The sequence below is a fragment of the Achromobacter sp. Root565 genome, assembly GCF_001427425.1.
GTDB classification, from domain to species: Bacteria; Pseudomonadota; Gammaproteobacteria; order Burkholderiales; family Burkholderiaceae_B; genus Achromobacter; species Achromobacter spanius_D.
In genome coordinates this window covers 396608-452804 of the sequence record NZ_LMGO01000005.1, presented here as the reverse complement: position 1 = coordinate 452804, position 56197 = coordinate 396608, and the positions used below count along the sequence as shown (strand labels likewise).

53 protein-coding genes (2 of these 53 cut by a window edge) are annotated in these 56197 nt (G+C 65.7%); 30 read left to right on the top strand and 23 right to left on the bottom strand.

Going from position 1 to position 56197, the window contains the following annotated elements:
- Window positions 1-191, top strand: partial view of a LysR family transcriptional regulator gene (locus ASD71_RS18705; protein WP_056568016.1) — the 3' end only. It extends 718 nt beyond the left edge of the window; 191 of the gene's 909 nt are visible here — the last part of the coding sequence; the start codon falls outside the window, past its left edge; it ends in the stop codon at window positions 189-191.
- A gap of 8 nt (window positions 192-199) precedes the next feature.
- On the opposite strand, the gene ASD71_RS18700 is transcribed toward ASD71_RS18705, so the two are convergent.
- The 9 genes from ASD71_RS18700 to ASD71_RS18660 all read right to left on the bottom strand — a co-directional run bounded on the left by ASD71_RS18700 (window position 200) and on the right by ASD71_RS18660 (window position 9108).
- Entirely contained in the window at window positions 200-1312 is a 1113-nt protein-coding gene (locus ASD71_RS18700) for a pyridoxal-phosphate dependent enzyme (protein ID WP_056568013.1), read from the bottom strand.
- A 3-nt stretch (window positions 1313-1315) separates the two neighbouring features.
- On the bottom strand, window positions 1316-2305 hold the full coding sequence (locus tag ASD71_RS18695) for a succinylglutamate desuccinylase/aspartoacylase family protein (RefSeq protein ID WP_056568010.1): 990 nt from the start codon (window positions 2303-2305) through the stop codon (window positions 1316-1318).
- A gap of 31 nt (window positions 2306-2336) precedes the next feature.
- Window positions 2337-3293, bottom strand: a complete 957-nt coding sequence (locus tag ASD71_RS18690; protein ID WP_056568008.1) for a tripartite tricarboxylate transporter substrate binding protein — start codon at window positions 3291-3293, stop codon at window positions 2337-2339.
- A gap of 90 nt (window positions 3294-3383) precedes the next feature.
- Window positions 3384-4673 carry an NTP/NDP exchange transporter gene (locus tag ASD71_RS18685; protein ID WP_056569451.1) on the bottom strand — a complete coding sequence of 430 codons (1290 nt, stop codon included), beginning with the start codon at window positions 4671-4673 and terminating at the stop codon, window positions 3384-3386.
- 4 nt (window positions 4674-4677) lie between these two features.
- Window positions 4678-5595 carry an aldo/keto reductase gene (locus tag ASD71_RS18680; protein ID WP_056568005.1) on the bottom strand — a complete coding sequence of 306 codons (918 nt, stop codon included), beginning with the start codon at window positions 5593-5595 and terminating at the stop codon, window positions 4678-4680.
- Between the two features lie 114 nt (window positions 5596-5709).
- Window positions 5710-6420 (bottom strand): Bax inhibitor-1/YccA family protein, encoded by a 711-nt coding sequence (locus ASD71_RS18675; protein WP_056321955.1) that lies wholly within the window; start codon window positions 6418-6420, stop codon window positions 5710-5712.
- Between the two features lie 145 nt (window positions 6421-6565).
- A complete protein-coding gene (locus ASD71_RS18670; protein WP_056568002.1) occupies window positions 6566-7051 on the bottom strand; it encodes a hypothetical protein in 486 nt (161 codons plus the stop codon).
- Between the two features lie 67 nt (window positions 7052-7118).
- A complete protein-coding gene (locus tag ASD71_RS18665; protein WP_056567999.1) occupies window positions 7119-7577 on the bottom strand; it encodes a DNA polymerase III subunit chi in 459 nt (152 codons plus the stop codon).
- A gap of 22 nt (window positions 7578-7599) precedes the next feature.
- On the bottom strand, window positions 7600-9108 hold the full coding sequence (locus tag ASD71_RS18660; RefSeq protein WP_056567995.1) for a leucyl aminopeptidase: 1509 nt from the start codon (window positions 9106-9108) through the stop codon (window positions 7600-7602).
- A gap of 57 nt (window positions 9109-9165) precedes the next feature.
- Between ASD71_RS18660 and lptF the strand changes: the two genes are divergently transcribed.
- Window positions 9166-10269 (top strand): LPS export ABC transporter permease LptF, encoded by a 1104-nt coding sequence (gene lptF, locus ASD71_RS18655; protein WP_056567992.1) that lies wholly within the window; start codon window positions 9166-9168, stop codon window positions 10267-10269.
- A 27-nt stretch (window positions 10270-10296) separates the two neighbouring features.
- On the opposite strand, the gene ASD71_RS18650 is transcribed toward lptF, so the two are convergent.
- Entirely contained in the window at window positions 10297-11217 is a 921-nt protein-coding gene (locus tag ASD71_RS18650) for a LysR family transcriptional regulator (RefSeq protein ID WP_056567989.1), read from the bottom strand.
- Between the two features lie 214 nt (window positions 11218-11431).
- Here ASD71_RS18650 and ASD71_RS18645 point away from each other — a divergent pair, with 214 nt between their 5' ends.
- From ASD71_RS18645 to ASD71_RS18630, 4 genes are all read left to right on the top strand, one after another.
- Window positions 11432-12649, top strand: a complete 1218-nt coding sequence (locus ASD71_RS18645) for an ABC transporter substrate-binding protein (protein ID WP_056567986.1) — start codon at window positions 11432-11434, stop codon at window positions 12647-12649.
- Between the two features lie 94 nt (window positions 12650-12743).
- A complete protein-coding gene (locus tag ASD71_RS18640; RefSeq protein ID WP_056567983.1) occupies window positions 12744-14237 on the top strand; it encodes a CoA-acylating methylmalonate-semialdehyde dehydrogenase in 1494 nt (497 codons plus the stop codon).
- A gap of 95 nt (window positions 14238-14332) precedes the next feature.
- The gene (locus tag ASD71_RS18635; protein ID WP_056567980.1) at window positions 14333-15277 is read left to right on the top strand and encodes a CysB family HTH-type transcriptional regulator; all 945 of its coding nucleotides are present in this window, start codon (window positions 14333-14335) and stop codon (window positions 15275-15277) included.
- Between the two features lie 208 nt (window positions 15278-15485).
- Window positions 15486-15809 carry a DUF2325 domain-containing protein gene (locus tag ASD71_RS18630; protein ID WP_035212827.1) on the top strand — a complete coding sequence of 108 codons (324 nt, stop codon included), beginning with the start codon at window positions 15486-15488 and terminating at the stop codon, window positions 15807-15809.
- 182 nt (window positions 15810-15991) lie between these two features.
- Here ASD71_RS18630 and ASD71_RS18625 read toward each other — a convergent pair whose 3' ends face one another.
- Window positions 15992-16651, bottom strand: coding sequence for a C40 family peptidase (locus tag ASD71_RS18625; RefSeq protein ID WP_056567977.1), 660 nt, complete (start codon window positions 16649-16651; stop codon window positions 15992-15994).
- Window positions 16652-16899: 248 nt separating this feature from the next.
- On the opposite strand from ASD71_RS18625, the gene ASD71_RS18620 reads away from it, so the two are divergent.
- The 6 genes from ASD71_RS18620 to ltaE all read left to right on the top strand — a co-directional run bounded on the left by ASD71_RS18620 (window position 16900) and on the right by ltaE (window position 24945).
- A complete protein-coding gene (locus ASD71_RS18620; RefSeq protein ID WP_255357205.1) occupies window positions 16900-18828 on the top strand; it encodes a propionate--CoA ligase in 1929 nt (642 codons plus the stop codon).
- The gene (locus ASD71_RS18615) at window positions 18825-19232 is read left to right on the top strand and encodes a heme-binding protein (protein WP_056567970.1); all 408 of its coding nucleotides are present in this window, start codon (window positions 18825-18827) and stop codon (window positions 19230-19232) included. The genes ASD71_RS18620 and ASD71_RS18615 overlap by 4 nt, the downstream gene beginning before the upstream one ends.
- Window positions 19229-20569: an MFS transporter gene (locus tag ASD71_RS18610; protein ID WP_056567967.1), complete on the top strand. Its 1341-nt coding sequence runs from the start codon at window positions 19229-19231 to the stop codon at window positions 20567-20569. Before ASD71_RS18615 ends, ASD71_RS18610 begins: the two co-directional genes overlap by 4 nt.
- A gap of 327 nt (window positions 20570-20896) precedes the next feature.
- The gene (gene acs, locus ASD71_RS18605; protein WP_056567964.1) at window positions 20897-22876 is read left to right on the top strand and encodes an acetate--CoA ligase; all 1980 of its coding nucleotides are present in this window, start codon (window positions 20897-20899) and stop codon (window positions 22874-22876) included.
- Between the two features lie 167 nt (window positions 22877-23043).
- Window positions 23044-23892, top strand: coding sequence for a DMT family transporter (locus ASD71_RS18600; RefSeq protein ID WP_056569449.1), 849 nt, complete (start codon window positions 23044-23046; stop codon window positions 23890-23892).
- 42 nt (window positions 23893-23934) lie between these two features.
- Window positions 23935-24945 (top strand): low-specificity L-threonine aldolase, encoded by a 1011-nt coding sequence (gene ltaE, locus ASD71_RS18595; protein ID WP_056567960.1) that lies wholly within the window; start codon window positions 23935-23937, stop codon window positions 24943-24945.
- Between the two features lie 39 nt (window positions 24946-24984).
- Here the strand turns inward: ltaE and ASD71_RS18590 are convergent, their stop codons facing one another.
- The 4 genes from ASD71_RS18590 to ASD71_RS18575 form a co-directional block, all read right to left on the bottom strand.
- Window positions 24985-25329, bottom strand: a complete 345-nt coding sequence (locus tag ASD71_RS18590; protein WP_056567958.1) for an antibiotic biosynthesis monooxygenase — start codon at window positions 25327-25329, stop codon at window positions 24985-24987.
- Window positions 25326-26435, bottom strand: a complete 1110-nt coding sequence (locus tag ASD71_RS18585; protein ID WP_056567955.1) for a hypothetical protein — start codon at window positions 26433-26435, stop codon at window positions 25326-25328. The genes ASD71_RS18590 and ASD71_RS18585 overlap by 4 nt, the downstream gene beginning before the upstream one ends.
- 80 nt (window positions 26436-26515) lie before the next feature.
- Window positions 26516-27367, bottom strand: a complete 852-nt coding sequence (locus tag ASD71_RS18580; RefSeq protein WP_056567953.1) for an NAD-dependent epimerase/dehydratase family protein — start codon at window positions 27365-27367, stop codon at window positions 26516-26518.
- A gap of 74 nt (window positions 27368-27441) precedes the next feature.
- A complete protein-coding gene (locus ASD71_RS18575) occupies window positions 27442-29088 on the bottom strand; it encodes an electron transfer flavoprotein-ubiquinone oxidoreductase (protein WP_056567951.1) in 1647 nt (548 codons plus the stop codon).
- Between the two features lie 109 nt (window positions 29089-29197).
- Here ASD71_RS18575 and ASD71_RS18570 point away from each other — a divergent pair, with 109 nt between their 5' ends.
- From ASD71_RS18570 to ASD71_RS18550, 5 genes are all read left to right on the top strand, one after another.
- Entirely contained in the window at window positions 29198-29650 is a 453-nt protein-coding gene (locus ASD71_RS18570; RefSeq protein WP_105237823.1) for a thioesterase family protein, read from the top strand.
- A gap of 300 nt (window positions 29651-29950) precedes the next feature.
- Window positions 29951-30649 carry a CoA transferase subunit A gene (locus ASD71_RS18565; protein ID WP_056567945.1) on the top strand — a complete coding sequence of 233 codons (699 nt, stop codon included), beginning with the start codon at window positions 29951-29953 and terminating at the stop codon, window positions 30647-30649.
- Window positions 30650-30661: 12 nt separating this feature from the next.
- Window positions 30662-31315, top strand: a complete 654-nt coding sequence (locus ASD71_RS18560; RefSeq protein ID WP_056567942.1) for a CoA transferase subunit B — start codon at window positions 30662-30664, stop codon at window positions 31313-31315.
- A 216-nt stretch (window positions 31316-31531) separates the two neighbouring features.
- Window positions 31532-32548 carry a PAAR domain-containing protein gene (locus ASD71_RS18555; protein WP_056567939.1) on the top strand — a complete coding sequence of 339 codons (1017 nt, stop codon included), beginning with the start codon at window positions 31532-31534 and terminating at the stop codon, window positions 32546-32548.
- A complete protein-coding gene (locus tag ASD71_RS18550) occupies window positions 32524-32931 on the top strand; it encodes a hypothetical protein (RefSeq protein WP_056567936.1) in 408 nt (135 codons plus the stop codon). The genes ASD71_RS18555 and ASD71_RS18550 overlap by 25 nt, the downstream gene beginning before the upstream one ends.
- A 30-nt stretch (window positions 32932-32961) precedes the next feature.
- Here the strand turns inward: ASD71_RS18550 and ASD71_RS18545 are convergent, their stop codons facing one another.
- Entirely contained in the window at window positions 32962-33423 is a 462-nt protein-coding gene (locus tag ASD71_RS18545) for a GNAT family N-acetyltransferase (protein WP_056567933.1), read from the bottom strand.
- A 201-nt stretch (window positions 33424-33624) separates the two neighbouring features.
- Here ASD71_RS18545 and ASD71_RS18540 point away from each other — a divergent pair, with 201 nt between their 5' ends.
- From ASD71_RS18540 to ASD71_RS18500, 9 genes are all read left to right on the top strand, one after another.
- Complete coding sequence (locus ASD71_RS18540) at window positions 33625-34500, top strand: MurR/RpiR family transcriptional regulator (RefSeq protein WP_056567930.1); 876 nt, start codon at window positions 33625-33627, stop codon at window positions 34498-34500.
- The gene (locus tag ASD71_RS18535) at window positions 34497-35477 is read left to right on the top strand and encodes an isoaspartyl peptidase/L-asparaginase family protein (RefSeq protein ID WP_056567927.1); all 981 of its coding nucleotides are present in this window, start codon (window positions 34497-34499) and stop codon (window positions 35475-35477) included. The genes ASD71_RS18540 and ASD71_RS18535 overlap by 4 nt, the downstream gene beginning before the upstream one ends.
- Before the next feature lie 44 nt (window positions 35478-35521).
- Window positions 35522-37408, top strand: coding sequence for a dipeptide ABC transporter ATP-binding protein (locus ASD71_RS18530; RefSeq protein WP_056567924.1), 1887 nt, complete (start codon window positions 35522-35524; stop codon window positions 37406-37408).
- A 37-nt stretch (window positions 37409-37445) separates the two neighbouring features.
- Window positions 37446-38999: a glutathione ABC transporter substrate-binding protein GsiB gene (gsiB, locus tag ASD71_RS18525; protein WP_056567921.1), complete on the top strand. Its 1554-nt coding sequence runs from the start codon at window positions 37446-37448 to the stop codon at window positions 38997-38999.
- 89 nt (window positions 39000-39088) lie between these two features.
- Window positions 39089-40009, top strand: a complete 921-nt coding sequence (gene gsiC / locus ASD71_RS18520) for a glutathione ABC transporter permease GsiC (RefSeq protein ID WP_056567918.1) — start codon at window positions 39089-39091, stop codon at window positions 40007-40009.
- A 7-nt stretch (window positions 40010-40016) separates the two neighbouring features.
- A complete protein-coding gene (gene gsiD, locus ASD71_RS18515) occupies window positions 40017-40916 on the top strand; it encodes a glutathione ABC transporter permease GsiD (RefSeq protein ID WP_056567915.1) in 900 nt (299 codons plus the stop codon).
- A gap of 146 nt (window positions 40917-41062) precedes the next feature.
- On the top strand, window positions 41063-42157 hold the full coding sequence (locus ASD71_RS18510) for a P1 family peptidase (protein ID WP_056567913.1): 1095 nt from the start codon (window positions 41063-41065) through the stop codon (window positions 42155-42157).
- A gap of 19 nt (window positions 42158-42176) precedes the next feature.
- Entirely contained in the window at window positions 42177-43010 is an 834-nt protein-coding gene (locus ASD71_RS18505; RefSeq protein WP_056567910.1) for a M55 family metallopeptidase, read from the top strand.
- Between the two features lie 14 nt (window positions 43011-43024).
- Window positions 43025-44815 carry an aminopeptidase P family protein gene (locus tag ASD71_RS18500; RefSeq protein WP_056567909.1) on the top strand — a complete coding sequence of 597 codons (1791 nt, stop codon included), beginning with the start codon at window positions 43025-43027 and terminating at the stop codon, window positions 44813-44815.
- 89 nt (window positions 44816-44904) lie between these two features.
- Here the strand turns inward: ASD71_RS18500 and ASD71_RS18495 are convergent, their stop codons facing one another.
- Entirely contained in the window at window positions 44905-45903 is a 999-nt protein-coding gene (locus ASD71_RS18495; protein WP_056567906.1) for a hypothetical protein, read from the bottom strand.
- Between the two features lie 220 nt (window positions 45904-46123).
- On the opposite strand from ASD71_RS18495, the gene ASD71_RS18490 reads away from it, so the two are divergent.
- From ASD71_RS18490 to ftsB, 4 genes are all read left to right on the top strand, one after another.
- Window positions 46124-47776 carry a CTP synthase gene (locus ASD71_RS18490; RefSeq protein WP_056567903.1) on the top strand — a complete coding sequence of 551 codons (1653 nt, stop codon included), beginning with the start codon at window positions 46124-46126 and terminating at the stop codon, window positions 47774-47776.
- 203 nt (window positions 47777-47979) lie between these two features.
- On the top strand, window positions 47980-48264 hold the full coding sequence (locus ASD71_RS18485; protein WP_056322046.1) for a DUF1330 domain-containing protein: 285 nt from the start codon (window positions 47980-47982) through the stop codon (window positions 48262-48264).
- Window positions 48265-48268: 4 nt separating this feature from the next.
- Window positions 48269-49555, top strand: coding sequence for a phosphopyruvate hydratase (gene eno, locus ASD71_RS18480; protein WP_054429546.1), 1287 nt, complete (start codon window positions 48269-48271; stop codon window positions 49553-49555).
- A gap of 66 nt (window positions 49556-49621) precedes the next feature.
- A complete protein-coding gene (ftsB, locus tag ASD71_RS18475; protein WP_056567900.1) occupies window positions 49622-50119 on the top strand; it encodes a cell division protein FtsB in 498 nt (165 codons plus the stop codon).
- A 37-nt stretch (window positions 50120-50156) separates the two neighbouring features.
- Here the strand turns inward: ftsB and ASD71_RS18470 are convergent, their stop codons facing one another.
- From ASD71_RS18470 to ASD71_RS18445, 6 genes are all read right to left on the bottom strand, one after another.
- Window positions 50157-50909 carry a TadE/TadG family type IV pilus assembly protein gene (locus ASD71_RS18470; protein ID WP_056567896.1) on the bottom strand — a complete coding sequence of 251 codons (753 nt, stop codon included), beginning with the start codon at window positions 50907-50909 and terminating at the stop codon, window positions 50157-50159.
- Between the two features lie 91 nt (window positions 50910-51000).
- Window positions 51001-51933, bottom strand: a complete 933-nt coding sequence (gene hslO / locus ASD71_RS18465) for an Hsp33 family molecular chaperone HslO (protein WP_056567895.1) — start codon at window positions 51931-51933, stop codon at window positions 51001-51003.
- A 96-nt stretch (window positions 51934-52029) separates the two neighbouring features.
- Complete coding sequence (locus ASD71_RS18460; RefSeq protein ID WP_056567892.1) at window positions 52030-52551, bottom strand: gamma carbonic anhydrase family protein; 522 nt, start codon at window positions 52549-52551, stop codon at window positions 52030-52032.
- Between the two features lies 1 nt (window position 52552).
- Entirely contained in the window at window positions 52553-54268 is a 1716-nt protein-coding gene (locus ASD71_RS18455; RefSeq protein WP_056567889.1) for an acyl-CoA synthetase, read from the bottom strand.
- Window positions 54269-54393: 125 nt separating this feature from the next.
- The gene (locus tag ASD71_RS18450; protein WP_156395228.1) at window positions 54394-55266 is read right to left on the bottom strand and encodes a UDP-2,3-diacylglucosamine diphosphatase; all 873 of its coding nucleotides are present in this window, start codon (window positions 55264-55266) and stop codon (window positions 54394-54396) included.
- A 106-nt stretch (window positions 55267-55372) separates the two neighbouring features.
- A protein-coding gene (locus ASD71_RS18445) for a DUF2167 domain-containing protein (protein ID WP_056567882.1) crosses the window boundary here: on the bottom strand, window positions 55373-56197 show its 3' portion. The gene runs 81 nt beyond the window's last position; the window shows 825 of its 906 coding nt (coding positions 82-906); its start codon lies off the right edge, out of view; its stop codon occupies window positions 55373-55375.

Here is a 56197-nt window from a genome sequence, read left to right as displayed (position 1 = left end):
GCATCGCCAACCCGGCGACGGCGCTGGGCATGGAGGCCATGGGCCTCACTTACCGGCCACTGGCGGCACCCGTGCATTTCGAATGCCACATGATCGTGCACGGCAGCCGCCCGTTGTCCGAAGCCGGCAAGTTCTGGGCGACGTGCCTGCGTGGCGCACTGGCGCCGCTGGTCGAACGGTTCGGCGTCTAGCGCGGGAATCAGCCCCGGCGACCGTCCGACGTCAGCATCAGCACCACGTTCGATTCCGCATCCAGCCTGCCGGCCCGCCTGAGCCGCGCCATGGCCGCCAGCGCGGCGGCCGACGACAGTTCCGCGCCCAGTCCCATGCGTTCCAGACGTTGCCGCGCCTCAACCGCTTGCGCGTCGGACGTCTCCACCGGCATGCCTCCAGACCGTGACAGCGCTTCCAGTGCTTGCAGCGTGCACGTGCCGCCCGCAATGGAATACTGCTGGGTCGCGCTTTCCCATTGGCCGCGCGCATCGCCGGTTTCCAGCGCGCGCGACAGGCGGGCGTAGGGTTCCACCGCGTGCAGCCGGGGGAGGCGGGCGATGCGCCCGGTCTGAAGCAGATGCTGCCAGCCCAAAAAGATGCCCCACAGCAGGTCGCCGCGCGCCGTCGGGACGATGATGTCCGTGGGCAGCCCGCATTCGTCCAGGATTTCCTGGGCGATCGGCTTGTACCCCTCGACGCCGTACGGATGCGTACCCACCGGCGGATTCAGATAATTGGTGCCCGCGAACGCGCCGTGGTTGCGGCACAGATCGGCCACGTACGGCCAGCGGCCCAGGCTGTCCTCGAAGGCGCGCAGCCGCGCGCCAAAGCGCTCCATGGCCTCGCGCTGCAGCGGCGGACAATTGCGGGTGATGGCGATGTCGGCCTGCAAGCCGGCCGCTGCGCAGTAGGCGGCCAGCGACACGCCCGCGTTGCCGCTGGAGGCCGCGGCAACACGCGTGGCCCCAGCCAGGCGGGCGCGCGAGACCAGTTGCGCCGACATGCGGTCCTTGTGGCTGCCGGTGGGATTGGCGCTTTCGCACTTGAGCCACAGCGCGCCCACGCCTTCTTCCCGCGCCAGTTCGGGCGCGGACACGCATGGGGTGCTGCCTTCGCCCAACGTCACGGCAGAAAGCACCGGCAGGGGCATGGCTTCGTCCCGCGCCGTTGCGTCAACGTTTGCGTCGTATTGGCACTCCAGCGTGGCGGGATGGCCGGCCGCCAGGCACGCGGGGCAGCCTTCGGGATAGTCGCCGGCGGGCCACAGGGTTGCGCAGCGGATGCAGCGCATGCTGGTCAATCGGGGGTTCATCTGCATGGGTCAGTATTTTGATGCAAGAGAGTCCAAGGGGAGGGCGCTCGCCACCTGCAACAGGCAATCGCCATCGTCGCTGCGGGCGATAGGCCGCAAGCAGACGACGGTGCCCGCCTGCGGGCTGAGCAGGGGGCGCGGCGGGGCGTCGGGCCGTGCCGGTTCGATGAGGCGGCCAATGGGCTGCCGCGCGGCCACGGATTGGCCCAGCTCCACGGCGGGCACGAATACGCCGGACTCGCGGGCGCGCAGCGTCGCGGCGGGGGCGTCCAGATCGTAGAGGCGGACTTCCGCGTCCTGGGCGGCGTGTGGGCGCGCACGAGGGGTGAGCAGTCCCAATTCCGCCAGGCAGCCAAGCAGCCCGTCGCGGCAGCGGTCCACCAGCGACTGGCTGGTTTCCCGGCCGCCGCCGATCTCGGCAGAGAGCCGCAGCACGCTGTGCCGGCTGGCCGCCGCCGGCATGGAGCCGGCTTCGCCGCCGCGAAAGAACACGCAGTCGGGCAGTCCAAACGCCCGAGCGAGCGCCGGCAGGCGATCGTCATAGGCATCGTTGCCATGGCGCGTGATGACCGAGGACGGCAGGTAGCGCAGTGACGCGCCGCCGCTGTGCACGTCGACCATGGCCTGCACCCGGGAAAGCAGCCGGGCCTCCAAGGCCGCCGCGATGCTTTCGGTGTAGCCGCGCGCCGGCGCGCCCAGAAAAGCGCGATTCAGGTTGCCGCCGTCGGACGGCGACAGCCGCGTGCCGGCAAGTGACGCTTCCGCATTGACTGCGGGAAGCAGATAGACGGTGCCGCGTTGCAGGATTTCCGGCAACTGATGCCACAGGTCCAGGATGGCGGCCTGCCCCTCCCATTCGTCGCCATGGACGCCGGCGATGAGCGCGACGGCAGGCCCCGGGCCCGCCTCGATCCGCAGCACTGGAATCGTGACGCGCCGGTAAGCCGACGTATTGGTGGCGGCGGCCACGGAGAAATCCTCGCGGGTTACGTTGGCCATGCGGCGGCTCCGTTGGGGGTTGGCGCGCGGTTCAATCCAGCGTGGCGGCCTTGATGATGCTTTCCCACTTGGGCAGCTCCTTTTTGATCTGGGCCTGAACATCCTGCGGCGTGCCGCCCAGGGGTTCCTGCGAGCGGCTGCGCAACTCGCGGCTCACGGCGTCCGAGCGCAACGCCTGATTCATCGCGGCGTTCAACCGCGAGATCGCGGCAGTGGGCGTGCCTGCGGGTGCAACCAGCGCGCTCCACGCGGACTGCTCGTACTCGGGGTAGCCCTGTTCGGCCACGGTCGGCACATCGGGGTTGGACGCGGCGCGCTTGCGGGTGGTGACGGCGAGTGCGCGCAGGCGCCCGTCCTTCAAGTTGCCGATCAAGGGCGGCAGATTTTCCATCATGGAATCCACATGGCCGCCCAGCAGGTCCGAGAGCTGCGCGGCCGTGGCCTTGTAGGGAATCTGGCGAACCGCGGCGCCGGTCTGGGCGATGAACAGCTTGACGCCGACCTCGCTGGTCGTGCCTGGATCGGCCGACGTCATGGTCAGGCGGTCCGGCTGCGCCCGGCTGGCGTCGATGAAGCCTTTCAGGTCGCGGTACGGCGACGCGGCATTCACGACAATCACGTTGGGCGTCTCGGCGACCAGGCCAATGGGTTTGAGATCTCGGTCCAGGTCGTAAAGCTGCTGCTTGAACAGGTACCGGTGCAACACCAGCGTGCCGACATGGGCATAGCCGATGGTGTAGCCGTCCGCGGGCGCCCGGACCACGGCTTGCGTGCCGATGCGGCCGCCTGCGCCCACGCGGTTTTCGACGACGACCGGCTGGCCCAGCAGCCGGCTCATCTCCTGACCAATGAGGCGAGCGGTGATATCGGCATTGCCGCCCGCGGCGGCCGGCACGATCAGCGTGATGGCGCGTTCGGGGTAGTCGGCGTGCGCGTGCGGCGCGGCAAGGCAAAGCAACAGGGCGGCAAGGCTGGCGGTGCGTTTCATGACGATTCCCGAGGCGTTGAGGGCTGCGCCATTGTGCGACCGGCAATCGATATTTCCGTTTGGCTAAATCAGATGGTTGTTTAGAAAAAACTAATTAAAGTCGCCGTTTTGCCGATCGGCCTGTTTACCCAGTCCATATCCCACGGCGGCCGCGCCCAGCGCCACGACGGCGCCCAACAGCGCGATCAACGCCGCGCCGTAGCCCAGCATGTCAATGCCCGCCTTGACCCAGCCGCTGGCGGCATCGCCGCCGCGATAGACGACGGTGTCGATGACGTTTTTTGTCTTGTATTTGTCTTCCGGCGTGACTGCCGTGAACAGCATCTCGCGCCCGGGCCGGATCAGCGCATACTCGCCGGCGCGGCGCAGGATCATGGCGGCCGCCAGCACGGCGAACACGGGGAACGCAGCCAGCGCCAGGAACGCAAGCGCGACCGCCAAGGGCACCGCGGTCAGCAGGAACCGCAACCCGAGGCGGGCGGCCACGCGCCCGGTGATGAAGATCTGCGACAGCAGCGCCAGCGCCTGCACGGTGAAATCCAGGGCGCTGAAGACCCGGATGCGCTGGGCCGTGTCGGGAAACGCATCGGCGACCAGCCGCGCCTGTTCCATGTACAGGAACGTGTTCAGCGTGGCCAGCAGCACGACAAGCAGCGAAATGCCCAGCAGGTACCGGGACTGGAAGATGCGCGCCAGCCCGGCCAGGATGCCGCCTTCGATGGGGCGCTGCATGTCCTCCCGGCCGACGTCCGGGCGGGAGGCGGCGCGCCATGCCAGCAGCCATTGCTTGAGCGGCAGCGTGGCGGTCAGCAGCAGAGCCGACAGCACGAGCAGGCCCGCCGGACCCAGCACACCAGCGAGCAGCGCGCCCAGCAGCGGGCCGCTCAGGCCGCCCGCGCTGGCGCCCGCTGCGATCAGCGCGAACAGCCGCTTGGCCGATTCCATGCGGAACACGTCGGCCATCAGGCTCCAGGCGATGGACACGACGAACAGGTTGAACACCGACAGCCAGACATAGAACGCGCGCGCCGCCCAGACGCTGCCGGGTTGCTGGTGGAGCAGGGCGGCAAAACCCACCATGGTCAGCGCGAAAAGCGCGTAGACCCAGGTCACCAGCGTCGCACGCGGCACGCGGGTGGCGATCCAGCCAAACAGCGGCACGACGGCCAGGGTGGCAAGAAAGGTGGCGGTGAACAGCCATTGCAACTGATTGACGCCCGCCTGGATCCCCATCGTTTCGCGGATGGGGCGCAGCATGAAATAGCCGCAGAAAAGGAAGAAGAAAAACGCGAAGCCGCAGGCGGCCGGGGCGAGTTCGTCCTCTTGGATCCCCAGCGCCCGCGACATACGGGCGCGCCAGGACAGGGGAGCGGCCGCCATGGCGTCAGGCGAGCAGCGCGGCGATGCGGTCGCGCAGGGCGGCGTCGGGCTGGCGGCCAAAGCCGGCGCGGGCGTTGTCCGCCATGTTGGCGGGCTTGGACGTGGCGGGGATGACAGCCGTGACGGCGGGATGGCCGATGATGAACTTCAGGAAGATCTGCGCCCAGGACGTGCAGTCGATCTCGTCGGCAAGCTTGGGCAGCGCCACGCCCTTGACCTGGCGGAACAGCGCGCCATCCTCGAACGGACGGTTGATCAGCACGGCGACGCCGTTGGCCTGGCAGGCGGGCAGCAGGCGCTTTTCAGCGCTGCGCGAGGCGATCGACAGGTTCACCTGCAGGAAGTCGGGCTTTTCCTTTTCGACCAGCTCGGTCAGATCGTCGTGGGCATGGTCCGTGTAATGCGTGATGCCGATGTAGCGCGTCACGCCCTGCTGTTTCAGGTCGCGCAGCAGGGCGAGCTGGTTGCGCGTATCGATCAGGTTGTGCACCTGGATCAGGTCCAGCTTATCGCTGCGCAGCGCCTCTTGCGACTGCCGCACCTGGCGCATCGCGGAGTCGTGGCCGCGTGTGCTGATTTTGGTGGCCAGGAACACGCGCTTGCGCAGGCCGCCATCGCGAGCCAGCAGGGCACCGGTGACGGCCTCGGCCTCGCCGTAGCTGGGCGCCGTGTCGATCAGCGTGCCGCCTGCCTTCAGGAGCGTTTCAAGCACCTGGGCCAGCGGCGCCATGGCCGACGCGTCGCCCGGGGATACGTTGAAGGTGTCTGCGGTGCCCAGCCCCACGACCGGCAGCGTTTCGCCCGTCGACGGGATGGGGCGTTTGAGCATGGCCTGCGCCGGATCGGCCGCCCATGCCGGCCAGGCGGTTCCGAGGAGGGCGGCGCTGGCGGCGGTCTGGAGGAAGCGGCGGCGATCGGGCATGGCGGGGCTCCGGGCGGGAAGAAGTGACAGGCGGGCCAAAGAAAAAGGGCCAAAGAAAAAGGGCCCACATGTTGTGCATGCAGGCCCTCTCGGTGCTGGTCTGGCGACGGCGCGTTACTCGCGGTTGCCGCCGAAGATGCCCAGCAGCATCAGCAGGTTCGAGAAGACGTTGTAGACGTCCAGGTAGATGGCCAGCGTGGCGGAGACGTAGTTGGTCTCGCCGCCGTTGACCACGCGCTGCAGGTCAACCAGCATGAACGCCGAGAAGATCACGATGGCGAGCACCGAGATGGTCAGCATCAGGGCCGGCAGTTGCAGGAAGATGTTGGCCAGCGCGGCGACCAGGATCACGACGGCGCCGATGAACAGGAATTTCTGCAGTCCCGACAGATCGCGTTTGATGGTCGTGGCCAGGGTGGCCATGGTGCCGAACACGATTGCGGTGCCGCCGAATGCCGTCATGACGAGCTGCGAGCCGTTGCTCATGCCCATCACGAAGCCCAGCAGGCGCGAAAGCATGACGCCCATGAAGAACGTGAAGGCCAGCAGCAGGACGACGCCCAGCGAGCTGTTCTTGTTCTTTTCGATGGCGAACATCAGGCCGAAAGCGCCGACCAGGAAGACGATGGCCGACAGACCGGGGCTGGCGCCCATGACGCGGTTGATGCCGGTGTAGAGGCCGACCGCCGCGCCCAGCACCGTCGGGATCAGCGACAGGGCCAGAAGCCAGTAGGTGTTGCGCAGGACCTGGTTGCGAGCGACCTCGCCCGGCGCGCCGGCGACAGCGCCGGAACGGTTAAAAGGGGACGGACGATATTCGTTCATGGAGAACTCCTGTATACGGCAAATATGGTGATTGCCTAGAAGGCTTAGATGCGAAGGATACCTTACAGTTCCCTGAAGAATCCAGTTCGCGAAAGAAGTAGGACTGGCCGTTGCGGGGCAAATTGGTCCTGCGCATGTACGAAGGTCACCCCCGTCGAACTTCATGGAGCACACGGGAAACAATAGCAGGCAATTCCGCATCCATGCGCGCCTGAAGCTGCTTGATGGCGTCGGCAAGCGCCTGCTGCATGAGCTGTTCGACCTCGGCCTGCAGGCGCGCGGCGAGCACGGTGGCGTCGGGCAGGGGCCTGGTCGGTGCGGGGGCGGTGGCCGGCGAAGGCGCCACTGCCGGCACTGCCGCCGGGGTTGCCGCTGGCGCGGCAAGCGGGTTTGCCGCTGGCTCGGACGTCCGCGAGACCGGCAACGCCGGCGGCTCGTCCTCGTCCGCCACGTCCGTCAGGACGGGAAACGGGTCATGTTCATACGGGTCATTTTCATACACAGGACCGGCCTCGTCGGCCAGTTCGGTCAAGAGCGGCGCATCGGCGTCGTCGTCGGCCGGGTCGTGGAACGAGGGTTCGGCCCGATGGGTCAGGGTAGGAATGCCGGGATCGGATGGGCGAGCGGGCATGGAAACTCCCGAGATTCTGGAGGGCGCGGCGCGCGTGGGGCGGTTCAGCCGCCTTGGGCGTTGCCGCTCAAGGCGTGGCCTTGCGGCTCAGGTCGTGGCTTTGCGGCGTATGACCGGCTGTCAGGTAGGTCCGCCAGCGCTGCCGGGCCGCCTGTTTGTCGTCGGGGTCGTCGGAGACGATTTCCAGCAGACGTTCGAAAGCATCGAATCCGGGCGGGCAATCGTCGTCCAGGTTCATCAGCCAAGGCTGCGGCTGGTCGGGTTGCCCCGCCGCCTGCAAGGCCTGCAGCGGGTCCCCGGCGGTGAGGACCACCGGGGTTTCAGCGGCCAGCGGATCGTTTGCCAGCACGTGCGGCACGAAGGCCGTGTCGTCGAACGCCCACAGCATGCGGTCGAACGCGGACAGCCGCGAACCGTCTTTACAGTACACCACCAGCCGCTGGCCTGCCAGGACGCGCTTGCGCACGACCTGGCAGGCCATGCGCAGGCGGTCCGGCGCGCCGAAGGCGAAGTCGATGCGCGTCATGGGGCGGTCGGCGTCAGGCGTTTCAAGCCTGGTCCAGCAGGTATTGCATCAGGAGCGGGACCGGACGGCCGGTCGCGCCCTTGTCCTTGCCGCCGCGCCAGGCGGTGCCGGCGATGTCCAGATGCGCCCAGGGATAGGCCTTGGCGAAGCGGGACAGGAAGCAGGCGGCGGTGACCGCGCCGGCCGGAGGGCCGCCGATGTTGGCGAGGTCGGCGAAGTTGGACTTGAGCTGTTCCTGGTAGGCGTCGTCCATGGGCATGCGCCATGCCGTGTCCAGCGAGCGGCGGCCGGCCGAGGCCAGTGCGTCAGCCAGCGCGTCGTCCTTGGAGAACAGGCCCGTGTTGACGTTGCCCAGCGCCACGACGCAGGCGCCGGTCAGCGTGGCGATGTCGATCACGGCCGACGGCTTGAAGCGTTCGGCGTAGGTGAGGGCGTCGCACAGGACCAGGCGGCCTTCGGCGTCGGTATTCAGGATTTCGATGGTCAGGCCGGCCATGCTGGTGACCACGTCGCCCGGCTTGTTGGCCTTGCCGCTGGGCAGGTTCTCGCACGCGGGGATCAGGCCGACGACGTCCAGCGGCAGTTCGAGCTCGGCCAGGGCGCGGAACGAACCCAGCACGCTGGCGGCGCCGCACATGTCGTACTTCATTTCGTCCATGGTGGCCGCAGGCTTGAGCGAGATGCCGCCGGCGTCGAACGTGATGCCCTTGCCGACAAGCACGATCGGACCCTGCGCGGCCTTGGCGCTCTTTTTGGCGGCCTTGGCGCCGGCGTGGCGCAGCACGATGAAGCGCAGCGCTTCCTCGGAGCCGCGCGCAACAGACAGGAACGAGCCCATGCCCAGTGCTTCGACCTGCTTGCGGTCCAGAACCTCGACCTTCAGCGACTTGAATTCGCGCGCCAGGCGCTTGGCGGTGTCGCCCAGATACGTGGGCGTGCAGATGTTGCCCGGCAGGTTGCCCAGCGTGCGGGTCAGCTCCATGCCGTTGGCGATGGCGCTGCCTTCGCGCAGGCCTTTCTGAGCCTGTGCCGCGTCGGCGCGCTCGACGACCTGCACGATCTTCTTGAGCTTGGGGCGCGCGTCGCGGTCGGGTTTGCCGAAGCTGGCGTCGTAGTGGTAGACCGCGCTGCCGGCCGCGATCGCGGCGCTGCGGGCGCGCGCAATGAGGTCGGTGCCGGCGATGGGATTGGCGAGGAGCGTGGACACGCCTTCGGTAAGCTGGGCAGCGACGCAGGACGCGGCGAATGCCTGCTCGGCCGACGCATGGGTGCGGGCCGAGTATTCTTCCTGCTTGCCCAGACCGACCAGGACCACGCGTTGCGCGGTGACACCCGGCAGCGTGCGCAGGGTCAGCGTCGCGCCGGCGCGGCCGCGGAATTCGCTTTTGACCACCGCACGTACGGCGCCGTTGGAAGCGCGGTCGATGATGTCGGCGGCGGGGCTCAACACGCCGTCCGCGTACACGCCGACGGCAAGGGCCGCGGTTTTGACCTGGTGCAGGGAAGCGGTGGTCTGTGTGCTAAATTCCATGAGGGTTTCCCGTGTGCGTCTGTGTATGATGCGGTCGATTATCCCGCATATTCTCCCATGTCTCTATTCAAACGCTCTGTCGTCAGCGAGATCACCAGTCACGCTGGCGTTGTCTTTTCCACGTTGCTCGTCGTGTGGCTCAGCGTGCTTCTCGTGCGCCTGCTCGGCGAGGCCGCGGGGGGCAACATCGGAGCGGACGTGGTGGTCGTGCTTGCCGCGCTTTCCACCATCACCGCGCTGCCGACCATCCTGGCGGTCTCGATCTTCATCGCCGTGCTGACCACGGTCACGCGCAACTACCGCGAATCCGAAATGGTGGTGTGGTTTGCCAGCGGGCTGTCGCTGGCGGATTGGCTCAAGCCCGTGCTGCGCGTGGCCGTGCCCGTTGCGCTTGCCGTGGCGGGCCTGACGCTGGTGGCGTCGCCCTGGGCCTACCGTCAGATTGGCGAATATCACGAACGCTTCGAGCAGCGCTCCGACCTGTCCAAGGTCACGGCCGGCCAGTTTGCCGAGTCCTCTGGCGGCAACCGAGTGTTCTTTGCCGAAGACCCCGTCAATCCCGCCGACGAACTCGGCAACGTGTTCGCGCGCGAGATCGGCCCTGAATGGCTCAGCGTGCTGACCGCAAGCAGCGCGCACAGCGAAACGCTGCCCAACGGCGACCGTTTCCTGGTGTTGGGCGAGGGCCATCGGTACGACCTGAAGCCGGGCACGCCCGAGCTTCGCCTCGTGCATTTCGAAAAATACGGCCTGCGCCTCGAGAGCAAGTCGGGGGGCGATCCGATGGCCGAGGCCCGCGCGGCGGCGGAGCGTTCCTCCAAGGCGCGCAGCACGCCGCAGCTCGTCGAAGACAACACCAACAGCAGCTGGTCGCAGGTCATGTGGCGGATCTCGCTGCCGCTCGCCGCGCTGAATCTTGCGCTGCTGGCCATTCCGCTTGGCGCCGTGAATCCGCGGTTGGGGCGTTCGGGCGACCTGCTCATCGCCGGTCTGGTCGGCCTGCTCTATATGAATATGATCAACCTGTCGCGCGCCTGGATCTCCAACGGCAAGCTCAGCTTTGGCCTGGGGGTGTGGCTGATCCATGGCGCCGTTGCGCTGCTGACCGCCTTCCTGCTGATGCGCCGCCTGCGCGTGAAGGCGCCGAAGAACAGCACCTAGCGAAGCGGGCGCCGCCGGTCGGCGTCTTCAGGGCAGATACTTCATCGTTCCACGCCGGCCTGCCAACAGGTCGGCGTTTTTCAATACCGATTTGCGGATGAACTCCCACAGCACGGTCACGCGCTTGAGCTTGCGCAGGTCTTCGTGGCAGTACATCCAGAACGAGCGCGTGATGGCGATCTCGTCCTGCAGCACGGGTTTCAGCCTCGGATCCTGGGCCGCGATGAAGCACGGCAGGATCGCGAGCGACTGGCCCTGCAGCGCTGCGTGGTACTGGGCCACGACGCTCGTGCTGCGCAACACCACCTTGCTCGCCGGCAGCAGGTCTTCCAGATACCGCAAGCGCTCGCTGAACAGCAGCTCGTCCACATAGCCAATGAACGTGTGATCCGCGAGGTCTTCGCGGCGGGTGATCGGCGCATGGTTTGCCAGGTAGCCCGGCGTGCCATACAGCCGCAGCGTGTAGTCGCACAGCTTGCTGCACACATACGGGCCGCGCTGCGGGCGCTCGATGGTGATGGCCAGGTCTGCCTCGCGCTTGGACAGGCTGACAAAGCGCGGCACGGGCAGGATGTCCAGCGTGATGTGCGGATAGCGCCGCTGGAAATCGGCGGCCAGCGGGGTCAGCACGTAACTGCCGAAGCCCTCGGTGGCGCCAATGCGTAAATGCCCCGACAGCGCCTGCCCGATGCCGGACAGGTTCTCGCGCGCGGTGTGCACGACGCTTTCCATCTGCTCGGCGTGGACGAAAAGGCGCTGGCCGTCTTCGGTCAGCACGAAGCCCGCGCTGCGGGATTTTTCGAAGAGCAGGGTGTCCAGTTCCGTTTCCAGCGCCCGGATGCGGCGCGAGACGGTGGTGTGCTCCACCCCAAGCTTGCGCGCCGCCGCGCTGACGCGCTGCGTGCGGGCCACTTCCAGGAAGTACCGCAGGCTGTCCCAATCAAGCAAGATCCAACGCTCCAAGGCCCTGGCAGCACGCTGCCGAACGGCTTTTTTTGTGTGTGCATGAATGCACAAGGAATGTGCATTTGTAGTGTTGCTTGTTGATTTTCACACATCTACACTGGATCGGCAGGCCTTGGGCTATGCCCTGGGACCGCAGGCCGCGAAGACGGCGCCACAACGCTACCACTCAGCGCATAAAAACTCAGGAGACAAATCCATGAAATTGCACGCACGCGGGCTCGCCGCAGGCTTGTGTCTGGGCGCCGGATTGCTTGGGCAGGCCCAGGCGGCGGATAAGCCGCCAGTGAAGATCGGCATTCTGACGGATATGTCCGGCACCTATGCCGGCATGGGGGGCGCAGGTTCGGTTGCGGCGGCGCAGTTGGCCATCGACGACTGCCTGGCGGCAGAGTGCAAGGGCATGAAGATCGACCTGGTGTCCGCGGACAACCAGAACAAGGCCGACGTCGGCGCTGCCCGCGCCCGCGAATGGTTCGATCGCGACGGCGTCACCGCCATTGCCGACCTCACCAATTCCGCCGTGGCGCTGGCCGTGCAAGGCATCGCCCGCGAAAAGAACAAGGTGGTGATGTTCTCCGGTCCGGCCACCACGGCGCTGACCAACAAAGAGTGCTCGCCGGTCGGCTTTCATTGGATGTTCGACACCTACTCGCAGTCCGCTGGCGGCGCCAAGGCGACCGTGCGCGAGGGCGGCAAGTCGTGGTTCTTCATCACCGTCGACTACGCATTCGGCCACTCGCTGGAAGCCGACACGGTCAAGGCGGTCAAGGCGTTGGGCGGCACGGTCGCCGGCAGCGTGCGTCATCCGCTGAACGCGCCCGACTTTGCGTCCTACCTGCTGCAGGCGCAAAGCTCGAAGGCGCAGGTGGTGGCGCTGGCCAACGGCGGCCAGGACACCGTCAACGCCGTCAAGCAGGCGCGCGAGTTCGGCATCGTGGCCGGCGGGCAGCGGCTGGTTTCGCTGCTGATCTTCCTGTCCGACCTGCGTGCGCTGGGCCTGGAGAACGCCCAGGGACTGTCCTACGTGGACGGCTTCTACTGGGACTACGACGATGCGACGCGCGAGTGGTCCGGGCGTTTTGAAAAGGCCTTCCGCGGCCTGAAGCCCACCATGACGCAGGCCGGCGTGTATTCGAGCGTGCTGCATTACCTGCGCGCGGTGGCCGCTGCCAACAGCACCGATGGCAAGGTCGTGGCCGACAAGATGCGCGACCTCCCCATCAAGGATCCCATCATGCGCAACGCGTCGATCCGCCCGGACGGCCGCGTGATTCACGATATGTACCTGTACGAAGTCAAGAAGCCCGCGGACTCCAAGGGCGGCTGGGATTATTCGAAGCTGGTGGCCACCATTCCGGCGGCCGAAGCCTTCCAGCCCCTGGCCGATTCGACCTGCCCGCTGGTGAAGAAATAACCCGAGGCCCGCGGACGCTTGTCGCGCGGGCCCGGCTCGATCCAAGAACGCGGACGACCATCCGCATCGACTACGCAGTGTGAGGAGCATCAAAATGAGTGAAGTCCCGCGCGTTCCGCTACTGATCGGCGGCAAGCTTGTGCAGTCCAAAACCACCGAATGGCGAGACGTGATCAACCCCGCCACCCAGGAGATCGTTGCCAAGGTGCCCTTCGCCACGCGCGAAGAACTGGACCTGGCCGTCTCCAATGCCAAGGAGGCTTTCAAGACCTGGCGCAACGCCGGGCAGGGCGCACGCATGCGCGTCATGCTCAAGTTCCAGGAACTGCTGCGCGCCAATACCGGCAAACTGGCCGAGATGATCACCCGCGAACACGGCAAGACGCTGCCGGACGCCGAGGGTGAAGTCGGTCGTGGCCTGGAAGTGGTCGAGCACGCCTGCTCGATCGCCAACCTGCAACTGGGCGAATACGCGGAAAACGCGGCGACCGGCATCGACGTCTACACCCTGATCCAGCCGCTGGGCGTGTGCGCGGGCATCACCGCGTTCAACTTCCCGGTGATGCTGCCGTGCTTCATGTTCCCCATCGCCGTGGCCTGCGGCAACACGTTCGTGCTGAAGCCGTCCGAGCAGGATCCGACTTCGTCCCTGTTCCTGGCGGAGCTGGCGCTGGAAGCCGGCCTGCCGCCGGGCGTGCTGAACGTCGTGCACGGCGGTCCCGAGACGGCCAACGGCCTGTGCGAGCATCCGGACATCAAGGCGGTGTCGTTCATCGGCTCGACCCGTGTGGGTACCGAGATCTACAACCGCGCGTCTGCCGCCGGCAAGCGCTGCCAGTCGATGATGGGCGCCAAGAACCACTGCGTGGTCCTGCCGGACGCGGATCCGGAAGTCGCGCTGAACCAGTTGCTGGGCGCCGCTTTCGGTGCGGCCGGCCAGCGCTGCATGGCGTCGTCCGTGGCCGTGCTGGTGGGCGAGGCCCGCAACTGGTTGCCTGATTTCGTCGAACGCGCCAAGAAGCTCAAGGTCAACGCCGGCACGGATCGCCAAGCCGATCTGGGTCCGCTGGTGTCGCCCAATGCGAAGAAGCGCGTGGAAAGCCTGATCCAGAAGGGTGTGGACGAAGGCGCCAAGCTGCTGCTCGACGGCCGCAACCTGAAGGTCTCGGGCTTCGAGGAAGGCAACTTCGTCGGCCCCACTGTGTTCGACGGCGTTGCCGAGAACATGACCATCTATACCGAGGAAATCTTCGGGCCGGTCCTGTGCTGCGTCGGCGTCGAGACGCTGGAAGACGCGGTGGCTTTCATCAACCGCAACCCCAACGGCAATGGCGTCGCCCTGTTCACGCAGGACGGGGGCGCGGCCCGCTACTTCCAGAACAACATCGACGTGGGCCAGGTCGGCATCAACGTGCCGATTCCGGTGCCGGTGGCGTGGTTCAGCTTCACGGGTTCGCGTGGTTCCAAGCTGGGCGACCTGGGTCCCAATGGCAAGCAGGCCGTGCAGTTCTGGACGCAGACCAAGACCGTCACCGCACGCTGGTCGGCGCACGCCAAGACCGTCAACACCACGATCTCGATGCGCTAAAAGAGGGGACGCCTTGCTCCTAAGCTTATACAAATAATTCATATAGCAAGGCGTTCTTATTACTTATAATTGGCCCGTCTATCAGGGGCCAATTAATGAACCTCCAGCAATTTCGTTTCGTGCGTGAAACCATCCGGCGCGACTTCAACCTGACCGAAGCCGCCCGGATGCTGTACACGTCGCAGCCCGGCGTCTCCAAGGCCATCATCGAGTTCGAGGACGAGCTGGGCATCAAGATCTTCGAACGCCACGGCAAGCGCATCAAGGGGCTGACCAAGCCGGGTCTGGCCGTGTCGCAGGTCATCGACCGCATCATGCGCGAAGTCGATAACCTGAAGAAGGTCAGCGACGAATTCGCGCGCCGCGATGAAGGCGGCTTGGTGATTGCCTGCACCCACACGCAGGCGCGCTACCTGCTGCCCCGCGTGATTCCCGCGTTCCGCAAGCAATTCCCCAAGGTTCACCTGTCGCTGGCCGAGGGCAGCCCCGCCCAGCTTGCCGAGATGGTGCTGCATGAGCAGGCGGATCTGGCGCTGGCGACCGAATCGCTGGCACTGACGCCGGGCTTGGCGACCTTGCCGGTCTATGCGTGGGAGCACACCGTGGTGGTGCGGCCCGATCATCCGTTGGCCGAATTGACCTCCAGCGCCGCCAAGCGCCTGTCGCTGGCGCAGTTGGCCGAGTACCCCATCGTGACGTACGACCGCGCCTTCACCGGCCGCAGCACGATCGACGAGATCTTTGCCAATCAGGGCATCCATCCGGACATCGTGCTCGAAGCCATCGACGCCGACGTGATCAAGACGTACGTGGACGTGGGCCTGGGCATCGGCATCATCGCGGGCGTCGCCTACGACCCGCGCCGCGATTCCAATCTGGTCGGCCTGCCGGTGGGGCACCTGTTCGGCACGCACACCACCCGCGTGGGCGTGAAGGCGGGCGTGTTCCTGCGCGATTACGTCTACACCTTCCTGGAAATGCTGGCGCCGTCGCTGACCCGGGCGGTCGTCACGGATGCGGTGCAGGGCCCGCCGAAGTAGCCCGGCTGCTGGCTCCCGCATCGACATGGCGCGACGTCCTCACGACGTCGCGTTTTTTTTGCCCGTTGCCCCTGGAAAAGCGTGAGACGGCTATCCCTTTCCATAAGCTCATAAAAATAATTAAATAAGAACCGATCTCATTTGAGTTGACGAAAAAATAGGAATCATTATCATTACATCCAGGCTCAACGACCCAGTGAGGTAAATCATGACGGCAGGACTTAGTGCAGTGGTAGTGGGCGCCGACCGCCTCGGCAATATTCCCGATCTGCTCAAGGGACACAACATCTCGATCACGCACCACATCAGCGGGCGCGATCCCTCGCATCAGAAGAAGACCCTGCAACTGCCCTCGGGCACGCAGCTGGTCATCCTGCTTACCGATTTTCTTGGCCACAACGTCATGAAGACCTTCCGCAACGCCGCGCAGCGCGGCGGCATCCGGGTCGTCGCTTGTCGCCGTTCCGTGTGCAGCATGCAGCAGGCCCTGCAGCAATGCGGCCTGTGCCCGCGCGCCGGCACGGTTCATTGACGGGACGCGTCTTGCCGCGCATCCACGACAAACTGGGGAGGCCGATACGGCCTGCGGCCTGACCGCCGCGAAGAGAACAAACAAAAACGCCGCCGGACGAAAGTCGGGCGGCGTTTTGCATTTGGACGATGGCGGCGGGCAGGCCTGCGTGCGACTATGTTGCCTTGAGACAGGGCAGGGCGTCAGTTGGCCGCGCGGGCCGATGCCATCAGGGTGTTGTCCAGGCGGCGAGCGCCGTTGTAGCGCTTGGACCAGTAGGCCATGGTCATTTTTTCGACACGCACCACACCGCCGGCGCTGGGGGAGTGCACGAAGCGGTCGTCGCCCAGATAGATGCCAACGTGGGAGTAGCGGCGGCCCATGGTGTTGAAGAAGACGAGGTCGCCGGCCTGCAGTTCGTTCTTGGCGACGGCCACGCCTTGCTGCGCGATCTCGGCGGCGTTGCGGGGCAGCTTCAGGCCCAGACCACGTTCGGCTGAGTAAGCGACGAGGCCGCTGCAATCAAAGCCGGTGTCGGGGGAGCTGCCGCCGAATCGATAGCGGATGCCCAGGTGATTCAGGGCTTCGCTGACCATGGCGTTGTCGGTGCCGACACCCGAATGGGTGCGCTGGCGTTCACGCTTGAATTTCTGAACCACCAGCATGCCGATCGGGTCATCGGCGGTGGCAACCCATTCCATCTCGTAGGGATCGATCTCGGACGTATGGGCGGTTGACTTTTGGCTAGTGCTTGCACAACCCGCCAGACCCGCAACGCAAGCAACCAACGCGAGCATGCGCAGACCGCGCTTTGCAAGGCCAGTGGTTGAATTGAATCGCGCGGGTATGGAGTGTCGATGCATTCGCCTGGGGATGATTCACTGAACACAGCAAAAACCGCGCATTAGCCGCGGTTGGGGCCGAGATGTCAGCAAATTCAACAATTATGTGCAACTTCGCGGGGATTCTACCAAACTTTTAGTGCCGCTTCGTTACGTATCGGCCCTAAATATCCATGCAGCGTGGACATCTGGAAGAATTTTTTGACTTGCGGCAAGCCTCGTGCAAGGTTTGCCTACCAGAATGACCGAAATGATTTGACAAGAAATCAATCAGCCTTAAGGCCTATGAACAATACCAGGAGACAAACATGCAAAGAACCCGGGATTTCCACTATCGCTCGGTGAATGACCGCGACGCGTTCTGGCGCGAAGAGGCCACGCGCATCCACTGGGAAACGCCTTTTGACAATGTGCTGGATTTCTCGCGTCCGCCCTTCGCCAAGTGGTTCGTCGGCGGGCACACAAATCTTTGCTACAACGCCGTGGATCGCTGGCTGCCGACCCAGGCGGACAAGCCGGCGCTGATCTGGGTATCCACCGAGGTGGACCGCGAGCAGATCTATACGCGGCAGGACGTCTTTGAAGAAGTGAATGCCGCCGCCGCCATGCTGCGCGAGTTGGGGGTGGAACGCGGCGACCGGGTGCTGCTTTACATGCCGATGGTGCCGGAAGCGGTGTTCACCATGCTTGCCTGCGCGCGCATCGGGGCCGTGCATTCGGTGGTGTTCGGCGGTTTTGCGTCCGTCAACCTGGCGCAGCGCATCGACGATGCCGCGCCCAAGGTGGTGGTGTGCACGGACGGCGGCTCGCGGGCCGGCAAGGTCGTGCCGTACAAGCCGCTGCTGGACCGCGCCTTGAGCCTGGCAAAATCACCGCCCGCGTCGGTGGTGGTGTTCGACCGCGGTCTGGCCCCGTTCGAGCCGGTGGCTGGACGCGACCTGGATTACGCCACGCTGCGCGAACGGCACCGCGGCGCGCGCGTGCCCGTCGAGTGGCTTGAATCGTCCGAGCCCAGTTACATCCTCTATACATCCGGCACCACCGGCCGACCCAAGGGCGTGCAGCGCGACACGGGCGGCTACGCCGTGGCGCTGGCGTCGTCCATGGAGTACCTGTTCGATGGCAAGCCCGGCGACACTTATTTCTGCACGAGCGACATCGGCTGGGTGGTCGGGCATTCCTATATCGTCTATGGACCGCTCATCGGTGGGCAATCGACCATTCTGTACGAAGGAACACCCGTGCGCCCGGACGGCGCGATTCTCTGGAAGCTGGTCGAGCAATTCGGGGTGAACACGCTGTTTTCGGCGCCCACGGCGGTGCGCGTGCTCAAGCGCCAGGATCCCGAGCTCTTGAGACGGCACGATCTGTCGACGCTGCGCGCCGTGTATCTGGCCGGGGAGCCGCTCGACGAGCCAACGGCGCAATGGATCTCCGAGGGTCTGGGCAAGCCCATCATCGACAACTACTGGCAGACGGAGTCCGGCTGGCCGATCCTGTCGGCGCAGCCGGGCGTCGAAAAAGTCGCCACCCGGTTTGGCAGCCCCTCGTTCCCGGTGTATGGCTTTGATGCGCGCATCGTCAGCGAGTCCTCCGGCGAAGACCTGGGCCCCGACGAGAAGGGCGTGGTCGCCATCGTGCCGCCGCTGCCGCCCGGCGCCATGTCCACCATCTGGGGCGACGACGCGCGCTTCGTCGAGACCTACTTCACGTCGATTCCAGGCCGGCAGGTGTATTCGACCTTCGACTGGGGGCGGGTGGACGCCGATGGCTACTGGTTCATCCTGGGCCGCACGGACGACGTGATCAACGTGGCGGGTCACCGGCTGGGCACGCGTGAAATCGAGGAATCGGTCAACAGCCACAACGGCATCGCGGAATGCGCGGTGGTGGGGGTGTCCGACCCGCTCAAGGGGCAGGTCGCCATGGCGTTTGCCGTGCTGAAGAATCCCGCCGGCGCCGACACGCCGGAAGCGGCAAAGCAGCTGGAAGCGGATATCATGCGGCTGGTGGAAGAACAGCTGGGGGCGGTGGCAAGGCCGGCCAGGATCCGGTTCGTGGGCGCCCTGCCCAAGACCCGTTCCGGCAAGGTGCTGCGCCGCGCGATCGTCGCGGTATGCGAATCGCGCGATCCCGGCGACCTGACCACCATGGAAGACCCTAACGCCCTCGAACAGATCAAGGAGTCACTGCAATGAAAACCAAACCCGTGCTGAGCGCCGACGACGTCAAAAAGATCCTGGCCGCGGCCGAAGCACACGCCTTGCAGAACAAGTGGGCCGTCACCATCGCCGTGACCGACGATGGCGGCCATCTGCTGGGCATGCTGCGTCTGGACGATGCGGCGCCGATCTCGTCGCACATCGCGCCCGCCAAGGCCAAGACGGCCGCGCTGGGCCGCCGCGAATCGCGCATCTACGAAGAACTGATCAACAACGGCCGCTACTCGTTCCTGTCGGCGCCGCTGATCGAAGGCATGCTCGAGGGCGGCGTGCCGGTCGTCGTTGACGGCCAGGTCGTGGGTGCGGTGGGCGTTTCGGGCGTGAAGTCGACCGAAGACGTGCAGATCGCGCAAGCAGGCATTGCCGCGCTGGGCCTATGAGCCAGGCGCTGCCGCCGGAAACGCCGGCCGGCGTTTCCGCGCAGGACACCCGGGGGGCGGACAGCGGTCCGCTGAACCCCGGCGTGAAACGGCGCGAAGTCTGGGCCTGGGCCATGTACGACTTCGCGAACTCCGGCTACACCACCGTGATCCTCACGGCGGTCTTCAGCACCTACTTCGTCGGCGTGGTCGCCGGGCGCGCCACCTGGGCGACGCTGGCCTGGACGGCCGCGCTGTCGCTGTCGTACCTCCTCATCATGCTGACCATGCCCACACTGGGCGCGCGCGCCGATGCGCGGGCCGGCAAGCGGCGGCTGCTCTACACCAGCACGGCCGGCTGCGTGGCGGCTACGCTGGTCCTGACGCAGGCCGGGCCGGGCGACGTCTGGCTGGCGCTGGCCGCCATCGTCGTGTCCAACTTCTGCTATTGCGTCGGCGAATCCGTGGTCGCGGCGTTTCTGCCTGAACTTGCCAAGCCGCAGGCGTTGGGCCGCGTTTCTGGCTGGGGATGGAGCTTTGGCTATTTCGGCGGCATGCTCACGCTGGGTCTGTCGCTCGTGGTGGTGACGTTGGCCGAAGCGCGCGGCGACACTGCAGAGCAATTCGTGCCGTGGGTCATCGTGGTGACGGGCTCGGTGTTTGCGCTGGCCGCGCTGCCGTCGTTCTTCATGCTGCGCGAGCGTGCCACGCCGCAGCCGGGCAATCCGCCCGCGCTGCATATGCTGAAACGCCTGGCCTATGCCTGGCGCGAAACGGGCCTGCATTTTCCGGAATTCCGGCGCCTCTTGATGTGCATTGCCTGCTATCAGGCCGGCATCTCGGTCGTGATCACGCTGGCCGCGGTGTATGCGTCGGAAGTCATGGGATTCACCACGCCGCAGATCATGCTGCTGGTGTTCACCGTGAACATCGGCGCGGCGGCCGGGGCGTTTTCGTTCGGCTACGTGCAGGACCGCATTGGCCACAAGCCGGCGCTGGCGATCACGCTGGTCGGGTGGATCGTGATGGTGTTGGTGGCCTATGCGGCCGTGACCGCGCCGGTGTTCTGGGTGGCGGCCGTGCTGGCCGGCCTGTGCATGGGCACGACGCAAAGCGCGGGCCGCGCCATGACCGGCGCGCTGGCGCCGGCGGGCCGGCTGGCCGAGTTCTATTCGCTGTGGACCTTCGCCGTGCAGCTTGCCGCCGTGATCGGCCCGTTGACGTACGGGCTGGTGACGTGGGTCACGGAAGGCAATCATCGCCTGGCCATCCTTGTCACCGGGCTGTTCTTCGTCGGCGGACTGGTCCTGTTGTCGCGGGTGGACATGAAGCGGGGCCTTGCCCGGCAGGCCGCCTGAATGCGGTATACGCCAAGCTGCAAGCGGCTGCTATCCTTATGGACTGCCTTGTGCCGCCGTGTCTCGATGCGGCGGCGCATGCTGATTGCTTGGCATTGTTGACGCGTCGCAGGGCGGCGCGTCGTTGGCTTGTGCATGCTGCCCGGTCGGCGCCTTGCGGCGTCTTCCTGCCCAGATCCGGCGCAGACGCATCGCCTTGGGCCTCGTCAATCTGCGGGCTCCGGCCCGCATTTTGCGTAAGGTGCTCGTAAGAGCGCGGCGATACGGTTGCAGGTGGGTAATAAAAAAGCAGCATAAACAACAGAATCACCGATTGGAGACAAGATCATGTCGAACGCTATTGAGTCCGTCCTGGTGGAAAACCGCGTGTTTCCGCCGCCCGAGCGCGCCGCGCAGGGCGCCGCGATTTCCAGCATGGACGCCTACAACGCGCTGTGCGCGCAGGTCGAAAACGACTTCGACGGATTCTGGGCCGGACAGGCCCGCGACAATCTGCAGTGGACCAAGCCCTTCACGCAGGTGCTGGACGAGTCCGATGCCCCGTTCTACCGCTGGTTCGGCGACGGCGAACTGAACGTCTCGGCCAACTGCCTGGACGTCCACCTGACCAACGGCAACGCCGACAAGACCGCCATCATCTTCGAATCCGATGACGGCAAGGTCGACAAGGTCACCTACCGCGAGCTGCTGGCGCGCGTGTGCCGCTTTGCCAACGGGCTGGCGGCGCTGGGCTACAAGAAGGGCGATCGCGCCATCATCTACATGCCCATGTCCATCGAAGCCGTGGTCGCCATGCAGGCCTGCGCCCGCCTTGGCGTGACGCACTCGGTGGTGTTCGGCGGTTTCTCGGCCAAGAGCCTGCAGGAACGCATCGTCGACGTGGGTGCATCGCTCGTCATCACCGCCGACGAACAAGTGCGCGGCGGCAAGACCATTCCGCTCAAGCCTGCCGTCGAAGAAGCCATCGCCATGGGCGGCTGCGAGGCCGTCACCAAGGTCGTCGTGTACCGCCGCACGGGCGGCAAGGTGCAATGGAACGAAGGCCGCGACGTCTGGATGCAGGACGTCGAGGCCGGCCAGTCCGACATCTGCGAACCGGTTCCGGTCAACGCCGAGCATCCGCTGTTCATCCTTTACACCTCCGGCTCCACCGGCAAGCCCAAGGGCGTGCAGCATTCGTCCGCCGGCTACCTGCTGTGGGCGCTCCTGACCGTCAAGTGGACCTTCGACGCCCGCAAGGACGACGTCTACTGGTGCACGGCCGACGTGGGCTGGGTCACGGGTCACACGTACATCACCTACGGTCCGCTTGCCGCGGGCCTGACGCAGGTCGTCTTTGAAGGCGTGCCCACGTTCCCCAACGCCGGCCGCTTCTGGGACATGATCGCGCGCCACAAGGTCACCACGTTCTATACGGCGCCCACCGCGATCCGCTCGCTGATCAAGGCCTCGGAAGGCACGCCCGAGGCGCATCCCAAGAACTACGACCTGGACTCGCTGCGCATCATCGGCACGGTGGGAGAGCCCATCAATCCCGAAGCCTGGATGTGGTATCACAAGAACGTCGGCCGCGAGCGCTGCCCCATCGTGGACACCTGGTGGCAAACCGAAACCGGCGGGCACATGATCACGCCGCTGCCGGGCGCCACGCCCACCAAGCCTGGCTCGTGCACGCTGCCCCTGCCGGGCATCGCCGCGGCCATCGTGGACGAGACCGGCGGCGACGTCGAAAAGGGCAATGGCGGCTTCCTGGTCATCAAGCGTCCGTGGCCCGCCATGATCCGCAACATCTGGGGCGACCCGGAGCGCTTCAAGAAGAGCTACTTCCCGTCTGAACTGCGCGGGTATTACCTCGCGGGCGACGGCGCGCAGCGCGACGCGGACGGCTACTTCTGGATCATGGGCCGTATCGACGACGTGCTGAACGTCTCGGGTCACCGGCTGGGCACGATGGAAGTCGAATCGGCGCTGGTGGCGCACGAGATGGTGGCCGAAGCCGCCGTCGTGGGCCGTCCCGACGACACGACCGGCGAGGCCGTCGTGGCCTTCGTGGTGCTCAAGCGTTCGCGTCCGGAAGGCGAAGAGGCCCAGGCCATCGCCAAGCAATTGCGCGACTGGGTGGCCCGCGAGATCGGCCCCATCGCCAAGCCCAAGGACATCCGTTTTGGCGACAACCTGCCCAAGACCCGTTCGGGCAAGATCATGCGCCGCCTGCTGCGCGTGGTCGCCAAGGGCGAGGAAGTGACGCAGGATGTGTCCACGCTGGAAAACCCCGCCATCCTGGAGCAGCTCGCCAAGCCGCTGTAAATGCAACTGGCCGGCTTACGCCGGCCGTTTGCAGCGCGACAGGCGCATAATGACGACGCCCGTGCCGGCAAGTTGCGGCACGGGCGTCGTCATTCCTGGATTGCCAGATTTCCTTGCATGGAGCCACACCCGTGAGCAGCAGTTTCGATCGCGCAGGGCTTGCCCTGATGTTCAGCACCATCCTGGTCTGGGCGGGAAGCTGGATCGCGATGAAGCTGATCGTGCCTTACATCGGGCCGTTCGACTTCGTGGCCCTGCGCTATGTGGTGGGCAGCCTGGTCCTCTTCGCGCTCGCGATCGCCACGCGCCGGCCGCTGGCGATGCCGCCCTGGAAACTGACCCTCTTGATCGGCCTGACCCAGACGGCAGGCTTTCAGGGCTTTGTGCAGACCGCGCTGGTGGATGGGGGCGTGGGCAAGGTGTCGCTCATGGCCTACACGATGCCGTTTTGGGTGGTGCTGTTTGCATGGTGGTTGCTGGGCGAGCGTCCCACGGCCCGGCACGCGGCCGGCATCGCGCTGGCTGCCGTGGGCCTGATCTGTTTCGTCGAGCCCTGGAACGGACTGGGCGACATCCGCACCGTGCTGCTGGGTCTGGGCAGCGGGCTGTGCTGGGGCGTGGGCACGGTGCTGTCCAAGCGCATGTTCGACCGCCATGCGCCGGATGTGATGACGTTCACCGCGTGGCAGATGCTGTTCGGCGGCCTGGTCATGGTGCCCGTCGCCTATCTGGTGCCGCAGATGACCGCCCAATGGGGCTGGTCGCTCTGGACTGGCATGACCTACATTGTGCTGATCGCCACCGCAGCGGGCTGGCTGCTGTGGCTGCAGGTGGTGCGCCGGGTGCCCGCGTCGATCGCGGGCCTGTCCAGTCTGGGGGTGCCCGTGGTGGCCATGCTGCTCGCGTGGGCCATCCTGTCCGAGCGTCCCACGCCCGTCGAGCTTGGCGGCATGGCGCTGATCCTGGCCGGCATCTTTGTGGTGAGCCGCGCCGCGCCTGCGACGCGCGCCGATTGACCTTTTCGAAATCCTGTTCTCTCCGATCCCCTGGAAACCTTCATGATTGATCTGCGTAGCGATACCGTCACCCGCCCCGGCGCCGCCATGTTGCAGGCGATGGCCAATGCCCCGCTGGGCGATGACGTGATGGGCGATGATCCCACCGTGATCCGCCTGCAAAAGACCTTGGCCGAGCGCACCGGCAAGGCCGCCGGCCTGTTCTTTCCGTCGGGCACGCAAAGCAACCTCGCGGCGCTCATGGCGCATTGCGGCCGCGGCGACGAGTACCTCGTTGGCCAGCTTGCGCACACCTACAAGTACGAGGGCGGCGGCGCGGCGGTGCTGGGCAGCATCCAGCCCCAGCCCATCGAGCATGCGCCCGATGGCTCGCTGCCGCTGGACAAGCTGGCCGCGGCGCTCAAGCCCAAGGGCGATCCGCACTTTGCGCGCACGCGCCTGCTGGCGCTTGAAAACACCTTCCACGGCAAGCTGATACCGGCCGCGTACATCCAGGCCGCCACATCGTGGGCGCGCGAGCAGGGCCTTGCCACGCACCTGGATGGCGCCCGCGTGTTCAATGCGGCCGTCGCCAGCGGCAAGCCCGTGGCGGATCTTTGTCAGCCGTTCGACACGGTGTCCATCTGCTTTTCGAAGGGACTGGGCGCGCCGGTGGGATCGGTGCTGGTCGGCAGCGAAGCGCTGATCGCCAGCGCGCACCGCTGGCGCAAGATGCTGGGCGGCGGGCTGCGCCAGTCCGGCGTGCTGGCGGCGGCGTGCCTGCATGCGTTGGAGCACAACGTGGAACGGCTTGCGCAGGACCACGAGAATGCGCGCCTCCTGGCCGAAGGCCTGCGCGCCATCGCCGGCGTCAAGGTGCTGAGCCAGGACACCAACATGGTGTTCGTGGAGTTCGAGCCGTCACGCTGCGATGCGCTGACGGCGGCGTTGGCCAAGGAAGACATCCTGATGCGCGCCGTCTATGGCGGTCCGACGCGCCTTGTCACGCATCTGAACGTGTCGGCCGACGATGTGCGGCGCGTGGTCGAGGCGGTGGGGCGGCTGCTGCGTTAAGCCGCCAGTCCGAAACCGATCGCCCCATCGCGGGACGGTTCAGCCGTGGCGCTTGCGGCTGTCCGCGGGCGCCTCGTCGCGTTCCTGCATGCCATAGTCGCGCAGCACCTGCGCGACGCGCAGACGGTAGTTCTGAAAGACGCCGCCGCGCCCGGCCTCCTGCGCGCGGCGGTGCGATTCCAGCGAGCGCCAGCGCAGCACCGCTGCCTCGTCGCGCCAGAATGACAGCGACAGCAGCTTGCCTGGCGTGGACAGGCTTTGAAAGCGTTCGACGGAGATGAATCCGTCGATCGTGTGCAGCTCGTCGATCAGGCCGGCGGCAATCTCCAGATAGGGGGCGGGGTCGCCATGGGCGGGCTCGACTTCGAATATCACGGCAATCATGAGTTGCTGTCCTCTTGAAAATCAAACTGGGGCACGCGCGCGTTGGGGAGCGGGCGATAGCGGAATCGCTTGGCAAGCGCGGCCGGGTCCGTCCCGGCGCGTAGCAAATGGAGCAGGGCGTCGGCCGCATGGCGTCGCGCCAGGGCCGTGCCCGGGCAGGCATGGCCCTGTGCGCCAAAGGTCCAGCCCGCGTCCGGTTCTATCTGAGATGCTGCCGCAAGGACGAGCAGCACGGTCTGGCCGGCGGCGATGCGCTGACCGCCAATGTCGGCGGATTCGGTCATGAAGCGGCGGGTGTTGTGCAAGGGCGGATCGTGGCGCACGACGTCGTCGATCAGCGCCAGGGCGACGTCTCGCGTCAGCGGCTCGGATACGCCGCGCCGACCGGCCATGACGAGCGCGTTGCCGAGCAGCGCTGCGCCGGCTTCGCAGGATTGGAATAGCAAGCCAGCCAGGTTGGCGGTCACGAGGTCGGGTGTGATGCCGTCTGCTGCCGCGTCTTCGTTCAGCCGGCGTAGCGCTGGCTTGGAACAGGGGCCGGTCAGATTCGCCTGTAGCCGCGCCATCAGGCGCGCGGCAGCGGCATGACCGGCCGCGATCCGTTCCGCGTCTGCGTTGGCGGGCAGCGCAAACAGGAAGCGGTTGATCTCCGCGGCGCAGTCCGCATGCAGCGTATGGTCCAGCCCGAGGAAGGAGGCCTGCGCGTGAACGGGTGCGTCGTACAGGTAGCGATCAATGCCCGCGGCGTCACGCGGGGCAGGGGGGAGCGGCCGGGCTGGGTCCAGCCGCTGTTCCTGTTCCTGTTCCTGGATGAACGCGACGAGCAACGCCTTTAGGCGCGCGTGCGCCGCGCTGTCGTTCATCCGCACAAACCGGCCAAACAATTCTCCCGCCTGACCCGGCCACAGGCCGCGTGGCACGGGCTCGCCTGCCGGCCGCACGCGGGCGGCGGGATGGCGCATGACGGCAGCAATGGTCTCGGGGTGTGCGGCGACCCACATGTCCAGCGCCGCGTCGCGATACAGCGGGCGGCTGCGCGCCAGCGTGGCGTAGTAGGAATACGGGTCGGGATGCGTGACGGCGTCCAGGGGATGGGCGGGCGGCATTGGGGGCGGGTGATGTCCGTGGAGGGATCTGGCCGCCAGTATCCGCCAGCGCCGCGGGCAACGATTCGGCGTTCGCCGAACTATGCCTGCGCCGTGCCGCCTTCGGCCAGCAACGCGGCGTAGCCCTGCCGCGAATCGGGCCATTGCAGCGTCAGGCCGCTCGCGCGCAGGCGCGCATTGCTGAGCTTCTTGCTGCCCACGTTGGCGGGCGCCGCCGCCTCGCGCGGCGCCGGCGCGCCGATCATCGCGGCCAATTCGGCATACAAGACATGCAGCGGGAGCGGCGTGTCGTCGCAGCCGATATACACCGGCGCGACCTGGGGAAGCAGCGCCAGATGCACCACCGCAGAGGCCGCGTCGTCGATATGGATGCGGTTGGCCCAATGCTCGGGCTGGGCGGGGGCGCCGGCCGCGCCGCTGCGCAACCGTTCGATGAGCTGCATGCGGCCCGGACCGTACAGGCCCGCCAGCCGCAGCGCCGTCGCGGAAACCGGCTGGGCGGCCAGCGCGGCCTCGGCCTCGAGCAGCACCTGCCCGTTAAAGCCCTGCGGCGCGGGCGGCGTATCTTCGTCCACCCAGCCGCCGTGATGTTCGCCATACACGGCGCTGGAGGACACGAACACGATGCGCTTCAGGCTGGACGTGTCCAGCGCCTTCAACACGTTGGCCAGACCATCGACAAACACGCCGCGGTACGCCTGCGGGTCGCGTGCGCCGGGCGAGGGCAGGTGGATGAGCCGCGTCACGCCTTGCGGCAGGCCGCCCAGCGTGTCCGGGCGCGTGATGTCGCCTTGCAGCCATTGGATGCCGCTGGCATCGCCGGCAGGCGGGTGGCGGCGCAGCGCATGGACCTCGTCGCCGCGCGCCAGAAAGCGCTGCGCCGCGCGCAGGCCCAAGTCGCCGCAGCCGATCAGAAGTACGCGTTCGCTCATGGTGTCGCTCCAGACAGTCGGAAAAAAGGCGCCCCGTGGGGCGCCTGGTAGGCAGGCGCGGTGCGCCCGTCGTGTCACATGCCGCTGTAGACCGGCCCTTCGCCGCCTTGCGGCGCCACCCAGACGATGTTCTGCGTGGGGTCCTTGATGTCGCAGGTCTTGCAGTGCACACAGTTCTGCGCATTGATCTGCAAGCGGTCGTCGCCGTGGTCGTCCTTGACGAACTCGTACACGCCGGCCGGGCAGTAGCGCGATTCAGGGCCGCCGTACTTGGCCAGGTTCACCTTTACCGGCACGGACGGATCCTTGAGTGTCAGGTGGACCGGCTCGTTCTCGTCGTGGTTGGTGTTGGAGATGAACACCGAACTGAGCTTGTCGAACGTGAGCTTGCCGTCGGGCTTGGGGTAGTCGATACGCGCGCATTGCGACGCGGGTTGCAGACAGGCGTGGTCGGGCTTGTTGTGGCGCAGCGTCCAGGGCATCTTGCCCTTGAGCAACAGTTGCTCGATGCCGGTCATCAGCGTGGCGACCGTGCGGCCTTTCTTGAACCACTGCTTGAAATTGCGCGCCTTGTTCAGTTCCTCGTGCAGCCAGGAGGCTTCGAAGGCCTTGGGGTAGGCGGTCAGCTCGTCCTGGCGGCGGTCGGCAACGATGGCGTCGAATGCCGCTTCGGCGGCCAGCTTGCCCGACTTGATGGCGGCATGGCTGCCCTTGATGCGCGAAGCGTTCAGGAAGCCGGCTTCGCAGCCAGCCAGCACGCCGCCCGGGAACGTGAGCTTGGGCAGGGCCAGCAGGCCGCCGGCCGTGATGGCGCGGGCGCCGTAGGCGATGCGCTTGCCGCCCTCGAACGTGCCGCGGATGGCCGGGTGCGTCTTGTAGCGCTGGAATTCGTCGAAGGGGGACAGCCACGGATTGGCGTAGTCCAGGCCGACGATCATGCCCACGGCCACCAGGTTGTTGTCCAGGTGATAGAGGAACGAGCCGCCGTAGGTGTCGGCGTCCAGCGGCCAGCCGGCGGTGTGGACCACAAGGCCGGGCTTGGATTGGGCCGGATCGACTTCCCACATTTCCTTGATGCCGATGCCGTAGGACTGCGGATTGCGGCCGTCATCCAGCTTGAAGCGTTCGATGAGCTGGCGGCCAAGCTGGCCGCGCGAGCCTTCGCTGAAGACCGTGTAGCGGGCATGCAGTTCCATGCCGGGCTGGTAGTGGTCGGTGTGGCTGCCGTCGCGGGCCACGCCCATGTCGCCGGTGGCCACACCGCGGACGGCGCCGTTTTCGTCGTACAGCACTTCAACGGCCGCAAAACCGGGGAAGATGTCCACGCCCAGCGCTTCGGCCTGCTCGCCCATCCATTTGACGACGTCGCCCAGACGGACGATGTAGTTGCCTTCGTTGTGGAAGCACGGCGGCAGCAGCCAGTTTGGCGTGGCGCGCGCGCCGGTCTCGGACAGGAACAGGAACTTGTCCTGCGTGACGGGCACGTTCAGCGGCGCGCCTTTCTCTTTCCAGTCGGGGATGAGTTCGGTCAGCGCCAGCGGATCCATGACGGCGCCGGACAGGATGTGCGCGCCAAGTTCCGCGCCTTTCTCAAGGACGCAGACGCCGATCTCCTGATTCTTCTCAGCGGCCAGCTGCTTCAGACGGATTGCTGTGGCCAGGCCGGCGGGACCACCGCCAACCACGACCACGTCATATTCCATCGACTCGCGTTCAGACATTGCAAAGCTCCCCGTATGTATTCCATATATGGCTGGAAGTATTATCGGCGATTGTATTGCAGGCGAGGGTCCTGTACCCCTTCGCATTTCTTTTAGCCTTCAGGAGTTATTGGTGAACCCGGACAACCTGTCTGCGCGGCTGCTTTCGGTGGGCGACACCCATCAGCTCGAATTGCCTTTGCGCTGGGGCGATTCAGACGCCTTGAACCATCTGAACAACACGCTGTATTTCCGCCTCATGGAAGAGGCCCGCATGCAGATTCTGTATAACGCGGGCTTCAAGCTGCCGGCCGACGATGGCGCGATCCTGGCGCACGCGTCGTGCGATTTCCTGCGTCCGCTGACGTATCCGGCCACTGTCCGCGTGACCCACAAGGTGACGCGCATCGGCCGCTCCAGCGCCGAATTTGAGCTGTTGCTCGATAAGGTTGGCGACGACGCCGGCCCCTACGCGCGCGGCCGAAACGTGCTGGTATGGATGGATTACGTGGCCAATACGTCCGCGCCGTGGCCGCCCGAAGTCCTGGCGCAGATGGCCACGCAGTTCACGCCGGCCCAGTGAGCGCGCGCGGCCGCGGGTCGCGCACCGGCCAAAATAGCGCGTGCTTTGGCCGGTCATGCCGGTAAAATCTAGCGCAAAATCAGAAAAGCAATGAGGGCGCGCCACCCTCGGCGCCGCCGCTTCACGGAAATCGGGCCTCGCCGCGATGCCCGCGTAGCTGCCGCCAACAGCCGCGCCCCAAGGAAAGACAGGGCCTGTCCCGCATTCCCGATTTTTCCGGGACCCGCGTAAGCCTGACGGCAAACCGGGTAGCGGCGGGACGGGCTCACTTTGTTTAGACCTTAACTAGGAGTTGGAGCGATGGACAAGGTTTATGCAAGCGCCCAGGAGGCGCTGGCAGGCATCGTCAAGGACGGTCAGATGATCGCCGTGGGCGGTTTCGGCCTGTGCGGTATCCCCGAGGCGCTGATCGCCGCGCTGCGCGATTCGGGCGTCAAGGATCTCACCTGCATCAGCAACAACGCGGGCGTCGACGGATTTGGCCTGGGCCAACTGCTCAACACGCGTCAGGTGCGCAAGATGATCGCGTCCTACGTCGGCGAGAACAAGGAATTCGAACGCCAGTACCTGTCGGGCGAGCTCGAGCTTGAATTCACGCCGCAGGGCACGCTGGCCGAAAAGCTGCGCGCCGGGGGCGCCGGCATTCCGGCATTCTTCACCCGCACCGGCGTCGGCACCATCGTGGCCGATGGCAAGGAAATCCGTGAGTTCGACGGGCATCAGTACGTGATGGAACGTTCGCTGGTGCCGGACGTGTCGCTGGTCAAGGCGCACATCGCCGACCGCAGCGGCAACCTGGTGTTCCGCAAGACCGCGCGCAACTTCAATCCGAACGTCGCCATGGCGGGCAAGTTCACGGTCGTCGAAGTCGAACAGATCGTCGACACCGGCAGCCTGGACCCGGATCAGATCCACCTGCCCGGCATCTATGTGCAACGGATCGTGGTGAACGCCACGCCCGAAAAGCGCATCGAACAACGCACCACTCGCCCGGCCTAAGGAGAAGACGACATGGCATGGTCCCGCGATGAAATGGCGGCACGCGCCGCGCGCGAGCTGCAAGACGGCTTTTATGTGAACCTGGGCATCGGCCTGCCCACGCTGGTCGCCAACCACGTCCCCGCGGGCGTGGAAGTGTGGCTGCAATCCGAAAACGGCCTGCTGGGCATCGGCCCGTTCCCCACCGACGATCAGGTCGACGCCGACCTCATCAACGCCGGCAAGCAGACGGTCACGACGCTGCCGGGCTCGTCGATCTTCTCGTCGGCCGACTCGTTTGCGATGATCCGCGGCGGCAAGATCAACCTGGCGATCCTGGGCGCGATGCAGGTCTCCGAAAAGGGCGACCTGGCCAACTGGATGATCCCGGGCAAGATGGTCAAGGGCATGGGCGGCGCAATGGACCTGGTGGCCGGCGTTGGCCGCGTGGTCGTGCTGATGGAACACGTGGCTAAGAAGAAGGACGGCTCGGAAGACATCAAGCTGCTGCCCGAATGCAACCTGCCGCTGACCGGCGTGGGCGTGGTGGACCTCATCATCACCGACCTGGGCGTGATGGAAGTCACCGAAAACGGCCTGAAGCTGCTGGAAACGGCGCCTGGCGTGACGGTGGACGAAATCAAGTCCAAGACGGCGGCTAAGCTGGACGTGTCTGCGGTGCAGTAGGCCGCACTCCGCTTCACCCCGCATGAACTGACCCCCGAAGGTTGGACGAGATCCGGCCTTCGGGGGTCTTTTTGCGTGGCGAGGGGACTGTCCGCCAATCGCCTCGCGCTGTCAAAGGCTGGCCAGTTCACGACTGTGGTTTCCGACTTTTCTTATTGAGTGGCGGTCTGCGATACGTAGACTCAAGCGCACCCGAAAAATGTCAGGAGCCGCAGCATGGCAGGACGCGCCGTTGTTCGAATCGGTGACAAGACATCGCACGGGGGGACCGTGACGCAGGGATTCCCCCAGTACACGATCGAGGGCAGGGCCGCTGCGGGCATGGGCCACTTGGTGGCCTGTCCGCAATGCAAGGGCACGTATCCCATCGTCGAAGGTGTTTCCAGCTTCGTCGTCGATGGTGGCCTTGTGGCAATTGAAGGCATGAAGACAGCCTGCGGCGCTACGCTGATCGCCAGTCAGGACATTGCAGTGCTGGATCCCGGTCCGGGTGATGTTGCGCGTGCATCTCCCAACGCCGGTCTGTTGGCCAACAGCCTTCGCGAGCCCGGCTGCACCCATGCCGACACGGCTGTGCCGCTGGCTGAGTTCATCGTACGGGAGATGAAAACCAATCCCTTCTCCAGGCAGGGGCGCGAGATCCATGATGCCAACCATTACGACTTAAAGGCGTACAACGAAGACTGGGAGCGTGCTCCGTGGTACATGAAGCTCTCAGGACGGCACACCTACGCGCAATTGCTGGCCGAGAAAAAGTTGCACGCGTACGCGCTCTTCGCGGATATCATCGGGCCGAACCGCCCCTGGGACCACAAGCCTGCATTGCGGCAGATGCTGGGCGAACATTTCAATATCGGCTGGCAAAAGTACGGCGACTTTGACTACTACTTTGACATCTGGTCCAACATCCACTTCGGATACGTCGGTATTGCACTAGGATTTACCGCTGCCGAGCTAATCAAGGGGGCGGGCTTGGCACAGGCCGCGCTTGATGTCTGGAAGCGGAAACCCCAACAAAATCACCCGCAGAACGGCCCATGGCCGGCGAGCGCGGACGACGTGACGGATCACATTTCCATCAAGCTGGGAATCGATCTATACCGGGCGACCAAGCCTCACGAACTGACCGCAGGCATCCTTCTCCAACGCGTCAGCGCGGTGCCTTTGCCCTGGGGGTATGGAAAGGACGTCGCGAAAGAACCGCACACATGCAGAAGAGAACCGAGAAATTGACGTCGCGCCGTGCGGTCAGATGGGCCGCAATCCTTCTATGTGCGGCGCCAATAATCTGGGTGCTGTTCCTGTACTTCTGCCGGCCGGTGGTCGCATTGCACTATGCGCAGGATGCACAGGCTGAGCTTCTTGTCTTCTTCAACGACAATCACGACACGACCCGATTTCTTCTTACGCCGGGGCAGTCTGTTTCGTCACCGACCGCGATGTTTCCGGCATCGGATATGTGGATGTTGATCTCGTTCCCTCGCGAAAAGGGCGACGCCCTGGAGATCTCGAAGCCGTTTAGCCGAATCGATGTTTACGTCGCCGCGGGCGGAAAAATCGATCGTACGGAGATCCGCCAAGGCTTCTTTGCGCGGTTTCTTGAGCCCGGCGGCTGACGCGGTGACCGCCGAATGTGTTTCGGCGGTTCAGGCCGATTCACTCAGCAGCATCCCCACATGCGGGATGCCATCCTCCATGTATTCCTCAGTGACCGGCACAAAGCCGTGGCCGCCGTAATAGCCCTTGAGCCGCGCCTGCGCGCCCAGATAGACCGGCTGATCCGGCCACAACCGCTGCACTTCTTCCTTGGCGCGACGCATCAGTTCATGGCCCAGCCCGGTGCCGCGGGCGGCGGGGGCGGTGATCACCCGGCCGATGATGGCGCGGCCGTCGTTCAGGGCCGGCTCCAGCAGGCGGCAATAGGCCACCAGCTCGCCCTCGTGCCTCGCCATCAGGTGATGCGTCTGCCCCTGCAGGTCCTTGCCGTCCATGTCCAGAAACACGCAGTGCTGTTCCACCACGAATACCTCGGAGCGCAGCCGCAGGATGGCGTAAAGCTCGGCAGGGGTCAGGTCGGCGTGGGGCTTGCAGGTCCAGGCGGGCGTCATGCGGGTCATTCCAGATAGCGGGACAAGGTGGGCAATTCTGTAAGGGCACCAAGGGTAACGCAACCCGGCCCCGATTTTAGATCCGGACTGTTACATCTATTCACGGGTATACCCTTAGTATGAAAATCTATTTTCTTAACTAAAATTTGTGTGTAAACAGATTTACATAAACCCGCCGTCTGAATTCCACCACGCTGTTCGATGACCAAGTCCGCCATTACGATCGCTGATCGGATCGCCCGGGCCCAGCCCGCGCTGAGCCGGACCCAGCACAAGATGGCCGAGTACGTGCTGGCGCACCAGTTCCGCGCCGCCACCATGACCATCGACGAGTTCGCCGCGGCGGTGGGCGTGTCGGTCGCCACGGCCAACCGCTTTGCGCGCGCCCTGGATCTGCCGGGCTACCCGCAGTTCCGCGCCGAACTGGCCCGGGGTTTCGAAGCCGCGCTGGAACCCGTCGAAAAGCTGCGCACTGAACTGGCGCATTCCGCCAGCGCCGTCCAGATCTTCGCCGCGACGCTCGAAGAAGACATCCGCAACGCGCAGCGCAACCTGCAGGCCCTGGATTCGGACGCCTGTGAAAAGGCGGTCGACACGATCCTGGCCGCCGAACGCGTCTTCATCATCGGTTTCGGCGCCAGCGGGTTCCTCGCGGGCCTCCTGCAGCGCGGCCTGTGCATGCATCTGCATTCGGTCGAATCGCTGGCCGGTCCCGGGGGCGTATCGCACGCGGCGCGGCAGATGTCGCGCATGACCAGCAAAGACCTGGTGATCGCCATCGGCTTTCCGCGTTATCTCGCCGACACCGTGACGCTGGCCGGCGCGGCCAAGCAGGCCGGCGTGCCGGTGCTGGTGCTGACGGACAAGCCCACGTCGCCGCTGGCGCCCACGGCATCCGTCGTGCTGTATGCGTTCTCGGCGCGCCAGCTCATTCCCAATTCTGAAACCGCCGCGCTCGGGCTCATCGAAGCCCTGTCCGCGGCGGTGGCCTATCGCGCCAAAAATTCCGTCGCGGCCGCCGCTGGGGTGACCCAGTCCGTCATGCCGTGGCTCATACATGGAGTAGGTAAACGATGATTCAGCCCGTGATTGCCATTCACGGCGGCGCCGGCGCGATGTCCCGCGCGGCCATGTCTCCCGAGAAAGAACAGGAATACCTGGCGGCCCTGGAGTCCATCCTGACCGCCGGCCAAGCCGTGCTGGCCAAGGGCGGCAGCGCCCTGGACGCCGTCACCGAGGCCGTGCGCCTGCTCGAGGATTGCCCGCTGTTCAACGCCGGCCACGGCGCCGTGTTCACCAGCGCCGGCACCCATGAGCTGGACGCCGCCATCATGGACGGCGCCACGCTGCGTTCGGGCGCCATCGCCAACGTGAACCGCGTGCGCAACCCGATCTTTGCCGCGCGCAAGGTCATGGAAAACAGCAAGCACGTGTTCTTCGTGGGCGAGGGCGCGGAAGCGTTCGCCACCCAGGAAGGGCTGGAGCTTGTCGACCCGTCGTACTTTTCGACCGAAGCCCGCCGCGAGCAACTGTTGCGCGTGCAGCGCGAGACGCCGGACGCCGCCGTGCTGGATCACGACGGCCAGGCCATGGTCGCGCGCGGCCAGCCCGCGCCCGCCGACCCGCTGGACGCCGACAAGAAGTTCGGCACTGTGGGCGCCGTGGCTGTCGATGCGCAGGGCAATCTGGCCGCCGCCACCTCCACTGGCGGCATCACCAACAAGCAGGTCGGCCGCGTGGGCGATGCGCCCCTGATCGGCGCCGGCACCTATGCCAGCAACAAGACCTGCGCCGTGTCCACCACGGGCACGGGCGAAATGTTCATTCGCATGGTTGCCGCGTACGACGTGGCGGCCCAGATGGAATACTGCGGCGCCTCGCTGGAAGCAGCGGCGGACCGCGTCGTGATGGAAAAACTGCCCACCATCGGCGGCAAGGGCGGCCTGGTGGCCGTCGACGCCCAGGGCAATGTGGCCTTGCCGTTCAACACGGAAGGCATGTACCGGGGTTACGCCCGCGTTGGCGAGAAGCCGGTAACCGCCATCTACCGATGAGCGGCGGCGGTTTGGATCAGTATTTATTTTGGGAATGAGAAGAGATGGTTGATCGCGCAAACAGCCTGGCGCTGCCGGATAACCGCGTGGTCCAGGTCGACGACCTGACGGTGCGCTTCGTGGGTTCCGAGCGGACGGTCGAAGCCGTGCGCAACCTGTCGTTCCATGTGGACCGGGGCGAGACCCTGGCCATCGTGGGTGAATCGGGTTCGGGCAAATCGGTGACGTCGCTGGCGCTGATGCGTCTGGTGGAACATGGCGGCGGGCGCATCGCCCAGGGTCGCATGGCCCTGCGCCGCCGCAACGGTTCCGTGATCGACCTGGCCAATTCCAGCCAGCGCGTCATGCGCGACGTGCGCGGCGCCGACATGGCAATGATTTTCCAGGAGCCGATGACCTCCTTGAACCCGGTGTTCACGGCCGGCGATCAGATCGCCGAATCGATCCGCGAGCACCAGGGCATGGACAGCGCCTCGGCGCGCGCCGAAGCGCTGCGCATGCTGGAACAGGTCCGCATTCCCGAAGCCAAATCGGTGCTGGACCGCTACCCGCATCAACTGTCGGGCGGCATGCGCCAGCGCGTCATGATCGCCATGGCGCTGGCCTGCAAGCCGGCGCTGCTGATCGCCGACGAGCCGACCACCGCACTGGACGTGACCATCCAGGCGCAGATCCTGCAACTCATCCGCCAGCTTCAGGAAGAGATGCACATGGGCGTGGTGTTCATCACCCACGACATGGGCGTGGTGGCCGAAGTGGCCGACCGCGTGCTGGTCATGTTCCGCGGCGACAAGGTCGAGGAAGGCCCGTCGGACCAGGTGTTCGCCGCGCCCCGGCACAGCTACACGAAGGCGCTGCTGTCGGCGGTGCCGAAGCTGGGCGCCATGCAGGGCACGGACCTGCCCGCGCGCTTCCCGCTGCTGCAGGTCGAAGGCCAGGCCCAGCCCGTGGCCGAACCCGGCGCCGTCAGCACGCAGGAAGTGCCCAACGCCAAGCGCGAACCCATCCTGAGCGTGCGCAACCTGGTGACGCGTTTTGACCTGCGCGGCGGCATCCTGAGCCGCGTGCAGCGCCGTGTGCACGCCGTGGAAAAGGTCAGCTTCGACCTGTTCCCCGGCGAGACCCTGTCGCTGGTCGGCGAATCCGGCTGCGGCAAGTCCACGACCGGCCGCTCGCTGCTGCGCCTGGTCGAAAGCCAGGGCGGCGAGATCCGCTTTGGCGGCCGCGACATCGTGCGTCTGAAGAACACCGAACTGCAATCCCTGCGCCGCGACATTCAGTTCGTGTTCCAGGACCCGTTTGCATCGCTGGATCCGCGCGTGACCGTGGGCTTCTCGATCATGGAGCCGCTGCTCGTGCACGGCGTGGCCAAGGGCAAGGATGCCGAGCGCCGCGTTGCCGAACTGCTCGAGCGCGTGGGCCTGCCGCCGGAAATGGCGCAGCGCTACCCGCACGAATTCTCGGGCGGCCAGCGCCAGCGCATCTGCATTGCGCGCGCCCTGGCCCTGAACCCGAAGGTCGTGATTGCGGACGAATCCGTGTCGGCCCTGGACGTGTCGATCCAGGCGCAGATCGTGAACCTGCTGATCGACCTGCAGCGCGACATGGGCATTTCGTTCCTGTTCATCTCGCACGACATGGCCGTGGTCGAACGCGTCAGCCACCGCGTGGCGGTGATGTACCTGGGCCAGATCGTCGAGATCGGTCCGCGCCGCGCGATCTTCGAGAATCCCCAGCATCCCTACACCAAGAAGCTGATGTCGGCCGTGCCGATCGCCGATCCGGCGCGCCGTCACCTGAAGCGCACCTTGCTGTCCGATGAAATCCCCAGCCCGATCCGCAAACTGAACGACGAACCGGTGGTGCAGCCGCTGGTGCAGGTCGGTACGGATCATTTTGTAGCCCGCCATCCCGTCGGCGGCGCGTATTGACTCAGTAGTTGACCTTTTTTTGGAACCAGGAGTTGCAATGATGAAAGTTCTGCGCCCCACCAAGCTGATGGCCGCTGCCGCGCTGGCCTTCGGCGTGCTCGCCGCGCCGATGGCCCATGCCGCCAAGGACGTGACGTTCGCCGTTTCCATCGCGCTGGAAACGCTTGATCCCTACAACACCAACAGCACGCTGAACCAGGCGGCTGGCAAGGCCTACTACGAAGGCCTGTTCGAGTTCGACAAGGACCTGAAGGTGCAGAAGGTCCTGGCGACCGACTACACGGTCAGCGAAGACGGCCTGGTCTACACGTTCAAGCTGCGTCCCGGCGTGAAGTTCCACGACGGCACCGACTTCAACGCCGAAGCGGTCAAGATCAACTTCGATCGTCCGGCCAACCCGGACAACCGCCTGTCGCGCTACATCCAGTTCAGCGTCATCGAGAAGACCGAAGTGGTCGATCCGATGACCGTCAAGATCACGCTGAAGAAGCCGTTCTCGGCGTTCATCAACGCGCTGGCCCACCCGGCCGCCATGATGATCTCGCCCGCTGCCCTGGCCAAGTACGGCAAGGAAATCGGCTTTCACCCGGTCGGCACGGGCCCGTTCGAATTCGTCGAATGGAAGCCGGCTGAATACCTGAAGGTCAAGAAGTTCGACGGTTACTGGAAGAAGGGCTACCCGAAGGTCGACACGCTGACCTTCCGCACCGTCACCGACAACAACACCCGCGCCGCCGTGGTGCAGACGGGTGAAGCGCACTTCGCCTTCCCGGTGCCGTTCGAGCAGGCCGCCGTGCTGAAGAAGAACGAAAAGCTGGACGTGGTCGATCACAAGAACTCGATCATGGCCCGCTACCTGTCGATGAACACGCAGCAAAAGCCGTTCGACAACGTCAAGGTGCGTGAAGCCATCAACTACGCCATCAACAAGGACGCCCTGGCCAAGGTCGCGTTCTCGGGCTACGCCACCGTCATCGACGGCGTCGTGCCGCAAGGCGTGGACTATGCGCACAAGATCGGCGCATGGCCCTACGACATCAAGAAGGCCAAGGCCCTGCTGGCCGAAGCCGGCTACCCCAACGGCTTCGAAAGCACGCTGTGGTCCGCCTATAACGACGGCACCTCGGTGAAGGTCGTTCAGTTCCTGCAGCAGCAGCTCGCCCAGGTCGGCATCAAGGTTTCCGTCGAAGTTCTGGAATCCGGCCAGCGCGTGCAGCGCGTCCAACAGGTGCAAAAGCCTGAAGACGCCAAGGTCCGCATGTACTACGCCGGCTGGTCGTCCTCGACCGGTGAAGCCGACTGGGGCCTGCGTCCGCTGCTGACCACGGCCGCGTTCCCGCCGGTGCTGAACAACGTGTCGTACTACTCGAACAAGACGGTTGACGAAGGCGTCCAGCAAGCGCTGGCCACGACGGACCGCGAGAAGAAGACCGAGATCTACAAGAACGTTCAGGAAACCATCTGGAAGGACGCCCCGTGGGCCTTCCTGGTGACCCAGAACAACCTGTACGTCAAGTCGAAGAACCTGTCGGGCGTGTACGTGGAACCGGACACCTCGTTCTGGTTCGGCGACATCGACCTGAAGCAGTAAACCAAGCAGTAACTCTCGGGGCCTTCGGGCCCTTGTAAGGCCACATACGGCGGGGACGCGGTGTCCCCGCCGATGTTGCAGGAATTTCAATGCTGACCTACATCGTCAAACGTCTTTTGGGCATGATCCCCACGCTGCTGCTGGTAGCGGTGGTCGTGTTCCTGTTTGTGCACATGCTTCCGGGCGACCCGGCGCGGCTGGCCGCTGGCCCCGAGGCCGACCAGCAAACCGTCGAGCTCGTGCGCAAGGAACTTGGGCTGGATCTGCCCCTGCCGCAGCAGTTCGTGCGCTACTTCAGCCACATGCTGCAGGGCGACCTCGGGACCTCGCTGCGCACCAAGCGCCCCGTCTCGACCGAAATCGCCGAGCGCTTCATGCCCACCCTGTGGCTCACCCTTGCGAGCATGGTGTGGTCAGTCGGCTTCGGCATGATCATCGGCATCGTGTCGGCCGTATGGCGCAATCGCTGGCCCGACCGTCTTGGCATGACGCTGGCGGTGTCCGGCATCTCGTTCCCCGCGTTTGCGCTGGGCATGATGCTGATGCAGATTTTCTCGGTGAACCTGGGCTGGCTCCCCACCGTGGGCGCGTCGACCTGGCAACACTACATTCTTCCTTCCATCACGCTGGGCGCCGCCGTGGCCGCCGTGATGGCGCGTTTCACGCGGGCCTCGTTTGTGGAAGTCGTGCAGGAAGACTTTGTGCGCACCGCCCGCGCCAAGGGCTTGTCCGAGCGCCGCGTGATCATCAAGCACGCGCTTCGCAACGCGCTGATTCCCGTCGTGACCATGATGGGCCTGCAGTTCGGGTTCCTCCTGGGCGGCTCGATCGTGGTCGAGACCGTGTTCAACTGGCCCGGCCTCGGCCGCCTGCTGGTGGACGCCGTGACCCAGCGCGACTATCCGGTGATCCAGGGCCTCGTGCTGCTGTTCTCGCTGGAATTCATCCTGATCAACCTGATTGTCGACGTGCTGTATGGCGTCATCAATCCCAGCATCCGTTACAAGTGAGGCGGCCATGAGCAATACGACACCCGCCGCGACCATCGCCGCCGTCCCCAAGAACGACGTGCGCACGCCCGCCACCGAGTTCTGGCGCAAGTTCAAGAAGCAGAAGCTTGCCGTCGGCGCGGGCCTCTTCGTCCTGCTGCTGGTCATCGTTGCGGTCTTCGCGCCGTGGATCGTGCCGTACGACCCGGAGAACTTCTTCGACTACGACGCGCTGAATGCCAGCCCGTCGCTGACGCACTGGCTGGGCGTGGATTCGCTGGGCCGCGACATCTTCAGCCGCATCATCATGGGCGCGCGCATCTCGCTGGCCGCCGGCTTCCTGTCGGTCGCCATGGGCGCCATCGTCGGCACGTTCATGGGCCTGATGGCCGGCTACTACGAAGGCTGGTGGGAACGCATCACGATGCGCATCTCCGACGTGCTGCTGGCCTTCCCCGGCATGCTGCTGGCCATCGGCGTGGTTGCCATCCTGGGATCCAGCATGGTCAACGTGATCGTGGCCGTCGCCGTGTTCAGCGTGCCCGCGTTTGCCCGCCTGGTGCGCGGCAACACGCTGTCGATCAAGCAGATGACCTACGTCGAAGCCGTCAAGAGCGTGGGGGCGTCCGACTGGACGATCATCATGCGCCACATCCTGCCCGGCACGATCTCGCCGATCGTGGTGTACGGCACGATGCGGATCGGCACCTCGATCATCACCGCGGCCAGCCTGTCGTTCCTGGGCATGGGCGCATCGCCTCCCACGCCGGAGTGGGGCGCGATGCTGAACGAAGCGCGCGCCGACATGGTTATCGCACCGCACGTCGCGATCTTCCCGGCGCTGGCGATCTTCCTGACGGTGCTGGCGTTCAACCTGCTGGGCGACGGCCTGCGCGACGCGCTCGATCCCAAGATCGACCGCAAGTAAACCTGCCGCCGGGCCTTCTTGCGAGGGCCGGCGTGGAGGGCGATTTTTCCGCCGCCGCCTCCGTCCGCCACGCGCTTGCCAGCGCGTGTCCCGGACCCAGGGTGGCGGCGTTTTGCATTCTGGAGCGTGGCGACACGTAGACGAACATGGACAAACAAGCGCTGGACATTCCCCGTATCGGCGTGCTGCCGCCGGGGCCGCTGGACTCGATCTGCGACGTGGGCGACGTCACCGTCGGCCATTGCACGCTGGCCGAGGGTCCGCTGCAGACCGGCGTGACGGTCGTGCGCCCGCACGGCGGCGATCTCTTTCTGGACAAGACGCCGGCCGCTGCCACCGTGTTGAACGGCTTCGGCAAGAGCACGGGCCTGGTTCAGGTGCAGGAACTGGGCGTGCTGGAGACGCCGATCGGACTGACCAACACGTTCGGGGTGGGCACCGTGGCCAATGCGCAGATCCGCGCGGCGGTCGCGGCCAACCCCGGCATCGGCCGCGGCATGGCCACCGTGAACCCGCTGGTCTTCGAGTGCAACGACGGCTACCTGAACGACATCCAGGCGATGGCGGTTCAGGAATCGCATTACGGCGAGGCGCTGGCCGCCGCGGGCAAGCAGTTCGCGCAGGGCGCCGTGGGCGCCGGCCGGGGCATGTCCAGTTTCTCGTTCAAGGGCGGCATCGGCTCGGCCTCGCGCGTCGTGCAGATCAAGGACGGACCGCAGTACACCGTGGGGGCGCTGGTGCTGTCGAATTTCGGCCGCCTGCCCAACCTGACGGTGGCGGGCAGGCCGTTCGGCCGCCGCCTGGCGAGCCAGCTCGACCAAGGGCTTGCGCAGCAAGGCGAGAACGCCGTGATCGCGCCCGAGAAGGGCTCGATCATCCTGCTGGTGGCCACCGATGCGCCGCTGGATTCGCGTCAGTTGCGCCGTCTGTCGCTGCGCGCTGGCGCGGGGCTGGCGCGCACCGGCTCGGTGTTTGGCCACGGCAGCGGCGACATTGCGCTGGCGTTTTCCACGGCATACACGATTCCGCAACTGGCCGAATCGGCCATGCCCGCGATCGCGATGCTGCACGAGGCCCGCATCGATCCGCTGTTCGAGGCCGCCGCCGAAGCCTGCGAACAGGCCATCATCGCCGCGCTGTGGCACGCCGAGGGCGTGACCGGACGCGACGGCCATCACCGCGATTCCATCCGCCACGCCGCGCCCGACTGGCGCCAGTGGCTGTCCGATACCGAATTCTGAATATCCTGAAGGCCCACTCATGAAGATCCTGATTTCCACCGATATCGAAGGCGTCGCCGGCGTCTTTCACCCCGAGCAGGTCCGCGCCGGCAACGGCGAATACGAGCGCGCCCGCGCCTGGATGACGGCCGAGGCCAACGCGGCCGTGCAGGGCGCCATCGCGGGCGGCGCTGAAGAGATTCTGGTCAACGATTCGCACGGGGGCTTTCGCAACCTGCTGCCCGACGGCCTGGACGAGCGCGCCCGCCTGGTGCTGGGCAAGCCGCGTTACCTGGGCATGATGGGCGGGCTGGAAGAGGCGTGCGACGCCGTCTTCATGATCGGCTACCACTCGCGCTCGCAAGGGCGCGGCATTCTGGCCCACACGATCAACAGCTTCGCGTTCGCGCGCGTCGTCATCAACGGCATGGAACTGGGCGAAGCGGGCCTGTACGGCGCGCTGGCCGGTGAATTGGGCGTGCCCGTTATCCTGGGCACCGGCGACGACGTGTTCATCGAAGAAACCCGCGACACCTTCCCCGGCGCCGAGTGGGTGCAGACCAAGGTCGCGCACGGGCAGGGCAGTGGCGTCACCCTGTCGCCCGCCGCGTCGCGCCGCGCGATTGCCGCGGCTGCCGAAACCGCCGTGCGCAATTTCAAACGGGGCGGCGACAAGAAAGCCGTTCCTTTCGTCATTCCCGCGCCTATAGAATGCCGGTTGCAGACGCAGAGCGCGGCGCTGGCCGACCTGTTCTGCATGTGGCCCACGCTCGAACGCGTGGACGGCGTCACCTTGCGATTCACCACGGATAGCATGCAGTCCGCCATCCGTACGCTGAACAGCCTGGGCGCCATGTCTTTCATGTTGCGCTAAGGATCCCATCTCTCATGTCTAGCACCGACGCCCGTATTGCCCAATTGCGGCAGGCCATGAGCCGCCGCGGTCTGACCGCCTATGTCGTTCCTTCCTCGGACCCGCACCTGTCCGAATACCTGCCGTCCCGCTGGCAGGGGCGGCGCTGGCTGTCGGGCTTTACGGGCTCGGTGGGCACGCTGGTGGTGACGGCGGACTTCGCCGGCCTGTGGGTGGATAGCCGTTACTGGGTGCAGGCCGAAGCGCAGCTTGCCGGCACCGGCGTGCAGTTGATGAAGATCGCGCTGGCCACGACGCCGGGGCACGTCGACTGGCTGGCCGCCAATACCGGCGCGGGCGACGTCATCGGGGTCGATGGACAGGTGCTGGGCCTGGGCGCCTTCCGCGCCTTGTCCGCCGCCGCGGCCACGTCCGGCGCCGTGCTGGAAATCCGCGAAGACCTGCTGGACGAGGTCTGGACCGATCGCGCGGGCCTGCCGGACGCCAGAATCTACGAACACGTGGCGCCCGAAGCCTGCGTGACCCGTGCCGACAAACTGGCCCAGGTGCGCGACGCCATGCGCAAGCACGGCGCCGATGTGCATTTCATTTCGACGCTCGACGACATCGCCTGGCTGTTCAACCTGCGTGGCGCGGACGTGGATTACAACCCGGTCTTCGTCGCGCACGCGCTGCTGGGTCTGGACCACGCCACGCTCTTCGTTGCCGGCGGAAAGATCGATGACGCCCTGCGCGCCATCCTGGCCGCCGACGGCGTCGAAGTGGCGGACTATGCCCAGGCGGCGGACGCGCTGGCCTCGCTGGAACAGGACCAGAAGCTGCTGATCGATCCGGCCCGCGTCACCTGCGGCGTGTTCCATGTCATGGACCCCGCCGTGCCGCGCGTGGAAGCCATCAACCCGTCCACGCTGCTCAAGTCGCGCAAGACCGACGCGGAGCTTGCCAACGTGCGCCAGGCGATGGCGCAGGACGGCGCCGCGCTGTGCGAATTCTTCGCCTGGTTCGAAGGCGCGCTGGGCAAGGAAACCATCACCGAGCTGACCATCGACGAGCAGATCACGGCCGCCCGCGCGCGCCGTCCCGCCTACGTCTGCCCCAGCTTCGCCACCATTGCCGGCTTCAATGCCAATGGCGCCATGCCGCATTACCGCGCCACGCCCGAATCGCACGCCACGATCGAAGGCGACGGCCTGCTGCTCATCGACTCGGGCGGCCAGTACCGGGGCGGCACCACCGACATCACGCGCGTGGTTGCGGTGGGCACGCCCAGCGCGGACCAGAAGGTCGATTTCACGCTGGTGCTCAAGGGCATGATCGCGCTGTCGCGCGCGTCGTTCCCGCGCGGCACGCCGTCGCCCATGCTGGACGCCATCGCGCGCGCACCCATCTGGGAAGGCGGCGCGGAATACGGCCACGGTACGGGTCACGGCGTGGGCTATTTCCTGAACGTGCACGAAGGCCCGCAGGTCATCTCGTACCGCGCGATGCCGGGCCCGCACACGGCCATGGAACCGGGCATGATCACGTCGAACGAGCCGGGCATCTACCGCCCGGGCCGCTGGGGTGTGCGTATTGAGAACCTGGTCGCCAACCGCAGCTGGCTGACCTCGGAACTGGGTGAATTCCTCTGCTTCGAGACGCTGACGATGTGCCCGATCGACACGCGCTGCATCGAGCCCTCGCTGATGCGCGAGGACGAGATCGACTGGTTGAACGACTATCACAAGACGGTGTTCGAGCGACTGTCGCCGCTGGTTGAGGGCGAGGCGCTGGCGTGGCTGACGCTGCGTTGCGCGGCGATCTGACATAGCGGCATTGCCGGCGGCGCCGGCGCAATGCAAAAGGCCACGGCGCATGACGCCGTGGCCTTTTTTTCATGGCGCGCCGCTGGGGGCTATTGTGCGGACTCGCCTTGATTGCGGTGGAGCATGCGCGCGGCCACGAGGCAACCCAGCGACAGCAACGCGCCGTAGGCCAGCAGCACCAAGGCGGCGGCCGCCGGCGATTGGGCGGCCCATGCCAACTGGTCCCAGGTCATGGACTTGAGGACGACGAACCCCAAGCCGAGGCCCAACACCTGGGCGAACCAGAACGCAAGGCTGCCCAGCGCGACGGCGCGGCCGATGCCGGGACGTTCAAACGGGCGGGGCAGCACCTTCAGGCACACGAGCGTGACCAGCGCCAGCAGCACGATGGGCAACACCCAATAGCCCAGCGCGTACTCGGCCCATCCCGCTTCCAGCGTCTGCATCTGCAAAAAGCCGCCGAGCATGATGGAGACGCTGGTCTGCCAGATCAGGACGGTCAGGCCGCAGATCCATGCCACATGCCGCCGCGTCAGCGTGACGCCGGCGCCGGGGCCGGCGGGCCCTGCCGTCCATGCGGCAATGCGCAGCGCCAGCCAGATGCCGATGACCTCCAGCACGATCGTGACGGCGCGGATCATCACGTTGATGGCGATTGACCGGCCCACGATGCCCAGGCCGAACGCTTCCTCGAGCCAGGAGCCGCCCTTGAGCGTGCCAATCATGAGCACGTTCTGCGCAATGCCTACGCCGCTGGACAGGCACAGCGTGTAGAGCGCCTGCAGGGCCAGGAACGTAGCCAGCATCCTGCCGGGCTGATTCACGGTCGCGGCATCGTGCCGGGCGAGCCAGTGGCGCGTCGTGCACCAGGCGGTCAGGCCCACGACCAGCAGGGTCGACGCCAGGGTGGCCAGCAGCGGGGCCAGCACCGGCGGCTGCATGTAGCTTGCGCGGATCTGATCGCCGTAAGGCAACGGCGTCATCAACGTGTAGGCCTGCACCAGCACGGTATAGGCCAGCCGCAGCAGAACGGCGGCGACAGCGATGCGCCAGGCAAGGGAATAGGCGGGACGGGAAGAGTCGGTCATCAGCGCAAGGGCAAAGGACGGAGGGCGCGGCCGTGAGGGCCGCGGTTCAAAAATAGGGTGCGACCATAGCACGGCCGCCCCGCAGGGCTCATGCAAGGTCCTTGCCGAGTGCAGCCAATTGTTACCCGCACGGTGCTAGGGGAAAACCCAAACAAGTCGCGCCGCCCGGCTATAATCCAAATTTCCCGCACGCGCCCGCTCGTCCCGGGTGCTCATTACGATGACCAAATACGTATTTGTCACCGGCGGTGTGGTGTCTTCCCTGGGCAAGGGCATCGCCGCTGCGTCGCTTGCTGCCATCCTCGAGTCGCGTGGTTTGCAGGTCACCATGCTGAAGCTCGACCCCTACATCAACGTCGATCCGGGCACGATGAGCCCCTTCCAGCACGGTGAAGTGTTCGTCACTGAAGACGGCGCCGAAACCGACCTGGACCTGGGCCACTACGAGCGCTTCATTTCAGCTCGCATGCACAAGGTGAACAACTTCACCACCGGCCAGATTTACGAATCCGTGCTGCGCAAGGAGCGCCGTGGCGACTATCTGGGCAAGACTGTCCAGGTGATTCCCCACATCACGAATGAAATCCAGGACTTCATCGCCCGTGGCGCCGAAGCCGGCTGGAATGGCAACACCGACGTTGCCATCGTCGAAATCGGCGGCACGGTCGGCGACATCGAGTCGCTGCCGTTCCTCGAGGCCGCCCGCCAGATGAGCCTGCGCATGGGCCGCAACAACGCGGCCTTCGTGCACCTGACGCTCGTGCCCTTCATCGCCTCCGCCGGCGAACTGAAGACCAAGCCCACGCAGCACTCGGTGCAGAAGCTGCGCGAAATCGGCATCTACCCGAACGCACTGCTGTGCCGCGCCGACCGCCGCATTCCGGACGACGAGCGCGCCAAGATCTCGATGTTCTCGAACGTGCCCCTGGACGCGGTCATTTCCGTCTGGGACGCCGACTCCATCTACAAGATTCCCGCCATGCTGCACAAGCAAGGCGTGGACAACATCGTCTGCGAAGCCCTGGGCCTGACCCCGCCGCCGGCCGATCTGTCCATGTGGGACAACCTGGTCGAGGCGCTGGAACATCCCGAGCACCAGCTCACCATCGGCATGGTCGGCAAGTACGTCGACCTGACCGAGTCGTACAAATCGCTGACGGAAGCCCTGGTTCACGCCGGCATCCACACGCGCTCGAAGATCAACATCGAGTACATCGACTCGGAAGACATCGAAACCCGCGGCACCGACCAGTTGAAGCACCTGGACGCCATTCTGGTTCCGGGCGGCTTCGGCAAGCGCGGCACCGAGGGCAAGATCGCCGCCATCCGCTACGCCCGTGAAAACGGCGTGCCGTACCTGGGCATCTGCCTGGGCATGCAGCTGGCGGTCATCGAATTCGCCCGTCACGTCGCCGGTCTGGGCGGCGCCAACAGCACGGAATTCGACCCGTCCGCACCGCACCCGGTGGTTGCACTCATCACCGAATGGATGGACCGCGAAGGCAAGGTCGAAAAGCGCGACAACTCGTCCGACCTGGGCGGCACCATGCGCAAGGGCGCGCAACGCGTGCCGATCAAGGCCGGCACCCGCGCGCAGACCATCTACGGCGACGAAGTGAACGAACGTCACCGCCATCGCTACGAGGTCAACAACGTCTACGTGCCGCGCCTGGAAGAATCCGGCATGGTGATCAGCGCCCGCACGCCGACCGAGAACCTGCCCGAAATGATGGAACTGCCCAACCACCCGTGGTTCGTCGGCGTTCAGTTCCACCCGGAGTTCACGTCCACCCCGCGCGACGGCCATCCGCTGTTCTCCAGCTACATCCGCGCCGCCATCGAGCAGAAGGCTCGCCGCGGCCAGGAGGCCTGATGCGTGTCCGCGGTCCTGAGTTCCGTAAGCGGATCCTCGGGGCCGCGGGCCGATTCCCCAGCGCCGCCCTATACGGCGGCGCTTCTTTCGGATACAACCGATTAGCATCGGATATGCGTCGCCCGTGCGCCTTGCGCGACACTGGCGGCGGCGCCGTATCCGGCGTCAGCCCCCCATCAACGCAACTGCTCTGAAGGAACCCCATGAGTGCTTATCTCATCGCCGACGTCAAAGTGACCAAGCCCGCGCAGTACGAGGACTACAAGCGTCTGTCCACGCTCGCCATGCGCGCGTACGATGCCAAGATCCTGGTGCGCGGCGGCGAATCCAAGCACCTTGAGGGGCGTGAACCCGGCCGCACCGTGGTCATGGAATTTCCGTCCATGGCTGCGGCGCAGGCGTTCTACGACTCCTGGCAGTACCGCCGTGCCCGCAATGCCCGCGAAGGCGCGGCCGTCATGAATATGTTTATCGTTCAGGGAATGTAAAGTCATGAGTGCAATCGTCGACATCATCGGCCGCGAGATTCTGGATTCGCGCGGCAACCCCACCGTGGAATGCGATGTGCTGCTGGAATCCGGCGCCATGGGCCGTGCGGCCGTGCCGTCGGGCGCATCCACCGGCGCCCGCGAAGCCATCGAACTTCGCGACGGCGACAAGGGCCGTTATCTGGGCAAGGGCGTGCTGCGCGCCGTTGAAAACCTCAATACCGAAATCTCCGAAGCCCTGATGGGCCTGGACGCCCAGGAACAGACGTTCGTCGATCGCACCCTGATCGAACTGGACGGCACCGAGTCCAAGGAACGCCTGGGCGCCAACGCCATCCTGGCAGCCAGCATGGCCGTGGCCCGCGCCGCCGCCGACGAATCGGGCCTGTCCCTGTACCGCTATTTCGGCGGCAGCGGCCCCATGAGCATGCCCGTCCCGATGATGAACGTCATCAACGGCGGCGCGCACGCCAACAACACCCTCGACCTGCAGGAACTGATGATCCTGCCGGTGGGCGCAGGCAGCTTCCGCGAAGCCCTGCGTTGGGGCGCCGAAGTCTTCCATATGCTCAAGAAGCTGATCCACGGCCAGGGCATGTCCACCGCCGTGGGCGACGAGGGCGGTTTCGCGCCCAACGTTCCCAGCCACGAAGCCGCCATCCAGCTCATCCTGAAGGCCATCACCGAAGCCGGCTACGAGCCGGGCACGCAGATCGCCTTGGGCCTGGACTGCGCCAGCTCCGAGTTCTACCGCGACGGCAAGTACACGCTGGCCGGCGAAGGCGGCATCTCGCTGTCCTCGCAAGAGTTCACTAACCTCTTGGCCACGTGGTGCGACAAGTACCCGATCATCTCCATCGAAGACGGCATGGCCGAAAACGACTGGGAAGGCTGGAAGCTCCTGACCGACCAGCTCGGCAAGAAGGTTCAGCTGGTGGGCGACGACCTGTTCGTCACCAACACCAAGATCCTGCGTGAAGGCATCCAGAAGGGCGTCGCCAACTCGATCCTCATCAAGATCAACCAGATCGGCACGCTGACCGAAACGTTTGCCGCCATCGAAATGGCCAAGCGCGCCGGTTACACCGCCGTCGTGTCGCACCGTTCGGGCGAAACCGAAGACTCGACCATCGCCGACATCGCCGTGGCGACCAACGCGATGCAGATCAAGACCGGCTCGCTGTCGCGCTCGGATCGCATGGCCAAGTACAACCAGCTCCTGCGCATCGAAGAAGAGCTGGCTGAAGTGGCGTCGTACCCCGGCCTGGAAGCTTTCTACAACCTGCGTTGATAAGAAGCGCGGCCCCGGCGTCTTGCCAGGGCCGCATCCACGCCACGACAGTTGAGGTTCCCGCGTATGCGCCTGTTGTTCCTGGTGCTGTTCGTGCTGCTAGGCCTGATCCAATACCCGCTGTGGCTGGGTAAGGGCGGCTGGTTCAAGGTCTGGGATCTGCAACGCCAGGTGGCTGAGCAGCGCGAGACCAATGAAGGCCTGCGCGCGCGCAATGCCGCCCTTGAGGCCGAAGTGCGGGATCTGGAAGGCGGATCCGGCGCCATCGAGGAGCGGGCGCGCGGGGAGCTGGGCATGATGCGGGATGGCGAAGTGTTCGTGCACATCCTGCCCCAGAATACCCAGCCTCCCGCCGGCGCCTCGCTTTCCGCCGAAGCGCCGCCCAAGCCAGCCGTAGCCGGCACCCCCGCGCGCGCGAACGCGCCGGCTGCCCGGCCCGCGTCGGCAGCGCCCACGACCCGGCCTGCTTCGACAGCGGCCACACCACGGCCTGCGGCGGCGACGCCTGCCAGACCTGCCGCCACGACCGGCGCCAACAATTCCAATTCCACCGCCCGGCAGTGATGCCTGGCGGTTTTTTTTGACCTGGTAGCGTCCTGGCCTAACCGGGGCCGCAGCGCAACTGCCGGCATTCCCCATACACCACGCCTCCCGGATAGGGCCGCTTGCGAGCCCAGTCGACCGGATGCGTGTGCATTTCGTGTTCCAGTTCGACCACGATGGGCAGCAGGCCCTTGGTCAGCGCGTGGCCGGTGTAGGTGCCATCCTGCTGACTCAGCATGATCAGCAGCGCCCGCAACGGCGGCAGCAGCGGTTTGTGCAGATACGTCAGCCTTAGCTTGAGCGTATTGGCCAGGAATATGTCCTGGCCGCCCGGGCGTGACGGGCGGCGGGCATGTTGCAGATCCTGGTAACTGTTGTCGATGGCCCGCAGGCCAGGCGCGGCAGCCACCAGCAGGCCTGGGCGTGCGTGCTCGCGGAACGACTGGGCATCCGGGCGTAGCACTTCAATGCGCCAGGGTGCGGCTCCCGTCAACCTCTTCAGTTCTGCCATCGCGCCATCCCGCCGTTCAATGGCGCCGGCCGGGCCGTTGGCGTTCGCATGTAGCGGCAGCAGCGCTTGCAGGAAGGCCGCGCGCAGGCGGGCCGGGTCGCCGTGGCCCGTGGCGCCGGCGCGAGCCGCTTCCATCAACGCCAGATGCGCCATCTGGCGCGCGCCGTGCCACCGCGCGGCGTCGACGCACAGCAGACCCAGCAGCAGCACGATGGCGCCGGCCACGGCGAACTCGAGGGCGGCGGCCCCGTGCTGCCTGCGGGCGGCCAGGAAGGCGCAAGGAAAAATAAAGGCGGTCATGGCTGCGCAGTGTGGCGCGACCATGACCACCTGTCGATGAGGGCAATCCGGTGTGGCAAAACCGTTCCGGCGGGCTTGCCGCCGGGACGCATCAATGCACGGTGGGAGGTTCTTCTCCGGACGACGTCTGGCTCGCCGAGAACAGCGCCGCGCAGTCGACCGTGTCGAACTTGTAGGGCTTGCCGCAGAAATCGCAGGCCACGTCGACCTGCCCGCGCTCTTCCAGGATGCTGTCGACTTCGGCTTCGCCCAGCGAGCGCAGCATGTTGGCCACGCGCTCGCGCGTGCACGGACAGTGCCAGCTCACGGGCTGCGGGTCGAAGGCGATAAGCGTTTCTTCCCAGAACAGGCGGTGAATCAGCGTGTCGATGTCGGTGGCCAGGATTTCGTCGCGCTTGAGCGTGCCGGCCAGGGCGTTGATGCGGTCCCAGGTCTCGGCAGCGACCTGCTCGGTCAGGGCGCGGTCCGTTTCTCCGCCGCCGTGGTGCGGCAGGCGCTGAACCAGCATGCCCGCAGCGTGGTCGGCGTTGGCGGACAGCCACAGGCGCGTATCGAGTTGCTCGGAGGCCTTCATGTAGTGTTGCAGGGCCTCGGCGACGGTATTGCCTTCAAGCGGCACGATGCCTTGGTAGGCCTGCTGGCCGGGCAGCTTGCGCTGCGGGTCCAGCACGACAATGAAGCGTCCATTGCCGCCGGGATTCAACAGGCTTTGCATGTCGCCGGTGGTGGGCACCTCGTGGCCTTCGCGCATCTTGACGGTGGCGCGCAGGCTGAGATCCGAGCGGCAGTCCACCACCAGCAGGGCGATGGGGCCGTCGCCCTGGATCTGGAGCACCAGCGAGCCATCGAACTTGATGTTGGCGGCGAGCAGGGTGGATGCCGCCACCAGTTCACCGAGCAGGTTGGTGATGGCGGGCGGGTAGTCGTGGTTGGCCTGCACGGCCTTCCAGGTGTCAGACAGGCGCACCGCTTGGACGCGGACGCTGCGGTCTTCGGTAAGGTATTTTTTGAGCTGATCGGTCATAGCGGAATGTTAGCCGATCGCAAGGGGGTATTCCCCCTGCTGTCAGAGGGGTTGCGGCGGCTGCCGGGGCGCTGCGGGCCGCCGTTGCCCGAGCCGTCAGCCCAGACGCTTCAAGGCCGTCTTGTACTGTTGGCCGCGCGCCACGTAATGGGCGGTGTTCTTGTGCATGTTGGCAATTTCCTCGGCGGAGAGCTCCCGCACGATCTTGCCGATGCCGATGACCAGCGAATTGTCAGGGATGACCCGATCTTCGGGGATGATGGCTCCGGCGCCGATCAGGCAGTTGCGGCCGATGACTGCATTGTTCAGGACGATGGCCTGCATGCCCACCAGGGCGCCTTCGTGGATGGTACAGCCATGCAGCATGGCCTGGTGGCCGACGGTGACGTTCGGGCCGATGGTCATGGGACAGTCCGAGTCCACGTGCAGGACGCTGGATTCCTGGATATTGGTGCCTTCGCGGATCAGGATGAGGTCGTTGTCACCGCGGATCGACACGTGCGACCAGATGCTGACGCCGGCTTCCAGCGTGACGTTGCCGATGATGTCGGCGCTGTCGGCCACGTAGGCCTGCGGGTCGATGCGGGGAATCAGGTCGCCCAGTTGGTAGATGGCCATGCTAAGTCTCCGTTGTCGGCGCTGGGGCGGCAACGGGCGCGCCAACGTCGGTCTGGGGCGCGCTGGCCTGCGCGCGTTCTTCTTCGCGCAGCCGCAGGATGCGCCGCTGGATCTTGCCCGTGGTGGTCATGGGCAGTTCGTCCACGTATTCGATTTCCTTCGGGTATTCGTACGGCGCCAGGCGCTCGCGCACGTGTTCCTGCAGGTTTTCGGTGATGTCGCTACGGTCCCGGTGAGCAAATTCCGGCGTCAGCACCACGAAGGCCTTGACCACCGCGCCGCGCTCGGCGTCCGGCTTGGGCACCACCGCGGCATTGGCCACAGCCGGGTGGCCGACAAGGCAGCTTTCAATTTCTCCGGGGCCGATCCGGTAGCCGGCCGACTTGAACACGTCATCGGCGCGGCCGGCGTACCAGAGGTAACCGTCCTCATCGACCGTGGCAAGGTCGCCGGTCAGGCACCAGTCGCCCTTGAACTTGGCCAGCGTGGCGGCCTCGTTGCGCCAGTAGCCCAGGAACATCACGGGGTCGGGAAAGCCGTGGATGTCCAGCCGGTTGACCGCGATCTCGCCCGTGGCGCCCGGCGCGACAGGCGCGCCGTCGTCGTCCAGTACCGCCACGTTGTGGCCGGGATACGGGCGGCCCATGGAGCCGGGCTTGGCGGGCCAGCGCTTGTTGCTGTTGCCCACCACATAATTCATTTCGGTCTGGCCGAACATTTCGTTGGGCGTGACGCCCAGCGCCGTCTGGCACCAGTCGAACACGGTCTCGCCCACGCTTTCGCCCGCGCTCATGATGGAACGCAGGGCAAGCTGGTAGCGCTGGCGGGGTTCCGGCACCGCCTTCATCATCATCTTCAGCGCGGTGGGGAACAGGAACGTATTGGTGACCTGATAGCGTTCCAGCAGCTCGAAGGCGCGTTCCACGGAGAAGCGCCCGCGCGTGCCGACGATGGGGTGGCCGAAGTACAGCGTGGGCAGCAGGGCGTCCATCATGCCGCCGGTCCAGGCCCAGTCGGCGGGCGACCAGAACACGTCGGCGGGCTTGGGAAACCAGTCCTGCGAAGCCACGAAGCCCGGCAGGTTGCCGATCAGCACGCTATGGGGCAGCAGCGCGCCCTTGGGAGCGCCGGTGGTTCCGGACGTATAAAGCAGAATGGCCGGATCCGACGAGCGGGTCTGCACGGCCTTGAAATCATTGGGTTGGCGGGCCAGCAGGCTGCGCCACGGCAGCACGCGCTCGTCCGCGAAGCCGATGCCGATGACCTGCTGAAGGGCAGGACAGTGTTCGGTGACAGCCAGCAGATTGGCGCTGGAGGCGTGGTCGACGATGGCGACGCGGGCTTCGGCGTCGCACAGACGGCTTTGCAGCGCCTCGGGCCCGAAGAGCGCCGACAGGGGCAGAACCACCGCGCCCACACTGTAGATGGCCATGTGGGCAACCACGGTTTCCGGGCGTTGCCCCAAAACCACACCGACCCGGTCGCCCTTGCCCACGCCCATTTTCACCAGGCCGTTGGCCAGTTGATTGGCGGCTTCCGCCAGCCGGGCGAAGGTCCAGACCTCGCGGTTGCCGGATTCATCTTCGTAGTAGATGGCAATGCGCCGCGCATCCGGACTGCTGGATGCCCAGCGGTGGCAGCACGCTTCCGCGATGTTGAACTGGGTGGGCACCAGCCAGCGGAATGATTGGTAGAGCGCCTGATATTGGTCGTTCATGGCCCTATGTTGTAAGCATGTTGCGGCGTGAACGGGTCATATCGCCCGTTACTCAGGTGCAAGCATGACCTAGAGGGGCGTGAACTGCAATATCCCCGTTGCGTAACGGGGACGCATACGGGTTATCACGGGTGCTTGCCCTGTCGGCGCAGCGCGGAGGGCAGGGCGGGCAACGTCAGGGATCGCGGCGGGCGGTTGGCCGGGTCGCGTTGGCGTTCGGCCTGCAGCACCGCCCAGTCCAGAAGCTGGAGCTGGCCGTCGTGCGTCTCCGCCAGCGCCGAGAGGCTTTCGACCCAGTCGCCGTCGTTGCAGTACAGGATGCCGCCCACGTCCCGCAGCTCGGGCTTGTGGATGTGGCCGCAGACCACGCCGTCCAGTCCGCGCCGCCGGGCTTCGCCGGCCAGCGCCTCCTCGAAGTCGGTGATGAACGACACCGCGTTCTTGACCTTGTGCTTCAGGTACTGCGACAGCGACCAGTAATGCATGCCCAGCCGGTGGCGCAGGCGATTGAAATGGTGGTTGACCCACAGCGCGAACTGGTAGAGCCCATCGCCCAGGTGCGCCAGCCAGCGGCTGTGCTGGATGACACCGTCGAACTGGTCCCCGTGCAGCACCAGCAGGCGCAGCCCCTTGGCCGTGACATGCACGTCCTCGTCCAGGACCTCGATGTCGCCAAAGGCGAAACCGGCAAACTCGCGGGCAAATTCGTCGTGGTTGCCCGGGATGAAGACCACCCGGGTGCCGTTGCGGGCCTTGCGCAGGATGCGCTGGATCACGTCGTTGTGCGCCCGGGGCCAGTGCCAGTGCTTGCGCAGCTGCCAGCCATCGACGATGTCGCCGACCAGGTACAGGGTGTCCGAATCGTTGTGATCCAGAAAATCGAGCAGGAATTCCGCTTTGCACCCGGCAGTGCCCAGGTGAATATCGGAAATCCACAGGGCGCGCCAGTGCGTCGGTTGGATTTCGTTCACGGTCGCTTCCCTGTGGGCTGTGGTCATGCTTGAGAATGAGACCACCTAGCGATGACGCGCGCGTGACGAATCCATGACGCGGTTGTGACGGGGCGCGCGGCCAGGGAGGCACACGCACCGCCGGTTCAGCGGATCAGGACTGCCCGGTGGCCTTCTTGCCCTTCAGGCGCTTCCACAGCCCGCCGCCCAGCGCCGCAGCGGCCAGGATGCCGACCTTGGCGAATTTGGCCAGGAAAGCCGCGATTACCGCGAACAGACCGAGCTTCTTGGCGGCGACGCCCGCCACCAGGGCTGCCAGGCCATATTCGGCAACCTTGTCGCTCGAAGCGTCGAAATCCGCATAGCGCTTGCCTTCGACGTAGTGCAGGTTGTCCAGCAGCGCCAGCACGGCGGCCTTGTCCATGGGCACCTTGTTCTTCTCGGTGATCAGATCCAGCGTGATGTAGCCGTCGCGACCTAGCGCGTAGGTGTTGTAGTTGACGGTGGCGTCTTCCTCGGCGGCGGCGTCCTTGTGCTTGGCGGCCACCGACCAGACGAGGCGCTGCGTGTTGCTGTCGTACTTGGGCGCCTCCACCCAGCCGCCCACCGTCAGCTCGGGAAAGCCGCGTTTCTTGCGTTCCTCGTTGGATGCCTCGGTGCCTTCGCGCAGGCTGTCCAGCAACTCGCTGACGTTCCAGTTGCGGGCGTCGTCGTCCTTGATGTAGCCGGCCTTGTCGAAATTGACGGTGACGACCCAGTCTTCGTCGTCGCTCTTGGGCATCACGACGCCCAGGAGCGAGGGATCCTTGCCGTTGCCGTAGGCCTGCATCAACCGCTCGGCCTGCGGGCGCGGCACGAAAAACATACTCTGCGGCAGCTTCAGGGTTGCCTGGTCGCCCAGTGTCACGTCGGTCGGACCTTGCCGGGCGGCGGCGAACGCGGCCTTGGAGGCCGCTTCGATCTCCTGCTGGGCCGATGC

What these genes read in the sequence shown, in the direction of transcription:
- ASD71_RS18700 (WP_056568013.1), bottom strand. Translation starts at nt 1,312, where the DNA reads ATGCAGATGAACCCCCGATTGACCAGCATGCGCTGCATCCGCTGCGCA.
- ASD71_RS18695 (WP_056568010.1), bottom strand. Translation starts at nt 2,305, where the DNA reads ATGGCCAACGTAACCCGCGAGGATTTCTCCGTGGCCGCCGCCACCAAT.
- ASD71_RS18690 (WP_056568008.1), bottom strand. Translation starts at nt 3,293, where the DNA reads ATGAAACGCACCGCCAGCCTTGCCGCCCTGTTGCTTTGCCTTGCCGCG.
- ASD71_RS18685 (WP_056569451.1), bottom strand. Translation starts at nt 4,673, where the DNA reads ATGGCGGCCGCTCCCCTGTCCTGGCGCGCCCGTATGTCGCGGGCGCTG.
- ASD71_RS18680 (WP_056568005.1), bottom strand. Translation starts at nt 5,595, where the DNA reads ATGCCCGATCGCCGCCGCTTCCTCCAGACCGCCGCCAGCGCCGCCCTC.
- ASD71_RS18675 (WP_056321955.1), bottom strand. Translation starts at nt 6,420, where the DNA reads ATGAACGAATATCGTCCGTCCCCTTTTAACCGTTCCGGCGCTGTCGCC.
- ASD71_RS18670 (WP_056568002.1), bottom strand. Translation starts at nt 7,051, where the DNA reads ATGCCCGCTCGCCCATCCGATCCCGGCATTCCTACCCTGACCCATCGG.
- ASD71_RS18665 (WP_056567999.1), bottom strand. Translation starts at nt 7,577, where the DNA reads ATGACGCGCATCGACTTCGCCTTCGGCGCGCCGGACCGCCTGCGCATG.
- ASD71_RS18660 (WP_056567995.1), bottom strand. Translation starts at nt 9,108, where the DNA reads ATGGAATTTAGCACACAGACCACCGCTTCCCTGCACCAGGTCAAAACC.
- lptF (WP_056567992.1), top strand. Translation starts at nt 9,166, where the DNA reads ATGTCTCTATTCAAACGCTCTGTCGTCAGCGAGATCACCAGTCACGCT.
- ASD71_RS18645 (WP_056567986.1), top strand. Translation starts at nt 11,432, where the DNA reads ATGAAATTGCACGCACGCGGGCTCGCCGCAGGCTTGTGTCTGGGCGCC.
- ASD71_RS18640 (WP_056567983.1), top strand. Translation starts at nt 12,744, where the DNA reads ATGAGTGAAGTCCCGCGCGTTCCGCTACTGATCGGCGGCAAGCTTGTG.
- ASD71_RS18635 (WP_056567980.1), top strand. Translation starts at nt 14,333, where the DNA reads ATGAACCTCCAGCAATTTCGTTTCGTGCGTGAAACCATCCGGCGCGAC.
- ASD71_RS18630 (WP_035212827.1), top strand. Translation starts at nt 15,486, where the DNA reads ATGACGGCAGGACTTAGTGCAGTGGTAGTGGGCGCCGACCGCCTCGGC.
- ASD71_RS18625 (WP_056567977.1), bottom strand. Translation starts at nt 16,651, where the DNA reads ATGCATCGACACTCCATACCCGCGCGATTCAATTCAACCACTGGCCTT.
- ASD71_RS18615 (WP_056567970.1), top strand. Translation starts at nt 18,825, where the DNA reads ATGAAAACCAAACCCGTGCTGAGCGCCGACGACGTCAAAAAGATCCTG.
- ASD71_RS18610 (WP_056567967.1), top strand. Translation starts at nt 19,229, where the DNA reads ATGAGCCAGGCGCTGCCGCCGGAAACGCCGGCCGGCGTTTCCGCGCAG.
- acs (WP_056567964.1), top strand. Translation starts at nt 20,897, where the DNA reads ATGTCGAACGCTATTGAGTCCGTCCTGGTGGAAAACCGCGTGTTTCCG.
- ASD71_RS18600 (WP_056569449.1), top strand. Translation starts at nt 23,044, where the DNA reads ATGTTCAGCACCATCCTGGTCTGGGCGGGAAGCTGGATCGCGATGAAG.
- ltaE (WP_056567960.1), top strand. Translation starts at nt 23,935, where the DNA reads ATGATTGATCTGCGTAGCGATACCGTCACCCGCCCCGGCGCCGCCATG.
- ASD71_RS18590 (WP_056567958.1), bottom strand. Translation starts at nt 25,329, where the DNA reads ATGATTGCCGTGATATTCGAAGTCGAGCCCGCCCATGGCGACCCCGCC.
- ASD71_RS18585 (WP_056567955.1), bottom strand. Translation starts at nt 26,435, where the DNA reads ATGCCGCCCGCCCATCCCCTGGACGCCGTCACGCATCCCGACCCGTAT.
- ASD71_RS18580 (WP_056567953.1), bottom strand. Translation starts at nt 27,367, where the DNA reads ATGAGCGAACGCGTACTTCTGATCGGCTGCGGCGACTTGGGCCTGCGC.
- ASD71_RS18575 (WP_056567951.1), bottom strand. Translation starts at nt 29,088, where the DNA reads ATGTCTGAACGCGAGTCGATGGAATATGACGTGGTCGTGGTTGGCGGT.
- ASD71_RS18565 (WP_056567945.1), top strand. Translation starts at nt 29,951, where the DNA reads ATGGACAAGGTTTATGCAAGCGCCCAGGAGGCGCTGGCAGGCATCGTC.
- ASD71_RS18560 (WP_056567942.1), top strand. Translation starts at nt 30,662, where the DNA reads ATGGCATGGTCCCGCGATGAAATGGCGGCACGCGCCGCGCGCGAGCTG.
- ASD71_RS18555 (WP_056567939.1), top strand. Translation starts at nt 31,532, where the DNA reads ATGGCAGGACGCGCCGTTGTTCGAATCGGTGACAAGACATCGCACGGG.
- ASD71_RS18550 (WP_056567936.1), top strand. Translation starts at nt 32,524, where the DNA reads ATGCAGAAGAGAACCGAGAAATTGACGTCGCGCCGTGCGGTCAGATGG.
- ASD71_RS18545 (WP_056567933.1), bottom strand. Translation starts at nt 33,423, where the DNA reads ATGACGCCCGCCTGGACCTGCAAGCCCCACGCCGACCTGACCCCTGCC.
- ASD71_RS18540 (WP_056567930.1), top strand. Translation starts at nt 33,625, where the DNA reads ATGACCAAGTCCGCCATTACGATCGCTGATCGGATCGCCCGGGCCCAG.
- ASD71_RS18535 (WP_056567927.1), top strand. Translation starts at nt 34,497, where the DNA reads ATGATTCAGCCCGTGATTGCCATTCACGGCGGCGCCGGCGCGATGTCC.
- ASD71_RS18530 (WP_056567924.1), top strand. Translation starts at nt 35,522, where the DNA reads ATGGTTGATCGCGCAAACAGCCTGGCGCTGCCGGATAACCGCGTGGTC.
- gsiB (WP_056567921.1), top strand. Translation starts at nt 37,446, where the DNA reads ATGATGAAAGTTCTGCGCCCCACCAAGCTGATGGCCGCTGCCGCGCTG.
- gsiC (WP_056567918.1), top strand. Translation starts at nt 39,089, where the DNA reads ATGCTGACCTACATCGTCAAACGTCTTTTGGGCATGATCCCCACGCTG.
- gsiD (WP_056567915.1), top strand. Translation starts at nt 40,017, where the DNA reads ATGAGCAATACGACACCCGCCGCGACCATCGCCGCCGTCCCCAAGAAC.
- ASD71_RS18510 (WP_056567913.1), top strand. Translation starts at nt 41,063, where the DNA reads ATGGACAAACAAGCGCTGGACATTCCCCGTATCGGCGTGCTGCCGCCG.
- ASD71_RS18505 (WP_056567910.1), top strand. Translation starts at nt 42,177, where the DNA reads ATGAAGATCCTGATTTCCACCGATATCGAAGGCGTCGCCGGCGTCTTT.
- ASD71_RS18500 (WP_056567909.1), top strand. Translation starts at nt 43,025, where the DNA reads ATGTCTAGCACCGACGCCCGTATTGCCCAATTGCGGCAGGCCATGAGC.
- ASD71_RS18495 (WP_056567906.1), bottom strand. Translation starts at nt 45,903, where the DNA reads ATGACCGACTCTTCCCGTCCCGCCTATTCCCTTGCCTGGCGCATCGCT.
- ASD71_RS18490 (WP_056567903.1), top strand. Translation starts at nt 46,124, where the DNA reads ATGACCAAATACGTATTTGTCACCGGCGGTGTGGTGTCTTCCCTGGGC.
- ASD71_RS18485 (WP_056322046.1), top strand. Translation starts at nt 47,980, where the DNA reads ATGAGTGCTTATCTCATCGCCGACGTCAAAGTGACCAAGCCCGCGCAG.
- eno (WP_054429546.1), top strand. Translation starts at nt 48,269, where the DNA reads ATGAGTGCAATCGTCGACATCATCGGCCGCGAGATTCTGGATTCGCGC.
- ftsB (WP_056567900.1), top strand. Translation starts at nt 49,622, where the DNA reads ATGCGCCTGTTGTTCCTGGTGCTGTTCGTGCTGCTAGGCCTGATCCAA.
- ASD71_RS18470 (WP_056567896.1), bottom strand. Translation starts at nt 50,909, where the DNA reads ATGACCGCCTTTATTTTTCCTTGCGCCTTCCTGGCCGCCCGCAGGCAG.
- hslO (WP_056567895.1), bottom strand. Translation starts at nt 51,933, where the DNA reads ATGACCGATCAGCTCAAAAAATACCTTACCGAAGACCGCAGCGTCCGC.
- ASD71_RS18460 (WP_056567892.1), bottom strand. Translation starts at nt 52,551, where the DNA reads ATGGCCATCTACCAACTGGGCGACCTGATTCCCCGCATCGACCCGCAG.
- ASD71_RS18455 (WP_056567889.1), bottom strand. Translation starts at nt 54,268, where the DNA reads ATGAACGACCAATATCAGGCGCTCTACCAATCATTCCGCTGGCTGGTG.
- ASD71_RS18450 (WP_156395228.1), bottom strand. Translation starts at nt 55,266, where the DNA reads ATGACCACAGCCCACAGGGAAGCGACCGTGAACGAAATCCAACCGACG.